The organism is Rhodococcus sp. NPDC076796 (assembly GCF_040702765.1).
In the GTDB taxonomy this organism is placed as follows: domain Bacteria; phylum Actinomycetota; class Actinomycetes; order Mycobacteriales; family Mycobacteriaceae; genus Rhodococcoides.
In genome coordinates, this window is sequence record NZ_JBFBMS010000003.1 from 57,672 (window position 1) to 115,342 (window position 57,671).

Here is a 57,671-nt window from a genome sequence, read left to right on the forward strand (position 1 = left end):
TACCGCGCGGTCGAGGACGTCCTCGGGGCCCGCCTGGACGACGCCGCGCTGTCGAGGCTGGTGCTCCCCGAGCTGTTGGCGGATATGCACGAGCTGGCCGAGGCGAACCGTCAGTCAGACGGCGATCGCATCTACCGCAAGCTCAGCCGACTAGATTCGACGCTGTCGGAAATGGCGACCCGCGCCGCCCACTTCTACCTGGTGCTCGGTGACCTCGTGCGCACCACCGAGATCACGCCGGAGTCGTTTCTGGTCCACAAGGACGCCCTGCTGACACACATGCGTGAATTCAGCTCCGATCTGACTCGCTACGCACCGAAGCTCGCCGAGGCGATAGCACTCGTCGAGAGCACCGGGATCGCGGAACTCGTCGAGCGAGCCGCGATCAGCGACGAACGAGTCTTCCTCACCGTGGACGAACGCCGAGCCGACTGGACCGATCGATGGGCCGGCCTCTCGCACTGGTTCGTCTCGGCCGAGTCCGAACTCAGCGAGTCCGAGCGACTCCGTGAGGGCACGATGAGCGCGATCGCCGCCGTGCTGTCGCTGCTGCGCCGCGTCACCGAAACCCGCAAGGGCGGAGTGAGCCGCGAGAGTCAATTGCGCCACCTGGCCGGTTGGTTCGCTGCCGCACCCACCGAAGACAGCGCGCACGCCCTGTTCCATGCCGTGTTCGGCCTCGGCAGACCACGGCATCTGTCGATGGTGCATCCCGACGCCGACATCATCTCCACGTCCCGATCGTGGTGGGAGGCGCCGCCGGTCGAGATCTCGCGAACCCTGGCCGAGACCGGACGCACCCCCACCCCCGGTGTTCCGGGACGGGTGCAGCGCAACGACGGTGGCATTCGACGGCTGAGGGAGCAGCAACTCGAATCGCAGCGATCACGCAGCGCCGCAGCGCAATCGCTCGCCTCGGCCGGAATCCACGACCGCATTCTCGACGAGCAGGAAACCGAGGTGCTGTTGAGCTTGTTGAATGCTGCGTTGACCGCGCGAGTGCGCGTGAGCGGGCGCACCTCCGACTCGTCGGGATCCGACAGCGGCGTGCGCCTGACACTGAGCGACAGCGACCGTTCGACGATCGTGCGGACCAGCAGAGGCCGATTGCATCTGGACCGCCTCGCGCTCGAGGTCAGCGAGGTAGCACGCCGATGAGAGCCCGCGAGATCTCCACCCTCGCACTGGATTCCTACCAGCGGGCCGCCCGGGTCGCGCTGTCGAATCATCTGGTGACCACCACGTACCCCGATCGGATCGCGCTGCCACTGCTTCGTAGATGGGCGACCGAGTTGCGCGAGGACCTGCTCGAACTGTTCGGGTATCGCCTCGAGGTCACCGAGACCACCGCCCGACTGTTCCCGGTGATCGACGCACTGGACGACAGCCAACCCGCGCGAACGTCCACCGACCGAATCTTCGACCGCCGCAGATACGCGTACCTGGCGCTGGCGCTCGCGGCACTCGGCCGGGCGGGCAACCAGATCACTCTGTCCGAACTCGCCGATCACGTTGCGGCCGAGGCGAGTCAGGTCGACGGCGTCGAGCTGACGACCGACCGAGCAAGCGACCGAGACGCGTTCGTCGACGCGATCGGCTGGCTCGCGACCCGCGGCGCCATCGCGTTGGCCGACGGCGATGCGACCGGCTGGGCGAACAACCCATCCGCGGGCGAGGCGCTCTACGACATCGACCGTCCCGTCGTCGTCGCCATGTTCCGGCCGCCCCGCGCCGTACAGCACCTGCGATCGATTCGCGGTCTGCTGGCCGGCTCGGACGCCCCGATCGATCCCGAGGACTCCGAGCTCGGGACCCACACCGACTCCGGGCGTGAGGCCGACCCGAAGGAAACGCTGCGTGCGGTACGCCGAGCGTTGGTCGAGCAACCGGTCGTCTACCTCGACGATCTCGACCCGGACGGCCGCACCGCGCTGGCTGCGTCGCGCACCGTTGCCGACGTCGAGTTGCTCACCGGCCTCGTTGCCGAGCGTCGCGCCGAGGGAGTCGCCCTCATCGACACCTCGGGTCGGCTCTCGGACTACCGATTCCCCAGCACCGGAACCATCGCCCAGGTCGCATTGCTGATTGCGGGCGAAATCTCGGACCGGGTGATCGATCCGGATGCACCCGCGCTGGCGACCTACCCCCTTCCCGACGGTGACGCCCTGGTAGAGCAGTTGGACAGCGCCATTCCCGACGGCGGGATCTTCGGCGATCTCGCCGAATTCGGGTTCGGTTCCGATGCAACGGCATTCGGCGATGCGGATGAGAACAAGCTGTATCCGTTGATCGAGGACAGTTGGCTGACAACGGTCGTCGACGAGCTCGTCGAACGCTTCGGCCGCACCTTCGCAGCTCAGTGGCAGACCGATCGGGACGGACTGCGAGTGCGGGCGATCGCGCTGTTGCACCGACTTCGACTGATACACAGCGTGTCCGGCGGTGTACTGGTGCTGCCAGTGATCGCACGCTACCGCGACGTGATGGTCAGCGTGCGTGATCGGACCCCGCAGGACTCACTGTTCGGCACCGAACAAGCCCCCAGCACCGAACAAGCCCCCAGCACCGCACAGCCCGCCAGTTACGAATCGTCCGAAGTAGAGGCTTGAGTAGATGACCGCACACTCGACACGCTTTCGGCCGACGCGAGCAGGGATCGTCAACCTGTGGGACTACCGCGATCAGGAGTTCTCCTTCGCCGACGGTCGCCTGGTACTGCGTGGTCCCAACGGATCCGGCAAGACCAAGGCACTGGAAGTGCTGTTTCCCTTCGTCCTGGACGGCCGCATCGAACCCCGCCGACTCAATCCCTTTGCCGGAGAAGAGCGGACGATGAAATCCAACCTGCTCTACCGAGGGCAGGAAAGCGCGCATTCGTACGTGTGGATGGAGTTCGGCCGCGGTTCACGCGAGGACCCCGAATCGGTGACGGTCGGAATCGGAATGCGTGCGAGCCGCCACAACGACAAGGTGACCCGCTGGTACTTCGTGGCCGACGGCCGAGTGGGCGTGGACTTCTCGTTGTTGGGTTCCGACGACCGGCCGTTGACGAAGAAGCAGCTCGGTGAGCAGCTGGGTACCGACGCGTTGACCGATCGCCCGGTGGACTATCGCGCCGCGATCGATGCCCGCATGTTCGGGCTGGGCGCGCAGCGCTACGACCAGCTGATCAATCTCATTCTGACGCTTCGTCGCCCGCAATTGGCCAAGAACCTCGACCCCAAGGGGCTCTCGCAGGCGTTGACCGACGGTCTGCGTCCGTTGGACGAGCAGCTGGTACTCGAGGCAGCGCGCTCCTTCAGCGACATGGAAGAAGTAGGCCGGGCACTCGAAGGACTGGCGCAGGCCGATCACGCCGCCAAGAACTTCGTCTCGGTGTACTCCAAATACCTTCGGGTGCAGACCCGTTCGGATGTCGAGCAGGTCTCGCGCCGACTGGAGGCGGTGACTCACGCGACCACGGCGCACTTTGCCGCTGCCGCCCTGAAGGACCGGCGGCTGCTGGAACGAGCGGCTGCGGAAACTCGATTCGACGAGGCCGAACGCGACCTGGATCAGGCCGTGGCAGACCGCGAGACCCTGCAGCGCTCGAGCGCATACGAGGGCAAGCAGCAACTGGACGATCTGGCCGAGTCCGCTGCGAAGCTGGAGATCTCGACCGCCCAGCAGGCCGACCGCGCACGCAAGGCGCAGGCCGAACTGGAACAGCGCACCACCGAGGCGGCTCGCGCCGACTCCGCACTCCGGGACTCCGTTGCCGGGGTGACCCGCGCCGAGGAGGAACTGCAGACTGCGGCCGAGGACGCGGGCATCGTCTGGACGCCACTGCCCGGAACAGCCCGCAGCGATCAGATCAGCACCGCTCTGCGTGGCCATGCCGAGGAGCGCGACGGCGACGTGCGGGCGGTTCGCGAGGCGCTGGGAACCGTCGAGAAGGCGTCGACGGAACGCGCTCGTGCGGAGAAGGCCGCATCGAAGGCTCGCGAGATGCTCGAGGCAGCGTCGGCTGCGGTCACCGAGGCCGAGGCGACCGTGGACCTGGAGAAGGCGCAGTTCGCCTCGGGACTGCGGGCCTGGTGGTCTGCCAATTCGGCGCTCTACTCCTCTGCGGGCATCACTTCCGCAGCGTTCGAGGCCCTCGACGCGGCGTTGGCGAGCATCGGCGACGACGACGCTCCGAGCCTGGAATCGGTGCTGGCCGACCGGACCGCAGACGCGGTCGACGGGCTTCGTGGCCGCCAGGCCCAGGCACGCGTCGACGTATCGACCCGCACGGCCGAGCTGAACGCGCTGCGTGACGAGCTGTCCCTGGTGCGCGCCGAACACGATGACGCGCCGCCGCCGTTCGCGGCACGAACCGACTCTCGCGTCGAACTCTCGGGTGCGCCTCTGTGGCAGCTGGTTCGGTTTGCCGACTCGGTCTCCCCTGCCGACGCGGCGGGGATCGAATCCGCACTGCAGGCGGCAAACCTGCTCGACGGCTGGATTCACCCGGTCGCGGACTTCCCCGTCGACTCGAGTTCGGAGCAGTATCTGTCACCGCTACCGGAGGCCTCGAGGCCGACCGGGACCACCTTGGCGTCCGTCCTCCAACCCGAGCCCGGTACCGCCGTATCCGAATCGCGCATCCTCGACGTGCTGAACTCGGTTGCACTGCAACAGGATCAAGGAGCAGTCTCGGGCGGTGCCGTCTCGGTAGGCGTCGACGGTCGGTACTGGCAGGGGGTGCAGCAGGGCCGCCACACCAAGACCGATGCCGAGTACATCGGCGCGACGGCCCGTGCGCGGCGACGAGAGCAACGGATCGCCGAACTCGGTGCCGCGATCGAAACCGCAACCGCCGCACTGGCGGCCGCGACGGCCGACGAGCGCTCTGCCCGCGAGTTGGTCCAGGCACTGGCCGCGGCCGCCAAGCAACTCCCCCGAGTCTCGGCCATCGTGAAAGCGCAACGCGCGGTCACCGCCGCCGCCGGGGCGCTGCGCACCTCGAAGGAGGGGTCCGCAGCGGCCGACCGTGAATTCGACCAGGCGATTGCAGACCTGTCCGCGAAAGAGAAACAGCTGCGCACCGCCGCCGTGGCTCATCGCACCCCACACATCGGTCGAGACATCGATGCCCTCGCCGCGGCGATTCGGCATTTCGAGCACCAGGGCTCGGTGGTGATCCGCAAGCGCGGCGATCACACACGCGAGGCAGAACGCGCCCGCGAAGCAACCAACCGACTCGAAGAAGCAAGTGGCCTGGCCGAGGAGCTCGCCGAGGAAGCCGCCATAGCCGACGAGAACTACAGGCAGCAGGTGCAACGCCTCGAGCTCCTGAGCGAAAAGCTCGGTGCCACAGCCGAACAGATCGACACCGATCTCGAGAACGCGCGCGAACGCATCGAGAAGTGCCGCGCCGAGCAGCGGGCAGCGCGCAAAGCGGACAAGGAGGCAGGCGAAGCGATCGGCAAGGCCGAGGGGGCCTGCAACACAGCGCTGGAAAGCCTGCGCGGTGCCGTCACCGAAACCCTGGGCGACGCCGTGCGTCTCGCGCCCTACGCTCGCAAGGACCTACTCGGCATCCTCGGCGTCCACGAGGCCTATACCTGGCCGGCAAGCGACTCCGCGTGGCTGAGCGTGGAGCAGATTCTGTATCGCGTCCAGCAGGCCAATGGTCCCGACGACGAGGTCCCGGTACTTCCGCCGGTGGTGCGCGCGCTGCATTCGGCACTCGACGCGGCGACGGCGACGGTGAAAGTCAGTGACTCGAGCCGAAAGTCGACCCGGACGGCGCTGACGAGTGCGCTGCAGGAATTCGACTCGCAGCTAGCCGCATCGGGTCAGGACTACCGCCTGCAGTGGGATGCGCCGGACGGTTTGACCGTGGTCCGCGTCCAGGACGAGCAGGGCTACTCGTCGGTCGGAGACTTCGCCGACCGAATCGGTGCCGCGAGGGCCGATCAGGAGTTGCTACTGACCGAGCAGGAGCGCCGAATTCTCGAAGATGCACTGCTGACCGGCCTGGCGCAGCAGATTCACGAGCGCACCGTCGACGCACGTGAGCTGATCGCGCAGATGTCCGCCGAGATGAAGCAGCGCCGCATGTCCTCGGGCAACACGATCGGTGTGCACTGGGTGCTCGCGGACAACCTCGACGACGGGGCCCGGGCGGTGTCCAAACTGCTCGACCGCGACGCCTCGGCGTTGAACCAGGACGATCTTGCCGCGATGCGAGCCCACTTCGCGTCGGAGATCAGAATCGCGCGTGCGGCCCATCCGGAACGGTCCTACCCCGAGATCCTGTCCACGACACTGGACTATCGCCGCTGGCGCGTGTTCGCCTTCACGCTCATCAGCGGCGACGGCAACGAGGATCGTCTCACCGTCGCACGCCACAGTGCGCTCTCGGGCGGTGAGCAATCGGTGTCGCTGCACCTGCCACTGTTCGCCGCGGCACACGTGATGCTTTCGTCCGCCGATCCACATTCGCCTCGACTGCTCGCGCTGGACGAGGCATTCGCCGGTGTCGACGACAACGGCCGCAGCGAATTGCTCGGTCTGAGTGTGCAATTCGATCTCGATCTGTTCATGACCGGATACGACCTGTGGATCACCTACGGGGACGTTCCCGGCTGCGCGCACTACGACCTGGCGCATTCGACAGCCGAGAACACCGTCAGCGCAGCTCTTCTGGTGTGGGAGAACGGCGAACTGTTCGCCGAGCACGACGGTACCGACCTCGCTGCCGCACTCGGGTCACCGCTGACGCGCCGTGTGCCGACCCGAACCGAAGGTGGGCTGGAGTTTGACCGGTAACAGCGAATGGCGAGGCAGCGTCGAATTGGCTGCACTGCTCGATGCGGCACGAAAGAAGTTGGAGTCCAACTGGCTTCGTGTCGGCGGCAACATCACCGTCGACCTGAGCGACGCCCCGGAGCTGTGGCGTCTGTGCAGCGCGATCTCTCGGTCCAACTCCAGTCTGCATTCTCGGGCGCGCAGCACCAGGCTCGACCTCGAGCGGTTCGACGCGTGGCTGAGCCATTCGCTCAACGGTGGCCTCGGACTGATCGACACCCTCACACAGCAGGCCCCGTTGCAGGACAAGAAGAAGATCGCAGCCGACAAGGCTCAGGTCCGCGCGGATGCACTCGATCGGGCCAGGGAGGTTCTCGGCGGCGGTACCGATCGCGAGTGGATCGAGCACTGGATCGCGTCGCTGCTCAATCAGGACGGCACTCTCGGGGGCCGCGTCGCCGTCGACGCGCTCGCGGTGGCGACACAGGTCCTGGCGCTGCTTCCGGTGGACGGGATGTCGCTGACCGAACTCGCGGAACTGGCCTGCGGTGATACGAAGGCGCTCTCGGGCGGCGGTGCCCCGAAACTCGTCCTCGACGCATTGTCGTTGCGCGAGAACGTCCCTCGACCCGTCGATCCGGTCGGAATCAGGGCGTTGTGGGAGACCGCTGGCGTGTCGGTCGACGCAGTGTCCAGCCGGGTGCTGGTGCTCGGCTACCGCGTCGACGAAACCCACACGGTGGCTCGTTGGCTCAACGATGCAGCAGAGGAGGGCATCCCCTTCCCCGTCACCGTGGACATGCTCTCGCGCGGCCCGCTCACCAACAGCTCGTCCACGGTGTTCGTCTGCGAGAACGTGGCTGTGCTCGCCGCTGCAGCCCGCACCCTCGGTTCGAGCTGCGCGAGCCTGATCTGCACCGACGGTCAGCCCTCCGCCGCTGTCCACCGGCTGCTGGGCTCACGCGCGCCCGGCACCACCATCCGCTGGCGTGCCGATTTCGACTGGGCCGGAGTGCACATGGTGACCCGAGCCATCTCCCGATACGACGCCTCGCCGTGGCGCATGGACGTCGACTCCTACCGGCACGCGCTCGATGCGCGGAACTCCGAACCACTGAAAGGTCATCCGACGGACAGTCCGTGGGACCCGGAACTGGCTGCCGCCCTCCGCGATTCGGGCCGGGCAGTCATGGAAGAACGGCTGATCCCGGATCTGCTGACCGATCTGCGGCTGGGACCTGCGAGCTAGGTCGGGGAACGATCAGCGCAGCGGCACGCCGAGCAACGCGTCGACCGCATCGGCGAAAGCACCGGGTGCGCCCGCATCCGATCCGCCGCGTTCGACCGCGAAACTCGCCCACGCGTCGAGCGCATCGAGGGCCTTCGGGGTGTCCAGATCGTCCGCCAGATGCTGCCGCAACCGATTGATCACATCCTCGGCCGACGCCGCGCTCTCGAGCGCCGCCGCCCGGCGCCACAGTGCGAGCCGGGTATGAGCCCGTTCGAGAACCTCGTCGGACCACGGCCGATCCTGCCGGTAGTGCCCGGCGAGCAGACCGAGCCGAACGGCACCCGAATCCACATTCTCGGCACGAAGTTTCGAGACGAACACCAGATTGCCGCGGCTCTTGGACATCTTCTCGCCGTCGAGCCCGATCATTCCGGTATGCACGTAGTGGCGCGCGAAACGCGGATCACCGGTCGCCGCCTCGGCGTGGGCGGCCGAGAATTCGTGGTGCGGGAAGATGAGATCGCTTCCACCGCCCTGGATGTCGAAGGCGGTACCGATGCGGTTGAGCGCGATGGCTGCGCATTCGATGTGCCACCCGGGCCGGCCCGGACCCCACGGCGACGGCCACGACGGCTCGCCCGGCCGCACCGCGCGCCAGAGCAACGCATCGAGTGGATCCCGCTTACCGACCCGATCGGGGTCGCCCCCGCGCTCGGCGAAGAACGTGTCCATCGTGGCGCGGTCGTAGCCGGACTCGTAGCCGAATTGCTCGGTGGCATCGGCACGGAAGTACACATCCGGGTATTCGGCGTCGTCGACGACGTACGCCGCACCGGCCGCGACCAGCTTCTCCACCAGTTCGACGACCTCGTCGACGGACTCGACGGCGCCGATGTAGTCGCGCGGAGGCAGCACCCGGAGCGCTTCCATGTCTGCGCGGAAGAGCTCGATCTCACGAGCTCCCAGATCGCGCCAGTCCTCGCCGTCGCGGTCGGCGCGCTCGAACAGTGGATCGTCGACATCGGTGACGTTCTGCACGTAGTGCACGTCCGTGCCCGCGTCCAGCCACAGCCGGTAGATCAGGTCGAACGTAAGATACGTCGCCGCGTGCCCCAGGTGGGTGGCGTCGTACGGGGTGATTCCGCAGACGTACATCCGAGCCGTCGAACCGGGGGTGACGGGACGGACCTGGCGGTCTGCGGTGTCGAACAATCGAAGCGCTGGACCCTGTCCTGGGATTGTCGGGATCTCCGGGCTCGACCAAGAATGCATGCAGCCGAGCCTATCCGAGCCCGATCAGAAGGCGGGCCAGGGTATGGGTCTGCTCGAGCGAGGTTCCGGCATGACGGGGCGGGCGATCAGCTCCTGTGCCCGGTCGAGAACCGCGACCGTTTCGGTCAGTGTGATCTTGTCGACCAATCGTGGAGCGGTGACTGCGTCGAAGGTCTCGACGAACCGCACCACGTCGGTCATCAACGCGTCGTCGACCGCCTGGCCTGCCCACCCCCACAGCACCGTGCGCAACTTGTTTTCGGAGTGCAGGCAGATACCGTGATCCACTCCGTACACGTATCCGTCGAGACCTTCGAGCGCGTGCCCGCCCTTGCGATCGGCATTGTTGAGGATCACGTCGAGAACCGCCATCCGCTGCAGCCGCGGATCGTCGGCGTGGATCAGCGCGATCTCCTCGCCCTCGCCGTCGTACGCCTGCAGGACCGGAATCCATCCCGCCGGAACGAGATCGGGACGGCAGATATCAACGAGGTCGACGCGTCCCTCGGCGTGATCATCGGGCGTGTCGATCCACTTCTGCACCATGCCGGGACCGAACGGCCCGTCGCGCAGCACCGTCGGCGGAATGACGCCCCAGCCGAGGGCCTCGGAAATTTCGTACGACGCCACCTCGCGGCCCGCGAGAGTGCCGTCCGGAAAGTCCCAGAGCGGCACTTCCCCGCGAACGGGTTTGTACACGCACCGCACGGCCGTCTCGCCCTCGCCCGCCTCGCACACCAGCGTGGCGTTGCTGGCCGACACCACCCGACCGACGACGGTCAGGTCGCCGGTCTCCATGGTTTCGCGGCCCTCGAACGGCGGCAGTTCGACGGTCAAGACTCGTCGACCTCGGTCACCGGTCCGAACGTCGCACCGCGGCGGTAGCCGTTGGTCCTGATGCAGACGTGTCCCTCGGGAGCCAATGGCTGTCCGCACAGCGGGCACGGCGCGCGGCCCGCTGCGATGACGCGCTCGGACCGCACCGCGAATTCGCGGGCCTGCACCGGAGTGAGGAACACACGAACGGCATCGGGGCCCTCGTCGGTGTCGTCGAGAACGACCGATTCGTCCACCTCGACCTCGCTGACGGCGAGAAGTTCCACCACGACGGCGTTGGCATCGGCATCCCAGCCGAGCCCCATCGTTCCGACGCGGAACTCGGTGTCGATCGGAGTCAGCAACGGACTGGTGTCGACCGGATCGGTCTCCTCGGCCGGAACGTCGGCTCCGAAGCGGCGGTGCACTTCTTCGAGCAGCAGCCCCATCCTGTCTGCGAGTACCTGGACCTGCTGCTTCTCCAGCGCAACCGACACCACGCGGGCGTCGTGCACCGCCTGCAGGAAGAACGTTCGGTCGCCCGGTTCCCCAACGGTCCCGGCAACGAAACGATCAGGGGTGCGAAAAACGTGTATGGCGCGCGGCATTGCACCTCCTAACGACTCGAACAGCTCCGCGAAGCAATTCTCGGAACTTTCATTATCGGCCACAGATCGACCATGGACGGTATTGCTTGCCCTCCAGCCTGCCACCGATCGGGGTGTCAGCGCCGAATCGGTGCTCTAGCGGCCTGCCCCACCACCGACGACCGCGTCGGAAGAGTCCGCGTTGCCCGATTCCGACGTGCTGGGCTCCTCGGCCTTCGGTACGAACGCACTCAGATCGGACCCGGTGTCGTTGGTCCGCAGCACGAAAGGACGCGTCGAGGTGTAGCGAACGACGCTGATCGATGCCGGGTCGGCAACGATGCGCTGGAAGGAATCGAGGTGGGCACCCATCGCGTCCGAGAGCACCGACTTGATCACGTCACCGTGCGAGCACGCCACCCACAACACGTCGCGACCGTGCTGCGCGGCCAACCGGGCGTCGTGCTCGCGCACCGCCTGCACCGCGCGTTGCTGCACCGTCGCCAAGCCCTCGCCCTCCGGGAACACCGCAGCCGACGGATGCTGCTGGACCACCTTCCACAGCGGCTCGGCCAGCAACTCCTTGATCGCCCGGCCGGTCCACTGCCCGTAGTCGACCTCCACCAACCGATCCTCGACCATCGGAGTGAGGCCGAGCTTGGCAGCCAACGGCTCGACCGTCTGCTCGCACCGCAGCAACGGCGAGCGAACGATCTCCGCGACCGGCAGCTCACCGAGACGATCCGCGACCGCCTGCGCCTGCTCACGCCCACGATCGTCGAGCTCGACGCCGGCGCTTCGACCCGCGAGAGTGCCCGCGGTATTCGACGTCGAGCGGCCGTGCCGAAGCAAGATGACTGTCATTGCATCGAGCCTAATGAGGGTGTACCTACGTTGCAGATACGACCCCGCCGGCCAGCAGACCGAGCACCAGGACACCCAGCACGATGCGATAGCCCACGAACCAGTACAGCGAGTGGTTCGCGACGAACTTCAGCAGCCAGGCGATCGAGGCGTAGCCGAGCCCGAAGGCGATGATCGTGGCCACCAGCAGCTGCGGGCCCGACGCGGCCAGTCCCGAGCCGACCGGCTCGAAGGCGTCGGGCAGCGAGAAGAGACCGGAGGCGGTGACCGCAGGAATGGCGAGCAGGAACGAGAATCGCACTGCTGCCTCGCGTTCGAGCCCGAGGAACAGGCCGGCGCTGGTCGTCGCCCCGGAACGGGACACGCCGGGGATCAGCGCGAGACACTGCGCCAGACCCATCACGATGCCGTCGCGGGTGGTCAACTTCTCGATCGGACGTTCCTTCCGACCCACCTTCTCCGCGATCGCGATGACGACGGCGAACGCGATCAACATGAACGCGATGAGGTACAGGTTTCGGGCACCGGTTCGGATCTGGTCCTTGAACAGCAGGCCGAGAACGCCGATGGGAATGGTGGCGATGATCACGTACCACCCCATGCGGTAGTCGAGTCCGCGCTCGTCCTTGTGCTTGAGGCCGACGAACCAGGCCTTGACGATTCTGACGATGTCTCGCCAGAAGAACAGCAGCACAGCGGCTTCGGTGCCGAGCTGCGTCACCGCAGTGAAGGAGGCACCGGCGTCCTCGTTCCAGAACACACTGGAGACGATGCGCAGGTGCCCGGACGAGGAGATCGGCAGGAATTCGGTCAGGCCCTGCACCGCGCCGAGGATGATCGCCTGCAGCCAGGTCATGTCGATCATGCGGCTCCACCCTCCGAGATCGGTGTCGATGGACGGTTCACTATCGATGCGCGGCCGCTGGCCTGCCCCCTGAATTCGCGATTCACGGGCACGACCGTACCCGGCGCGGCACGTACGCACCGAGCGGCGCGGCGCACTACTGTGCACTGGCGGCAGTGCAGTTCGACACCGACGATCACACGTAAAAGGACATTCGGCACATATGAAGCAGAGATCGGTCGGCACCAGCGGACTTCGAGTCTCCAGACTCGGCCTCGGCACCCTCGGATGGGGTAGCGGAACCGACGGTGACGACGCCGCAGCACAGTTGTCGGCGTTCGCCGAGGCCGGCGGCACGCTCGTGGACACGTCTCCGGCGTACGGGGACGGACGCGCGCAACGAGTGCTCGCCGAGTTGCTCGACGACGTGGTCCCGCGGCACGAATTGGTGATCAGCAGCGCAGCGGGGCTGAGTTCGCGCTACGGCCGCTATCACGTGGACTGCTCGAGGCGCGGACTGCTCGGCCAACTCGACGCCACGCTGCGCGAACTGGGAACCGACTACCTCGACCTGTGGCAGGTGGCGACGTGGGACCCGATGACTCCGGTCGACGAGGTCGCCGCCACGCTCGACTACGCCGTGACCAGCGGGCGGGTCCGCTACACCGGAGCCCGCGGATACCTCGGCTGGCAACTGGCGACGGCGGCAGGCGCAGCCGGTACCGGACACATCGTGGCCACTCAGGCCGAGTACTCACTGCTCGCACGCGGCATCGAGGACGAGCTGATTCCCGCCGCAGACCACCACGGCATCGGTGTCCTCGCCGCGATTCCCCTGGCCGGCGGCGTGCTGACAGGTAAGTACCGCAACGGAATCCCGGCCGACTCCCGCGGCGCCGACGAGGTGCACGCGGAGTCCGTGCTGACGTACCTGACCGATTCTGCGGTCAGCATCGTCGACGCTGCGGTCACCGCCGCCGACGGGCTGGCCACCTCTCCCCTGGTCGTCGCACTCGCATGGGCTCGGGACCGACCCGGAGTGAGCAGCGCCATCGTGGGCGCGCGGGACCTCGCGCAATTGATGGGCGCACTGATGGCCGAGGAACTCGAGCTGCCGCCCGCGATCGCGTCGGCCCTGGACGACGTCAGCGCCTGACCACCCACAAACATCGGACAGGCTAACCTTCCGTTGTGACCGTCAACCGTCTCGCCGCCGTGCTCCTCGTCGCCGGACTCCTGGTCGCCTGCTCGGCGAACACCCCCGGCGTAGGACCCTCGGATTCCGTCGGTCCCCGCACCGCCGTCGTCGACGATCCGAATCCGGAACCCGTCACCGACGATCCGGCCGCGGTACTGCCCGTGACAGTGACCGGATTCGACGGCGTCGCCGTCACGGTGACGGACAACAGCCGCATCGTCGCTGCCGACCAGTACGGCACGCTGGCCGAGACCGTCTTCGCGCTCGGACTCGGTGACAACCTCGTCGGGCGTGACACCTCTGCTGCATTTCCCGCGGCCGAGAACGTGCCCGATGTCACCCCGACCGGCCATTCTCTGAGCGCCGAAGGAATTCTGGCGCTGTCGCCGACCGTCGTCCTGACCGATACCAGCATCGGTCCACGCGCTGTGCAGGATCAGATCCGAGCCGCGGGCATTCCCGTCGTGTACTTCGATCCCACCCGCACTCTGGCCGGCGTCGCCACCCAGATCGAGGCCGTGGCGGCCGCCCTGGGTGTGCCCGACGCCGGTGCTGCCCTCGCCGAACGAACGAACACCGAGATATCGGCGGCAGCGAACGACACACCCGAATCCACCGAACCGCTGAAGATCGCGTTTCTGTACATGCGCGGGCCCGCGATCAAGATGCTCGCCGGGCCCGGTTCGGGAGCGGATGCACTGATCGAGGCTCTCGGTGCGAAGGACGCCGGTGTCGAATCGGGTCTGACCGAGCAATTCGTGCCGGTCACCAGCGAAGCGTTGATCGCCGCAGCACCCGACGTCATTCTGATGATGACCAAGGGCCTGGAATCTATCGGCGGAATCGAGGGGCTCGAGCAGATCCCCGGAATCGCTCAGACCCCCGCAGGCAACGAACGCCGGGTGGTGGACATGGACGACGGGACCATCCTCAGTTTCGGCCCGAACACCGGAAAGGTGTTGGGCGCACTGTCGAAGGCCGTCTACGACCCGGCGTCATGACCGACAGCACACTCGCCGAACCACGCGCGGGCCGAGGACGGGTACTTGCCACATTCGGAGCCCTGGTTGTGGCGCTGGTGGTCCTGGCTTTGATCTCGGCGGTCGTGGGGCAGGTGCCGACGACTCCGCTGGAAGTACTGGGCAGCCTCGCACATCGGGTGGGACTCGACATGGGCCCGATGCCGGCACATCCCAGCGGCGAAGTGACGCTGTGGCAGGTCCGATTCCCGCGGCTGACGCTGGCAATCGTCGTCGGCGCGTGTCTTGGCTGCGCGGGTGCGTTGCTCCAGGGGGTGTTCGCCAATCCATTGGCCGAGCCGGGCGTCGTCGGGGTCTCCTCGGGCGCTGCTGTCGGTGCCAGCTCGGTCATCGTGCTCGGTGGCAGCTTCGCCGGAGTCGGGAGTGTCGCGTTCGCCGCATTCCTCGGCGGGCTCGTCACCACGATCGCCGTGTATTTCCTCGCTCGCAACGCAGGCCGCACCGAGGTGGTGACGCTGATCCTCACCGGCGTCGCAGTCAATGCCTTCGCCGGCGGTGTCATCGCGTTCTTCACTTTCGTCGCCAGTCCCGCCGCCCGCGATCAGATCGTGTTCTGGCAACTGGGGTCGCTCGCGGGCGCTACCTGGCAGTCGGTGGCCGTGGTCGGCCCGCTCGCGTTGCTCGGGATCGGAGCCTCACTGGCGATCGCCCGCCGGCTCGACCTGCTCGCGCTCGGTGAGAACGTCGCACGCCATCTGGGAGTGAACGTCGAACGACTCAGACAGTTCGCCATCGTCGTCGTCGCCCTGCTCGTTGCGTCCGGGGTCGCGTTCACCGGAATCATCCTGTTCGTGGGTCTGGTGGTTCCGCACGCCATGCGGATGGTGCTCGGCCCCGCGCATCGACTGCTCATTCCGTCCAGCGCCCTCGCCGGGGCCGTCGTGCTGCTCGCTGCCGATGTCGTCACGCGAACCCTCGTCGCGAACGTCGATCTGCCGCTCGGCATGGTGACCTCGCTGGCGGGTGCCCCGTTCTTCTTCTGGCTGCTCCGCCGTACCCGTGCTCGCCAGGGCGGCTGGGCGTGACGATGCGTATCCGCACAGCGCGCCGGGACATCCCGGTCATCCCTGAACCAGGCTCGAGCACCCTCGTCGCCCGCGGAGTCTCCGCACGGCGCGGGGAGGCGACGGTGTTGTCCGACGTCCACCTCGACGTGGTGGCCGGCGAGATACTGGCGTTGGTGGGCCCCAACGGCGCTGGTAAATCGACGCTGCTGTCGGTCCTGGCCGGAGACACCGAGCCCAGCGCCGGATCGGTTCGGCTGGGCGACGAACCGCTGACCCGCATCCGCACGGTGGACGTGGCCAGGCGACGCGCTGTGCTGCCTCAGCAACACAGCGTCGGATTCGCGTTCACCGCCGGCCAGATCGTCCGGATGGGCCGAGCCCCCTGGGTCGGTACGTCGGCGTCACGCAACGACGACGACCGCGTCGCCGCAGCCATGTCCGCGTGCGACGTAGCGGAGTTCTCGCATCGACCGTTCGCATCGCTCTCCGGCGGCGAGCAGGCCCGGGTCGCGTTGGCGCGCGTCATCGCCCAGGACACCGCGACGATCATGCTGGACGAGCCCACTGCAGCACTCGACCTCGGACATCAGGAGTCGGTGATGGCCGTGGTGCGTTCACTCGCCGCCGCGGGCCGTGCCGTGGTCGTCGTACTGCACGATCTCGGCCTCGCGGCGGCCTACGCCGACCGCGTCGCGATCCTGGACTCGGGTGAGCTGATCGCAACCGGTCCGCCGCGGGACGTTCTGACCGCCGAAAGGCTGGCCCGGGTGTACCGACACCCCGTCGACGTGTTCGATCATCCCGACACCGGCGAACAGCTGGTGGTTCCCCACCGTGTCAGAAACCCTCCAGCACGGAATTGACCCGGTTGAAGAAGGCCCGCACCGCTGTGGTGTCCCGCTGTGACGCATCGGACAGCTGCTGCGCATGGGCGACCGCATCACGCACCACACCGACGATGCTGCGCTCGTCCGTCAGATCGACCTCGGTGACCGAATGCTCGGCAACCGCTTCGACCTCGGACCGGTCCGGTACCGGAGATTGCACATCGGCGCGGTATATCTCCACGTACAAGGTGCTTCGGTGCACCCGAAACGCGAACGCCCGGCCGTCGTCGGTGCGTCCGAAGCCGTTCGGATGCGTTCCCGCGTTCACTTCCTCGACGACGAAGTGTGATTCCTCGGTTCCCACGTCCACTCCCATGTCGTGCACTCACCCCGGACGAACACGCTACCGCTTCTTCGGACGCAACCGGACGACAACCGATCCGGCGCGGTCGATTTCGCCGAGATCGCCGCACGCTGGTACAGATGTGGCAGCGCCTCCACAGGCAGCGTCTTCTCGAGGAAGTAGGTTCGGCCTCATGCGAACACCGTCGGCTCGTTCGATTCGGGCGGCAGTCGCGTCCGCGCTCGCCGTCGTCACAGTCCTGTCGATCGGCGGGTGTTCCAGCGACGACGAGGACGCCGACGACATCTCGGTCGAACCCCGACCGCCGGCGGAGTCCCCCGAGGCGACCGTGACCCCCGCCGGCACCGTCAGCGCATTCGCGCCCGTGGATGCCCTCACCTTCGACCCCGCCACCCGCACCCTGGTGGCGCTGACCGACGCATCCACAACGGTGACCCTGGTCCGCGACGCAGCCACGGCCGAGACCCGCGTGGTCGACCTGGGTTCCACGGGCGCAGAACTCGTCGCCGGACGGGACTCGACCGTCCTGGTCCCCATGGACGGTGCCGTCGCGAGAATCGCAGTGGCGGACGGACAGCGCACCGACCTGACGGTCGACGCAGATGCACTGTCCGCAGCAGACCTGCCCGACGGCACGACGGCCGTCGGGGACGACACCGGAGCGGTCCGCGTGTTCGATACGAACGGTCAGGTCACCGCCACGGTCTCCGGCGGCAGCGTGACCTCTGCCGATTCTCTGGCCAGTACACCGAACGGTGTCTCGGTTCTGGATCGTCGTCAGACGTCGGTGACCGACCTGGATCTGGACGACGGCACCCTCGGAGTGGCCTTGCGCGCAGGCGAAGGTGCCGCGGAGATGACCAGCGACGAGTTCGGTCGCCTGCTGGTCACCGATTCGACCGGGACCGAGTTGCTCGTCTTCACCTCGCACGATCTGCTGATGCGCCAACGGTTTCCGGTCGGGTCGCAGCCGTGGGCGATCGCCTACGATGAGCAATCCGGTGTCGCATGGGTGACGCTACCCGCTCTCAACGAGGTGGTCGGGTACACACTCGATACCGGAATTCCGGTCGAGGCCAGGAGGTTGGCCACTGTGCGGCAGCCCAATTCGGTTGCCGTCGACGCCGACACCGGCGACCTGTACGTGGGATCGGCAACCGGTGACGGTCTGCAGCGCATCCCCGCTGCGGGTCGCTGACTTCGGTGGAATGGCAAGGAGGCATGTGAACGCACACGAGAGTTCGGCACCTGGCCGCGCGAAGATGCCCGTCGGATGGGAAGTGTCGCCGTCCGACGATTGGGAGTACGTGCCGTTGCGGCTGCCGCCGGATGTGACCCGTGTGACGGCCTCGATGCGTCTGGCGATTCAGGCGGAGTTCGGCGGCTGGGAACTGTCGCGGGTTCGCCTCTACACCGATGGCAGCAGGCGTGTGCTGCTCAAACGCAAGAAGACCGCGCATCACATCCCTGAGCCGGGAATCTGAGCGACTCGCAGTACTGTTCTGACCGCACGATCGTCGAAACCACCGCATGTGTTCGACCGAGCCAGATCGACCGGAGAGAAGACCGTGGGAGACCGTCTGTACCGCGTCCTGTTGCGCCTGATGTTCCTCGTGCCACCGGAGAGGATTCACCACCTGGCGTTCGCGGTGCTCCGCGCCGTCGCCGTCGTGCCTCCGCTCCGCTATCTGGCCGAGAAGATGTTCGTGGTCGATAATCCACGGCTGCGCTCGACGGTGTTCGGCGTCGACTTCCCGGCTCCCCTCGGTCTCGCGGCCGGCTTCGACAAGAACGCCGACGGAATCGATGCGTGGGCGCCGATCGGATTCGGTTTCGCCGAGATCGGCACCGTGACCGCGCAGAGCCAGCCGGGCAATCCGACTCCGCGACTGTTCCGGTTGCCTCCGGACCGCGCCATCGTCAACCGCATGGGTTTCAACAACCACGGCGCCGAGCACGCTGCTCAGCGCGTCCGTGCCAGGCGCACGGGTATCCCGATCGGTGCCAACATCGGCAAGACCAAGATCGTCGAGCCGGACGGTGCTGCCGCGGACTACACCGCCAGCGCCCGGCTGCTGGGCCCGTTGGCCGACTTCGTGGTCGTCAACGTCAGCTCCCCCAACACCCCTGGACTGCGTGACCTCCAGGCCGTGGAATCGCTGCGGCCGATTCTGGTGGCGGTTCAGTCGGTGGTGACGGTGCCGGTACTGGTCAAGATCGCCCCCGATCTGTCCGACGAGGACATCGACGCGGTAGCCGATCTGGCCGTCGAACTCGGTCTCGACGGGATCGTGGCCACGAACACGACGATCTCCCGCGCCGGTCTGCGCACCGACGCCGACGTGGTCACCGCAGCAGGAGCAGGCGGCCTGTCCGGTGCTCCGCTGGCCGACCGCTCGCTCGAGGTGCTGCGACGCCTGTACAGCCGAGTGGGTACGCGTCTGACGCTGATCTCGGTCGGCGGAATCGAGACCGAAGCGCAGGCATGGGAACGCATCACCGCGGGCGCGTCGCTGGTGCAGGGCTACACCGGTTTCATCTACGGCGGCCCGCTGTGGATCAAGAACATTCACCGCGGACTGGCCGCTCGGCTCGAGCAACACGGGTTCGCCACGATCGCCGATGCGGTGGGCTCGGCCAACAGGCCGTGACCCTCTTGTGCGCGTTTTGCGTAGCTCCAGCTACGCAAAACGCGCACGTGGGGCTCAGGCCTCGTAGATGCCGGTGAGGACCGCGCGACCGATGGCGTGCGAGAACAGATTGAAGCCGAGGTACGCCGGGGTGGCCGTCTCGTCCACTTCGAGCCGTTCGACGTCCACCGCGTGAACCACGATGAAGTAGCGGTGCGGGCCGTGGCCTGCGGGCGGTGCAGCACCGATGTAGCGGAACAGGCCTGCGTCGTTCTTGAGCGTCACCGCGGTGCTGGGTACCCCGGTCCCGCCGTCGTCGCCCGCGCCGGACACCAGTGATGTCGTCTCGACGGGGATGTTCGCCACTGCCCAGTGCCAGAAGCCGGATGCCGTCGGCGCGTCGGGGTCGTAGACGGTGACAGCGAAGCTCTTGGTGCCCTCGGGGAATCCGGACCAGGACAGCTGCGGAGAGTTGTCGTGCCCACCGGCTCCCATGATTCCACTGACCTGCTGAGCGGCCAGTGTCTTGCCGTCCTCGACGTCCTCGGACGTCAACTCGAAGGACGGTAGGTCCGGAAGCGAGTCGTATGGGTTGTACGCCACGATGGTTCCTTTCGTATCAGCTGTGCAGCAAGAAGTGTTCGAGTACCTGTGTACCGAACTCCAACGATTCCACGGGTACTCGTTCGTCGATGCCGTGAAACAACGCCGCGAAATCCAGTTCCGGCGGCAACTTCAACGGGGCGAAGCCGAAGCAGCGAATACCGATGCGCGCGAATGCTTTTGCGTCGGTGCCACCGGAGAGCATGTAGGGAACGGTTCGACCGTTCGGGTCGTGTGCCAGGACTGCGTCGTTCATCGCATCGACGAGATCGCCGTCGAAGGTGGTCTCGTACGGTTCTAGTTTCGTGATCCACTCGCGTTCGACGTTCGGGCCGATCAGCTCGTCGACCTCCTTCTCGAAGGCCGCCTGCCGCCCCGGCAACACTCGGCAGTCCACCACTGCTGTCGCCGTCTGCGGAATCACATTGGCCTTGTAGCCGGCCGAGAGCATCGTCGGGTTCGCGGTGTCGCGCAGGGTCGCTCCGACGATGCGGGCGATGCTGCCGAGCTTGAGCAGGGTGCCGTCGATGTCCGGTGACGTCGGGTCGAAATCGAGCCCCGATTCCTCCGAGACCGCCTGCAGAAATTGCGAGACCGATTCCGTGAGCACCAACGGGAACGTGTGATTGCCCAGTTTGGCCACGGCCTCGGCGAGATACGTCACGGCGTTGTCGTCGTGCAGGAACGATCCGTGCCCCGCTCGCGCCTTCGCCGTCAGGCGCATCCACGCCAGGCTCTTCTCCGCCGTCTCGACCATGTAGAGCCGCTTCTCGGTGCCGTCCGGGCGGGCGACGGTCAGTGAGAACCCGCCGACCTCGCCGACCGCTTCGGTGACGCCCTCGAACAGATCCGGTCGGTTGTCGACCAACCAGTGCGATCCGTACTTGCCACCTGCCTCCTCGTCGGCCAGGAACGCGAACAGAATGTCGCGGGGTGGGACGGTTCCGTTGGACTTGAACTGGCGGGCCAGCGCGAGGGCCATGCCGACCATGTCCTTCATGTCCACCGCGCCCCGGCCCCACACGTACCCGTCCTCGACGGCCCCGGAGAACGGATGCACGCTCCAGTCGGCCGGTTCGGCAGGCACGACGTCCAGGTGTCCGTGGACCAGCAGCGCGCCGCGAGAGGAGTCCGCTCCGCGCAGCCAGGCGAACACGTTGCCGCGACCGGGGGCACCGGACTCGACGTACTCCGTTTCGTACCCCACCTCCTCGAGCTTGCTCGCCACCCACTCGGCGCATTCCTTCTCACCGACCGTGGTGTCGAGCTCCCCCGTGTTCGAGGTGTCGAAACGGATGAGGGAACTGACGAGATCCACGACTTCGTCGAGGGCAACGGTGGCGTCGATATCGGTTGTGTTTCCGGGATTGCTCACATCGTTGGGCACACGTCGTTCCTACCACCAGAATCCGCTCCGGGCACCATGAGAAACGGCCTCGAGCATGAACTGACGTGGGGATTTGGGTTATCGGGAACCCGTCGGATAATCTTACGCAGCACACAGCGGCCGGCTGTGAAAGCAACAAAAGAATATGCGGCAGAGGTCGCACTTGTCCGAGTGGCGGAATGGCAGACGCGCTAGCTTGAGGTGCTAGTGTCCTATTAACGGACGTGGGGGTTCAAGTCCCCCCTCGGACACCGTCTGAAAGATGTAGCCAGACAGAGATTTTCACAGATCTGAGTTGAGACAGACGAAACGGACCCTGATTCTTCGGAATCGGGGTCTTTTTCGTTCTGCACTCGCTTCTTTCGGCTCGAAGGGGCCGATGCTAGGAGACCGACGATGGACGCGATCGACCCGACCGATCTCGAGACGTGCCTGCGAGTGCTGAAGCAGGCCGCAGAGCTGGACAAGAATCATCCGGATTCGATCGCTGTGCAGCGCGCGTCCGGTGCCATGTTCAAAGACCTCAAGCGTGCTCGACGCGTCGCCGCGCGCAATGCCGTCAACGCGGCCGACCGTGCCGTCGTCGCCGCCACCGCGACAGGATCCCCGGACCGGATCGACGACGAGACAGCAGGACTGTCCCTCACCTCCCGCGCCGAGGGAGACATCGCAGGCACGCTGATCAAGGCACGTCCCTGCTACATCTGCAAGCAGCGCTACACCCACGTCGACTCGTTCTATCACCAGCTGTGCCCGGAGTGCGCGACGCTCAATCGCGGCAAGCGGAACGCTCGAACCGACCTGTCCGGCCGGCGGGCGTTGCTGACCGGTGGGCGGGCGAAGATCGGCATGTACATCGCACTTCGACTGCTCCGCGACGGTGCCCACACCACGATCACCACTCGTTTTCCCAACGATGCCGTGCGGCGCTTCGCGGCGATGGACGACAGCGACCGGTGGCTGCATCGTCTGCGCGTCGTCGGTATCGATCTTCGCGACCCGGCTCAGGTTGTGGCACTTGCCGATTCGGTCGCGGCCGAGGGTCCTCTGGACATCCTGATCAACAATGCCGCACAGACCGTCAAGCGCTCCCCCGGTTCCTACAGCGCTCTGGCCGACGCCGAGGCCGAACCTCTGCCTGCGGCCCTGACCGAGGGCTCAGGACCGGAGCGCATCACGTTCGGCAAGACCAGCGATGCGCACCCCGCGTCGCTGGCGAGCTCGTTGCCTGCCACCCCGATCGGCGACAGGTCGACCGCTGCTCTGAGTGCCGACGACGTTGCCTCGCTGGCCATGGTCGCCGGTTCGGTCACGGCCGAGAGGATCGAGAGCGGGCTCGCCATCGATGCAGGCGGCCTGGTGCCCGATCTGGCCGAGACCAACAGCTGGATCCACACCGTCGAGCAGGTGGACCCGGTGGAACTGCTCGAGGTGCAGCTCTGCAATTCCGTCGCACCCTTCATCCTGGTCTCGCGGCTCCGCACCGCGATGGAAGCCTCGGAGGCGCGACGAAAGTACGTCGTGAACGTCTCGGCCATGGAGGGCCAGTTCGGCCGCGCCTACAAGGGGCCGGGTCATCCCCACACCAACATGGCCAAGGCCGCGCTGAACATGCTGACGCGCACCAGCGCGAAGGAGATGCTCGACAGCGGGATCCTGATGACCGCCGTCGACACCGGTTGGATCACCGACGAGCGGCCACACCCCACCAAGATGCGGCTCGCCGACGAGGGTTTCCACGCTCCTCTCGACCTGGTGGACGGTGCCGCTCGGGTGTACGACCCGATTGTGCAGGGAGAACTCGGAATCGATCTGTACGGCTCCTTCCTCAAGGACTATCAGCCGTCACCCTGGTGATTTTCGCGTGCGTCCCCCTCGGCGAACGCGGACTGCGATACTCGTAGGCCGAAGTCGTTGCGCGCGAGCGGACGGCCCTTCTTCACGCACCGATAGGCGGTCACCATGGGCGAGGACGTCGAGCGCCGTAAGTTCACCAGGCAGGACCGGCACGAGTTTCGCCAGAAAGTCCAGGACTGTCTCGACGCGCTGGCGATCATGTTGGCCGACGAGACCTTCCACGTCGGCGAACCGCAGATCGGCATGGAAATCGAGCTGAATCTCGTCGACGACGACATGGAGCCGTCGATGGCCAACGCAGCGGTGCTCGACGCCATCGCCGACCCCGACTATCAGACCGAGCTCGGCCAGTTCAACATCGAGATCAACGTCGACCCTCGGCCACTGCGCGGTGCCTCGATCGCCGAATTGGAGACGGACCTGCGCAGATCACTCAACGCAGCGGACGAACGCGCCCGCACCTCGGGTAGTCGTCTCGCCATGATCGGCATGCTCCCGACTCTGGACGAGAAGCACTTCGAGCACCGATGGCTCTCGGCGAATCCGCGGTACGACCTGCTCAATCAGCAGATCTTCGCCGCGCGCGGTGAGGACATCGAACTGAAGATCGGCGGAGTTCGGCTGCCCGGTGCCGCTGCCGCCGAGGACCTCGACATCGTGACCGACACGATCCTCCCGGAGGCAGCCTGCACCTCGGTTCAGCTGCATCTGCAGGTGGCTCCGGACGATTTTGCGTCGTATTGGAATGCAGCGCAAGCTCTTTCGGGAGTACAAGTGGCACTCGCCGCCAACTCGCCGTTCTTCGCCGGTCGCGCGCTGTGGCACGAGACTCGCATTCCGCTGTTCGAGCAGGCCACCGACACCCGGCCGCAGGAGCTCAAGAATCAGGGTGTCCGACCGCGGGTGTGGTTCGGCGAACGGTGGATCACCTCGATCTTCGATCTGTTCGAGGAGAATTCGCGCTACTTCCCTGCGTTGCTGCCCGTCTGCAGCGAGGAGGACCCCAAGGCTGCGCTCGCGGAGGGGCAAACGCCGTCGCTGTCCGAACTGCGCATGCACAACGGAACCGTCTACCGGTGGAATCGGCCGATCTACGATCGGTCCGGCGACGGCCACCACATCCGGCTCGAGAATCGCGTACTCCCGGCCGGACCGTCGGTGGTCGACACTCTCGCCGACGCGGCGTTCTACTACGGCACCGTGCGCGCGCTGGCCGACGCCGACCGCCCGCTGTGGTCCCAGATGTCGTTCGACGCAGCCGAGGAGAACGTGCACTCCGCCGCCCGCGGCGGGTTCGACTCGATGCTCTACTGGCCCGAGGTGGGCTGGGTGAGTCCGCAGGAACTGGTGTTGCGTCGGCTGCTGCCACTGGCCGACGCCGGGTTGGCCGCCTACGGCGTGGACGCAACCGTCCGCGACCGATATCTCGGGGTGATCGAAGCTCGGTGCCTGGCCAAGCAGTCCGGCTCGGTGTGGCAGCGCAACGCCGTCGTCGCCCGTGAACGCGCCGGTGAGAAGCGCGATCGCGCGCTCGCCGGAATGCTCGGTGATTACGTCACCCTCATGAATGCCGGAGAACCCGTGCACACCTGGACGAACTGACGGCGCGTCGACTCGCCGGGGTGACCCGCGTTAGTGTCGCTGATATGAACTCGCCTGCATCCGACTCGACCATCGGCCCCGATCGCACTCACGACATCGTCGTCTACGGCGTCACCGGCTTCGTCGGGAAATTGACGGCCAAGTACCTCGCCGAGCACGCACCGGCCGACACCCGGATCGCCCTCGCAGGGCGCTCGAGGTCGCGGGTGGAAGCTGCGCGGAAGGATCTGGGCTCGAGGGCTCAGCAGTGGTCCGTACTCGAGGCCGACGCCACCGACGTCGCATCGCTCGAGGCCATGGCCCGATCGACCAAGGTCGTCATCACGACCGTCGGTCCCTACGCCAAGTACGGCTTGGAATTGGCAACCGCGTGTGCCGAGGCCGGGACGGATTACGTCGACCTCACGGGCGAGGTACTGTTCGCTCGCGAGAGCATCGACACCAACCACGAGATCGCTCAGCGCACCGGGGCTCGCATCGTCCACTCGTGCGGCTTCGATTCCATTCCGTCCGACATCGGCGTGCACGCCCTGTACGAGGCAGTGACCGCGGACAATGCCGGTGAGCTGACCGACACGACCCTGGTGGTCACGTCGATGTCCGGCGGGGTCAGCGGCGGCACCATCGACTCGCTGCGCGGGCAGATCGAAGCGATGAAGAAGGACAAGCGGGCCCGACGCATCGCCGCGCGGCCGTACTCGCTCAGTCCTGACCGAGGCCTCGAGCCGCAGCTCGGCCGTCAGCTCGACACCGTGCTGATCGACGGCAAGAAGATCGACCCGAGCCTGCGTGGCTGGAAAGCACCGTTCGTGATGGCCTCGTACAACACACGAGTCGTCCGGCGCACCAACGCACTTCGCGACTGGGCCTACGGAAAGCAGTTCCGCTACAGCGAGGTGATGAGTGTCGGCTCGTCGTTCGCCAGCCCCGTCCTCGCCGGCGCCTTGTCTGCGGGGCTGTTCGTCGGTGTGTCCGCCATGACGGTGCTTCCGGGCAAGGTGCTCGACCGCATTCTGCCCAAGCCGGGCACCGGCCCCAGTGAAAAAGCCCGGGAGAAGGGACATTTCACGGTCGACCTGTACACCCTCACCACCTCCGGCGCGCGCTACCGGGCGCGGGTCAAGGCGTCGGGTGACCCCGGCTACAAGGCCACCGCGGTCATGCTGGCGGAGTCGGCACTCGCGCTCGTGCACGGCGGCGATGCCCTGCCCAAGGCCAGCGGAGTTCTCACGCCCGCCACCGCGATCGGCGACGTCCTCGTCGATCGTCTCAACGCCGCCGGAATGGAGATCTGGGCCAAGCGGAACTGAAATCCCGTTCGTCGTTGTGGACAGGTGCTGGCACGATGGACCCGTGCCGAACCGCAACTACGGACTCACGGTGAACTGGACGGGCAACCGCGGCGTCGGTACCACCGGCGCCGCAGCCTACGACCGCGATCACATCGTCTCGGCGCCCGGGAAGCCGGACCTGCACGCAAGCTCCGATCCGAGCTTTCGGGGCGATCCCGAACGCTGGAATCCCGAGGAGATGCTCGTCGCCTCACTGTCGAGTTGCCACATGCTGTGGTACCTCGGGCTCGCTGCAGCATCGGGCGTCGTCGTCACCGAATACACCGACTCCCCCACCGGAGTGATGACCGAGCAATCCGATGGTTCGGGTCAGTTCGTCGAGGTCGCACTGGCTCCGGTCGTGACCGTCGTCGACCCGTCGATGGTGCCGCGCGCCGAGAAGCTGCACGCGTCCGCATCGTCGAAGTGCTTCATCGCGCGATCGGTCAATTTCCCGGTGCGGCATACCCCGACGACAGAGGTGGCGTCATGACCGTCCCTTTGATCGTCGACGTGGACACCGGAATCGACGATTCTCTGGCGCTGCTGTACCTGCTGGCCAGCGAGGATGCCGAGATCCTCGGCATCGCATCCACCGCGGGCAACGTCCCGGTCAACCAGGTTGCCGCGAACAATCTCGCCTGGCTCGACCTGTGCCGCGCAGACGATGTCGAGGTCGCGCTCGGCGCACAGGTACCCCTCGTGGCACCGCTGATGACCACCGAGGACACTCACGGGCCGCAGGGCATCGGCTACGCGGAGCTTCCGGTGTCGACGCGGCCGCTGTCCGACCGGGACGCCACCACGATGTGGGTGGAGCTGGTTCGCTCGCGGCCGGGCGAGATCACCGGGCTGGTGACCGGCCCGCTGACCAATCTCGCTCTCGCGATCCGTCGGGATCCCGAGCTACCTCGACTGCTGAAGCGACTGGTGTTGATGGGCGGCGCATTTCAGCACCAGGGCAACACGACACCGACCAGCGAGTGGAACATCGCCGTCGACCCGGAGGCCGCCGCAGAAGTGTTCTCGGCCTTCTCGGGACTACCGCCGGAACGGCATCCCATCGTCTGCGCGCTCGACGTCACCGAGACCATCGAAATGACCCCCGAGCACATCCGTCGGCTGGCCGCGCGAGCGGGAAGCCTTCCGGTGGAGTCGATCTCCACCGACGACGCACCGGGTGTTCGGTCGATCGCGTCGAACCCGATCGTTCGGCACTTCTCCGACGCGGTGCGGTTCTACATGGAGTTCCATCGCGATCACGATCAGGGTTTCCTGGCGCACATGCACGATCCCTTCGCGGCAGCGGTGGCCGTGCAACCGGACATAGCCAGGTATCGACATGCGACCGTCGACGTCGAACTCGTCGGAACCCTCACCCGCGGAACGACCGTCGCGGACTGGCGCGGAATGTGGGGAAAGGCCCCCAACGCGGCGATCGTCACGCACACCGATCCCGAGGCGTTCTTCGACCGACTGATCGAACGGGTCGGAGCACTCGCCGCCCGGCTCTACCCCGCGACCCCTGCGGACCAAGCAGAGTCAGGAATCGAACGCGTCGAGTAGCTCCTGGGCGGCCAACGCTGCCGTCAGAGAACCGTCGCGCACACGGGCTTCGACGTCGCCGCGAATCGCCTTGACGGAAGGATTCTGCGCCAGCCTGCGCAGCAGTTGGTCGTTGACCATCGTCCAGGTCCAATCGACCTGCTGCTTGCGGCGCTTCTCCGCGAATTCGCCTGCGTCGCTGAGTACTTGCTGGTGCCGCAGCACGGTATCCCAGTACTCGTCGAGTCCGGTGCCCTCGATGGCACTCATGGTCAACACCGGAGGCTTCCAGATCGCATCGTGCGGGTAGATCAGCCGCAGCGCCCCCGCCAACTCCCGCGCCGCGTTCTTCGCGTCGGTCGCGTGCTTGCCGTCGGCCTTGTTGACGGCCACCAGATCGGCGAGCTCGAGAACGCCCTTCTTGATGCCCTGCAACTGATCTCCGGTGCGCGCGAGTGTGAGGAACGTGAAGCAGTCGACCATGTTCGCGACCGTCACCTCGGACTGCCCGACGCCCACCGTCTCCACCAGAATGACGTCGAAGCCTGCCGCTTCGAGGAGCACGATCGTCTCCCGCGTCGCGCGTGCGACCCCGCCCAGAGTTCCCGACGTCGGGGACGGCCGAATGTATGCGTTCTCCTGCACCGCGAGCCGCGACATCCGGGTCTTGTCACCCAGGATGGAACCACCGGTACGCGTCGACGACGGATCGACGGCGAGCACCGCGACCCGGTGCCCCTTCTCGATCAACCGCATCCCCAGCGCGTCGATGAACGTCGACTTGCCGACGCCCGGCACTCCGGTGATGCCGACCCGATGGGAGCCGCCTGCGTCGGGCAACACCCGCAACAGCAACTGCTGAGCCAGGTCACGATGATCCGAGCGGGTGGACTCGACCAGGGTGATGGCACGGGCCAGACCGGATCGTTCGTTCGCTCGGACCGACTCGGCAACCGCGTCGATGTCGATGGCGCGGCCCTTGTTCGGAGAGTTCATATTCAGGCGTTGGCCTCGCGTGGTGCATGTCCGAGCGCAACGGACAGCTTCTCCACCAGCCCGATCGCCGCGTCGGCGATCACAGTGCCCGGAGGGAAGATCGCCGCGGCGCCCGCCGCGTAGAGCTCGTCGAAATCGCCGGGCGGGATGACGCCACCGACGACGATCATGATGTCCTCGCGCCCGACGTCGGCCAAGGCCTGTCGCAAGGCGGGCACCAGCGTCAGATGGCCTGCTGCCAGTGACGACACTCCGACGACGTGAACGTCGTTGTCGGCGGCCTGACGGGCCACTTCCTCGGGCGTCTGGAACAGCGGGCCGACGTCCACGTCGAAGCCGATGTCCGCGAACGCCGTGGCGATGACCTTCTGGCCGCGGTCGTGCCCGTCCTGACCCATCTTGCACACCAGGACGCGAGGCCGACGGCCCTCGTCCTCGGCGAACTGCTCGACCAGCGTGGTGGCGCGGGTGATGTTCTCGGATTTGCCTGCCTCGTCGCGGTACACACCACTGATTGTCCGGATTTCGGCCTGATGGCGCCCGTAGACCTTCTCGAGCGCGTCGGAGATCTCGCCGACGGTGGCCATCTTGCGCGCCGCGTCGATGGCGAGCGCCAGCAGGTTGTTCTCCATGCCCGGCTGGTCCGACGCCGCAGCTCTGGTCAGGTTCGCCAGGGCGTCCTCGACCTCGGCGGTGTCCCGCTCGGCTCGCAGTCGCTCCAGCTTCTCGATCTGCTCGCGCCGAACCTTGGAGTTCTCGACCTTGAGCACCTCGATGGTGTCGGGCTCGTCGGGCACGTACTTGTTGACGCCGACGAGGGGCTGACGGCCGGAGTCGATGCGCGCCTGGGTGCGGGCCGCCGCCTCCTCGATGCGCAGCTTGGGGATGCCCTCGCCGATGGCCTGAGCCATGCCGCCTGCTTCCTCGACCTCGGCGATGTGTGCCCGAGCCCGGTTCGCAAGCTGATGGGTGAGCCATTCGACGTAGTGCGAGCCGCCCCACGGGTCGATCGGGCGCACGGTGTTGGACTCCTGTGCGATGAGCAGCTGGGTATTGCGGGCGATGCGTGCCGAGAAGTCGGTCGGCAGGGCGAGTGCCTCGTCGAGGGCGTTGGTGTGCAGCGACTGGGTGTGGCCCTGGGTGGCCGCCATCGCCTCCACGCAGGTGCGGGCGACGTTGTTGAACACGTCCTGTGCCGTCAACGACCAACCCGACGTCTGCGAATGCGTGCGCAGTGATCGGGATTTGGCGCTTTTGGGCTCGAACTGCTGGACGAGCTCGGCCCACAGCAGACGCCCGGCACGCAGCTTGGCAACCTCCATGAAGAAGTTCATTCCGATAGCCCAGAAGAAGGACAGTCGCGGTGCGAACGTGTCGATGTCCATGCCCGCATCCAGACCGGCCCGGATGTACTCGACACCGTCCGCGAGGGTGTACGCGAGTTCGAGATCCGCTGTGGCACCGGCTTCTTGGATGTGGTAGCCGGAGATGGAGATCGAGTTGTACTTGGGCATCTTCTCGCTGGTGTACGCGAAGATGTCCGAGATGATGCGCATCGAAGGCTTGGGCGGGTAGATGTAGGTGTTGCGCACCATGAACTCTTTGAGAATGTCGTTCTGGATGGTGCCGGCGAGCTTCTCCGGCCCGACGCCCTGCTCCTCGGCGGCCGCGACGTACAGCGCCAGGATCGGCAGCACCGCACCGTTCATGGTCATCGAGACCGAGACGCTGCCCAGGTCGATGCCGTCGAACAGTTGCCGCATGTCGTAGATGGAATCGATGGCGACTCCGGCCATTCCGACGTCACCCTGCACTCGGGGGTGATCCGAGTCGTAGCCGCGGTGAGTGGCGAGGTCGAACGCCACCGACAGACCCTTCTGGCCGGCCGCGAGGTTCCGACGATAGAACGCGTTGGACTCGGCCGCCGTCGAGAAGCCGGCGTACTGCCGGATCGTCCACGGCTGGTTGACGTACATCGTGGGGTACGGGCCGCGCAGGAACGGCGGTGCGCCCGGGTAGCTGTGCAGCGGGTAGCCCTCGGCCTCGGCGGCGGCACGATCTGCCTCGGTGAACACCGGCTTGACGTCGATGCCCTCGGGGGTGGACCACACCACCTGCTCGGGCGTGTAGAAGTTGGCCTTCGCACCCTGCTGCACATGGGCGGTGACGTCCTCGGCCGACGGCGGCGTCGGGGTCGGCTCGTCGGGATCGACCAAAGGCACCTCGGCGAAACTTCCGATGGTGTGCGAGATTCTGCGCTCGTCGTTGTTCATGTCAGGCTCGCTCATCTCAGGCTCCCAGGGTGTCGAGAAGTTCGGTCAGCACTGCGACGGCGTCGACTTTCGCGGTCAGGAATCCATCGGGACGCGAGGTGCCCTCGATGCCGGTGAATATCTTCTCGGGGCCGGCGAGCAGAACCTGCGTGACGCCCGCTGCCCGGAGCGCGTCCACCGCAGTGGCGGCCTCGTCCGTGTATCGCTTGTCGGTGCCGCACACCACGGCTATCCGAGCTCCGGACGTCTCGACCGATCCGGCGATTCCGTCGACGGTCAGGGGACCGGGGTTGACCGCCTCGATACCGCCCGACGCCAGCAGGTTCGACGCGAATGTCGTTCGGACGTTGTGTTCGGCGACGCTGCCCAGCGGCACCAGGAGCACTGTGGGGCGCGAATCGTGCTCGGCCAGGTAGGCATCCGACCGGTCGCGCAGCGACTCGAATGCCCGGCCGTATCGATACACCGTTGTCGACCCCTGCGGCGCGGTTCGTTCGGGACTCAGCGGAGCCTCGGCCAGGTTGGGAAATTCGTTGACGCCCGTCAGCGGGGTCACTCGGTGAGCGATGTCGGAATCGCGTTCGGCGCGGGTCTTCTCGATCGCGGCCACGAGCGAACCGTCGTCGACGGCGGCGCGGAATCCTCCCGACGCTTCGATGGTCTGGAAGAACTCCCAGGCCTTCGCGGCGACCGCTGCCGTCAGTTCTTCGATGTACCAGGACCCGGCACCCGGATCCAGGACCCGTCCGAGATGCGCTTCTTCGAGCAGCAGCAGCTGGGTGTTTCGGGCGATGCGGGCCGCGAACGTCTTCGACACCCCGGCTGCGCCGCCGCCGAGTGCCGCATCGAACGGGAGCACGGTCACCGAATCGGCACCGCCCACTCCCGCTCCGAACGACGCCAGCGTGGTCCGCAGCATGTTCACCCACGGATCCCGCTGCGACATCATTGCTTCCGAGGTCACCGCATGCTGAGGAGCGTCACCGGCGTCGGGAGCTCCGCACACCTGCGCGATCCGCGCCCACAGCGTGCGAGCGGCCCGGAACTTGGCGATGGTCTGGAACTGGTCGTCGGTGGCGGAGAACCGGAACTCGATCTGTCGCAGGGCATCCGAGATGCCGATACCGGCATCGGTCATGGACCGGAGATACTCGAGTCCTGCGGCGATCGCCGCGCCGAGCTCCTGTGCGTCGCCGCCACCGAGATTGTGGAACACGGTGCCGTCCACCGTGATCGCACGAACCGTCTCGGCGCGACCGATCGACTCACGAACCAACTCGAGCGCCTCGGTCATCTCGATCGACTCGGCTCCGCCCAACCCCGCTGTGAGAGTGGACACGCCGAGCCGGACGTCGACTGCGGCGCGCTCGTCGATATCGGCCGAATCGAGTACCCCGAACACCGCGGCTGCCGCTGCGGACGCGTCCCCGCGCGCATCGAGCGTCAGCGGTGCGAGCTCGAGAAACACCCCACGCAGAACCTCCGGCAGAGCAGTGGGGTCGACGCCACCGTCGCCGACCGTCAACCACAGGGCGCTGGTGCCGTTGGAGAGCGAATCGAGTATCTGGGTATTGAGTATCGACGCGTCGTCGGCGCCGCGTACCGAGCCGTGGCGGGTGCACACCTTCCATCCCGCGTTGACGTCGCGGTGGGGGTCGCGGCCCCGCAGGTAGGGAAACTGCCCGGGCAGCGGAGCTTCCGGTCGCTCGTCGAACGCGGTGTACAGCGGGGACACGGTGATCCCGTCGTACGTCGTGGAATCGAGCAGATGTTCGGCATCGGCGGGCAGATCGGCCACCTCGACCCGACGAGATTTGGCCAGGACACCGGCCACTGCCTTCTGCCAGGCCGCATGAGCGCTGCGTGCGGCATCTTCGTGCGACGCGATGGACACGTGTGCTTGCTCCCTCGGTTCGGCGGGTAGTCCTGCGCCCGACTTGAAGTGATGCTAACCCCACTGCATTGCAGGTTATCGTGAGGATCACCTCACGTTCGGTCGTGCAGCTCTGCTCTCGAACTCGGGAAGCAGCGAGGTGTCGTCTCGCGCCGGTACGCTGGCCTCTCGTGACCCGGCACCTGCGTGACGTTCGACTGATCGCGCTGCTGGCGGTGATTGCCGTCTTCGCTCTGGTAGCGGTGTTCGCACCCCATCCGACTGTCGAACAGATTCGTGAGTGGGGCACCTCCGTCGGCCCGGCATTCCCGCTCGTGTTCTTCGGCGTGCACGCGATCGTGACCGTAGCGCCCGTCCCGAGGACCTTGTTCACGCTCAGTGCAGGAGTGCTGTTCGGGCCCCTGACCGGTCTGGCGGTCACCATCGGCGCGTCGACGGTCAGCGCGATTCTGGCGCTGCTGTTGGTCCGTGCGATCGGTCGCGAAGCCGTGGCGGCGCGGATGTCGCACTCGGCTCTCGATTCGGTGGACGAGAGTCTGCGCCGACGAGGCTGGCTGGCCGTCGGCTCTCTGCGTCTGATTGCGCCGGTGCCGTTCTCGTTGGTGAACTACGCGTGTGGGGTGTCGGCGGTTCGGCCCGTCCCGTTCGCGCTGGCGACGGCCGTCGGGATGCTGCCTGGCACTCTCGGAATCGTCGTGATCGGCGGAGCGATCGGAGGCGAGACACATCCGGCGCTGCTGGTGTTGTCTGCGGTCTGTATTGCGATCGGTCTGAGTGGGCTGGTCGTGGATTGGCGTCTCTCGCGCGGTTCGCGATCCGAGCCTGCCCCCGCGGGCGGCCGACAGGTCGGGAACCTTGATTCTGACGAATCAAGCCTTGAAGCTTGACTGAACTACATCAACGATCTAGCCTTGTCCAATGTTCGTGCTGACCGTGGACCAACGCCGCAGTAGACGCGATATCGATCGCGTGCCCGAACTGCTCGATCGATATCGCGACCACGAACTGATCCGACCCTTCGAGCGCACCGCAGGAGACGAAGTGCAAGCCGTCTGCGAGGACGCCGCCACCGTCGTCTCGATCGCTCTCGAACTGGTCTCCACCCCGCACTGGAGCGTCGGAATCGGCATCGGCTCCGTCGAACTCCCGCTACCCGAGACGACACGCGCCGGACGCGGACCGGCGTTCGAGGCAGCCCGAGACGCCGTGACCCGAGCCAAGAATGCCCCGGCAGCACTCGCCGTCAGCGGCCCCGATGTCGCTGCCGCCGAGGATGCGGAGACAGCATCGACCCTGGTTGCGCTGCTTGTCATCAGACGATCGGACCAGGGCCGAGAAGCTGTCGAACTCATGGCCCGCGGGTTGTCGCAGACCGACGCGGCCGAACGGTTGAAGATCAGTAAACAAGCCATGTCGCAACGACTGTCGGTAGCCGGCTGGCACGTCGAGAACGCGGGCCGCACCCTGGCGACTCGATTGCTCGACACAGCGAACACGACGGGAAGCAACCGACCATGATCGTCGCCACCCTGGTGCTGCTCGCGCTGACCGCAGTTGCCGCTACCGTTCCCGCCGGCACCGGAATTCGCCGATGGTTGCCCACCGTCGCGGCGTCGAGTCTGCTCGCGGCAGCGGCGGTCCTGGCCACGGTGGCCGGACCGGCCTACGGTCTCGGCCATGCCGTCGGAGTGGTCCTCAGCGTCGTCGCGGCGGCCCTGGGTGGAACGGCGATGGTACCCACCGTGTTTCGCATCGCACGACGACGACGCGACTCGACCGGAGACGATCCGGTCGAGCCGCTTCGTGGTGGACTGACGATAGGCATCCTCGAACGCGTGGCCGTCGCGGTGTCGATTCTCGCCGGCTGGCCGGAAGGCATCGCCATCGTGCTGGCAGTCAAGGGACTCGCGCGCTACCCCGAACTGCGCGAATCCCATGCCTCCGAACAGTTCATCATCGGCACCTTCGCCAGCGTCCTGTGGGCCCTGGCCGCTGCCGGGGTCGGAACTGCCCTGATCAGCTGATCGGGGCCGAACTCAACGCTGTTCCGGCTCCGCCTCCGGCGACGCCGCCAGGGCACCGACGTCGAACCCCTTCGACAGCTCGGGTGCGGATGCCAGCGACGTGTCGACCGGCTTGCGCGCCACTGCTTCTGCAGCCTTGACCGCCTCGGCGACCGCCGGATCGGTCTTGGTCTCGAACCATTCGGCAACCTCGTCCGAGTCGTCCTCGGGCTTGGGCTCGTTGCCGGCCGACTCGTTGGGCTCGTACCGGAACACACCGTCCTCGCCGGGCGCACCGAGTGTCTTGGCGAACCCCTTGAGAGCGTCACCGAAATCGCTCGGAATCATCCACACCTTGTTCGCATCACCCTGAGCCATCTGCGGCAGCGTCTGCATGTACTGGTACGCCAGCAACTCGGGTGTCGGCTTGCCTGCCTTGATGGCACCGAACACCTTCTCGATCGCCTTGGCCTGACCCTGAGCCTCGAGGTACTTCGCGGCGCGATCGCCCTGCGCACGCAGGATGCGCGACTGCCGCTCACCCTCGGCGGTGAGAATGGACGCCTGCTTGCCACCCTCGGCTGCAAGAATCCGGCTCTGCTTGTCGCCCTCGGCCGTCTTGATCGCCGATTCACGATGACCCTCGGCAGTGAGGATGGTCGCTCGCTTCTCGCGATCGGCCTTCATCTGCTTCTCCATCGACTCCTGAATCGAGGGCGGCGGGTCGATGCTCTTGAGCTCGACTCGGGCCACTCGCAGGCCCCACCGGCCGGTTGCCTCGTCCAGTACAACGCGGAGTTGACCGTTGATCGAATCACGCGAGGTGAGAGTCTCTTCCAACGTCATTCCGCCGACGACGTTGCGCAGAGTGGTGGTGGTCAACTGCTCGACACCGACGATGTAGTTGTTGATCTCGTACACGGCCGACTGCGGGTTGGTCACCTGGAAGTAGACGACGGTGTCGATGGACACGGTCAGGTTATCCTTGGTGATCACCGGCTGCGGCGGAAACGACACGACTCGCTCACGCAGGTCGACCTTGGCGCGGATACGGTCGACGAACGGCACGAGAAACGTGAGCTGACCGGACACGGTGCGCGTGTAGCGGCCGAGCCGCTCGATCACGGCGGCCTCGGCCTGCGGGACGATCGAGATGGACTTGGCCATCAACACCGCGACGAACGCGACGATGACAGCCAGTGCGATGAGTGCTTCCACTGGCTACGGTCCCTTCCATACGACGGCGGTAGCGCCGTCTATTTCCATCACGGTCACGGTGGTACCCGGGGCATAGACCTCGGTCTCGTCGAGTGGACGAGCGGTCCACACCTCCCCACCGAGCTTGATCTGGCCTTCGTGGGCAGTGACCTGTTCGAGAACCACCGCACTCTTGCCGGTGAGCGCGGCCATTCCCATCGGGGTGTCGGGCGGAGTCGCGAAGCGCCGCAACAGAATGGGGCGCAACCCGAGCACCAATGCCAACGACAGGACACCGAAGACGATCGCATCGGCCCACACCGGGAAATCGGTCAGAGCCGAGACGCCTGCGGTGCCGAGCGCGCCGCCGGCGATCATCAGAAGAAAGAAGTCGCCCGTCAGTGCCTCGGCACCGGCGAGTACCACTGCCGCTATGAGCCAAATGATCGCTGCCACAGCCTCCATCCAAGCACGAATCGGACAATTGCCGGTGCGTTGCTGGACACAGCCCTACTCGGTGACGAAGTCGACCAATTGTTCGACGGCTCCGATCAGTGGTGCTTCGAGATCACGGAAGCTCGAGACCGACGAATACACCCGACGCCACCCCTCCCGCGGACTACCCCACCCCAGCTCTCGGCAGATTCCAGTTTTCCAATCCTCACCCCGCGGGATCTTCGGCCAGGCATCGATACCGACAGCAGCGGGTTTGACCGCCTCCCAGACGTCGATGAACGGATGACCCGTGACCAGAACGTGCTCGCCCAGCGACCTCGTCAACTTCGACTCCTTGGACCCGGTCACCAAATGGTCCACCAGCACTCCGACGCGTCGGCCGGGGCCGGGACCGAAATCCGCCAACCGCTCCCCCAGGTTGTCCAGACCCTCCAGATGCTCGACGACCACGCCCTCCACCCGAAGATCGTGCCCCCACACACTTTCCACCAGGGCCGCGTCGTGCACGCCCTCGACCCAGATGCGGCTGGCACGGGCGGTGCGCGCGCGTAGGCCCTCGACTTTGGTCGAACCGGACGCGGAACGCGTCGGTGCCGCCGCTGCCGCCGCAGGCTTGGGCCGAACCAGGGTGACCCGACGTCCGTCGATCAGGAATGCTGCCTCGCGCAGGGCGAACAGCCGCGTCGTGCGCGCACCGTCCTCGAGCCGGACGAAATCTCCGTCGTAGGTGCGCTCGAAGCCGACCACGGCACCGCAGTACCCGGTTCCGGCATCTTCGACGACCAATCCGCGCTCGGCCGACACCTCCGGTGCCGGAACCTTGCGCATGCGACTGTGCCCTTTGAGAATGTCTCCGCCGTACATGTCGTTCACGGCGACCAACGCTAGCGACACCGGCGTCCCGAGCACGGTTCGCCACGCCGACCTATGCTCGTGAGTCGTGTGTTCCTCTAGTACGAGTCTCGCCCTGTGGGCCGGTTCCTGGCTGGCCGGTGCCAGCTCGCCCGACGACGTCATCGACGCCATGTCCGAGTGGGCACCGATGCATCTCGTGGGTGCGGGCGATGCGGACGCGGCCGAGAACTTCGGGCTGGAGTACCCCGGCTACGCCGATGGAATCGCGGGCTTGCTGCACGCGATCAGAGCGGCTGCAACGGCGTCGACGCCCGCTGCCGGAGACGATCGGGTCAAGCTGGTTCTGCCTGTTCCCGGCGCGGTGAGCGGCCTCCCCGCGAACACGGACTTCTCCCGAGCTGCCCTCGGCACCGGTCAGGCGGTGGTGATCGGGACCTCGGGTAACGCCGGGATCGGGTTGGTGCCCGTCGTGGAGGGCCCGGATGTGTTGCGCTGGACCGTGTATTCGATCGTCGTCCCCGAGCACGCACAGCGGGACCAGGGGTTGGGTGAGGCCGAGTACGAGATGCGTGAGGCCGTGCGCGGCGCGGCGGACGCTCTCGCGCAGATGCAGTCGCTACCCACCCGAACCCCAGACGCCGATCCCCGCACCCGTATCGCCGCCTTGATCGCCGACGCGGCACGGCATCGCTACCCCGCAGAAATGTCCGACAGGGCGTTCCGCGTCCTCGAATCGGCGGATCGGGTCGCCGCCATTCTGACGGTCGCGGCGGGATCGGCTCCGTCGGAAGCACCGACCGCGTCGGCAGCCGCAGCACGTGAAGAACTCGTTCGACCGCTGTGGGCTGCAGTGCGTACCGCGCGCACCATCGCTGTGGCGACGAGCATCGAAGCGGCGATGCACTCCGCCTGACACCCCATCGGGAAGCGGGTGTCAGGCAGAGACGTTCACGACGAGGCGGCGGCGGGCCTGGAGGGGCGGGTGGGCTGCTCACAGCAGCCGACGGCGCAGCGACTGCCGTCCAGTGTCGAACCGTAGCCGGGCACGCTGCCGAGTCCGCGGCATCGGCCACCGACTCGGTATTCGTCCACGAGTTCGCGAATCATCTGCGGGAAACGCGCGTCGGATCCGGGGGTGCCTGCGCGAGCGAAGGCCATTCCGAGTTCGCGGGCCTTCTCCTCCGCTTCGGTGTCGAGATCCCACACGACCTCGAGATGGTCGGACACGAATCCGATCGGACACACGATCACGGCGTCGACGGACTTCTCCGACAGCGCTTCGAGGTGATCACAGATGTCGGGGTCCAGCCACGGCACCTGCGGGGGTCCGGAGCGGGACTGCCACACCAGGTCGTAGTCGTCGACACCCGACGCGGCCGCGACGAGCCTCGAGGCCTCGGTCACCTGACGGCTGTAGAGGTGGCCGCCGTCCTCGGGCGGGCCTGCGTTGGCGTCGGCGGCCGAGGGGATCGAGTGTGCGGTGAACACCAGACGTGCACCGTCGCGGTGCTGCTCGGGCAGTGATGCTCGCGCCGATGCGACCGCGTCGCTGAACGCGTCGACCATCAGCGGGTGGTCGTAGTACTGCCGAATCTTGAGCAGATGCGGCGCATCGTCACCGACGGCGGCGCGAGCCCGGGCGATGTCCTCGTGGTACTGCCTGCATCCGGAGTAGCCGCCCCAGGCAGAGGTCGGAAAGACGAGTGCGTTCCTGATCCCGTCCGACTTCATGGTCGCGACGGTGTCCTCGATCATCGGATGCCAGTTACGGTTTCCGAAATAGATCGGCAGATCCACTCCGGCGGAATCGAATTCGCCGCGGAGTGCATCGATGATGTCTCGGTTGAGTCGGTTGATCGGCGAGACTCCCCCGAAGTGCATGTAGTGCTCGACGACGGCATCGAGCCGCTCGGGCGGCACTCCACGTCCGCGAGTGACGTTCTCCAGAAAAGGGCGTACGTCGGCGGGCTGTTCCGGCCCGCCGAACGAGAGCACCAACAATGCGTCGAAGTCTCCAGGGGTGGTCATGATTCCATTGTGCCCCCGTCGCAGACCGGCCCCGGCGGGGGTCCGATCGGCGAACGAAACCTCTCGGTGGGCGCACGTACGGTTACGCCCACCGCGGCATCACATGTTCTCGGGCAGGTACGTGTTGTGGCTGGCTCCGCCGTCGACGTACACGATGGATCCGGTGGTGCCGGGCAACCAATCCGAGAGCAACGCGACGATCGACTTGGCGACGACGGTGGGGTCGTTGACATCCCAACCGATCGGAGCAGCGCCGTCCCAGTAGACGTTGAGCTGATTCATCTTGGCCGCGTCGTCGGTTGCCGTACCCGCGATGGCCTTGGCGGCCAGGGTCTTGATGGGGCCGGCAGCGACGAGGTTGGAGCGAATGCGCTTGGCGGCGCCCACTTCCCGGGCGACGTAGCGGTTGACCGATTCCAGTGCAGCCTTGGCCACGCCCATCCAGTTGTAGTACGGCATCGACGTGCGCGGGTCGAAGTCCATTCCGACGATGGAGCCACCCTCGTTCATGACCGGCAGAACTGCACGCGCGAGCGATGCGTAGCTCCACGCCGAGATCTCGAAGGCCTTCGCAGCGTCAGGTCCGGGGCCGTCGAGGAACGGCTTCGCGTCAGGGCCCATCAGGGTGCGGGGAGCGAATGCGATCGAGTGCAGAACCCCGTCGATACCCTCGGGTGCTACTTCGCGTACGCGGTCGGCCAGCGCCGCGAGGTGCTCCTCATTGGTAGCGTCGAGCTCGATCGCCGGGGGCACCTCCTTGGGCAGACGCTGTGCAATGCGGTCGATGAGCCGAAGCCGATCGAACCCGGTGATGATCACCTTGGCACCCTGCTCCTGCGCCATGGCAGCGGCGTGGAACGCGATCGAGGCATCGGTGATGATGCCGGTGATGAGAATGGTCTTGCCTTCGAGCAATCCGCCCATGGTGCAGTGTTCCTTAAATCGGAGGTGAATGTCTATATCGTTGCGCGAAAGGGACTTTCAGTGACCCATGCCCAGACCGCCGTCGACCGGGATGACCGCACCGGAGACATAAGCCGCATCAGGCGAAGCCAACCAACTCACGACGCCTGCAACCTCTTCGGCTTTACCCTTGCGCGCGAGCGGAATTGCTTTGACGGCCATTTCCTGGATCTTCTCGTCCAGGACCTGAGTCATCTCGGTGTCGATGAATCCCGGCGCGACGACGTTGGCTGTGATCGAGCGGGAACCGAGTTCACGGGTCAGCGAGCGCGCCAAGCCGATGACGCCAGCTTTCGATGAGGCGTAATTCGCCTGACCGGCCGTGCCGGTCATTCCGACTACGGAACCAAGGAAGATGAACCGACCGTAACGGGCACGAAGCATCGAGCGACTTGCCCGCTTCGCCACGCGGAACGCACCGGTGAGGTTGGCGTCCAGAACATTGGAGAACTGCTCGTCAGTCATCCGCATGATGAGTGTGTCGTCGGTGGTGCCGGCGTTCGAGACCAAAACCTCGACCGGCCCCTGCTTCTCCTCGACCTCCTTGAAGGCCGCGTCCACCGAGGCGGAGTCGGTGACGTCGCAGACGACTCCGAACAGCCCGTCGGGAGCGCCGGAGCCGCGGTGGGTGACGGCTACCTTGTGGCCGTCGGCTTGGAGCCGCTGGGCGATGGCAAGACCGATTCCCCGGTTACCTCCGGTGACGAGTACCGATCGCGCGATGAAGTCAGGTGTGGACATGCCTAGCAACCTATCTGTTCGTCCTGGAATGACAAAGCGAAACTTACTGGTGAGTAAGAACAACGATCACGGAAGACGTTGCCTCATCACCAACGCCGAACCGAGGCCGACCGAGATGCACAGAACACCGAGAATCAGCCAGGGACGCGAGGCGTCGCCGCGGGTGATCTCGAAACCGATCTGCTCCTCCAGGGTGTCGTACACGTCGCGGAGGTCCTCGAGCGACGACGCGGTGAAGAAGCTGCCGCCGGACAGATCCGCGATGTCCCGCAACGACGGATCGTCCACCGGTACCGGCACCCGTTCGACTCCGGCCTCGTCCTCGATTTCGACCGAGCCATAGCTCGTGCCGAACGAGATGGTGGAGATGGGGACGTTCTTGTCCTTGGCGGCTCGCGCCGCGGTGTACCCGCCGCGTGGATCGTCGAGGTTCTGCGGAACGGTCTGCTTGCCGTCCGAGAGCAGCACGATGCGCGCCGGTGGTGCCGCGTCGCCGCCGCCGAGTATCGCGCCGAGAGTGTCGATCGACTGGAGCGAGGTGAAGATCGCCTCGCCGGTGGCCGTTCGCTCACTGAGCTGCAGCTTGTCGATGGCGGACTTGGTGGCTTCGCGGTTGGCCGTAGGCGAGACCAGAACCGACGCGGTACCGGCGAACGCGACCAATCCGAGATTGATGCCGGGCGTCAGACCGTCCGCGAAGGATTTTGCTGCTTCCTGTGCGGCGGCCAACCGAGTCGGCTCGACGTCGGTGGCCTCCATGGACAGCGACACATCGATCACGAGCATGACGGTCGCCCGGTTCCGCGGCACGCGCTCGTCCGCCGTCGGGCCGGCCAGCGCGACCGTGAGGAACATCAGACCGACCAGCACCAGTGCGGTGGGCAGGTGACGTAACCGGTTCGGCCGATCGGGCGCGACGGACTCGAGCAGTTCCATGTTGGAGAACCGCAGTACGTGCTTCTGCTTGCGCCGCTGGATCCAGACGTAGCCGACCGTCAGTGCGATGACGACGACGAGGAATCCGAGCCACCACGGCGACGCGAAATCGGTCAGGCTCATCGTGAACCCGCCCGAGCGGTGTTGGTGAACCCGGATCCGATGGTGTGCCTGCGTGCGGTCACGAACCGTACGACGTCGGCGATCCAGTCACCGTCGGTGCGGAGCGTCAATCGGGGTGCACCGCACCGCCGCAACGCCTTCTCCACGTCGTCGCGGTGTGCAGCTGCTGCGCGCGCGAAATCTGCGCGCAGCCGCGGCGTCGTACTGAATTCGCGAGTGCGGCCGGATTCCGGGTCGTGGAGAACGACGTCACCGACGTCGGGCAGTTCCAGATCACGTGGGTCGAGTACCTCGACGGCCAGCACGTCGTGCCGAGCGGAGATGGCCCGAAGCGAGCGCTCCCAGTCGATCGGCCCGAGAAAGTCGCTGATCACCACAGCCATCCCGCGGCGGCGTTCGGGCCGTCGCAGCGCTTCGATGGCAGCGCGCAGGTCACCGCGCACACCGTCGGCCGCAGCAGGCGTGGTGGCTATGGCACGGAGCATCGACTGCGTGTGCACGCGGCCGCCGCGCGCCGGAATGCGGTTGGTGTCGGAACCGGTGGCAACCACCGCGCCGATTCGATTGCCGCCGCCGCCGGACAGATGTGTGATGGCAGCCGAGGCCGCGACCGCGAGATCCCGCTTCTCGCACCCGGTGGTCCCGAAGTCGAGGCTGGCCGACAAGTCGACCACGAGCCAGGTCTCCAGCTCGCGGTCGGCCACGGACTGCCGCACGTGCGGATGCGTCGTACGCGCGGTGACCGACCAGTCCATCTGTCGAACATCGTCGCCCGGCTGGTACTCCCTGGCGTCGCCCGGTTCGGATCCAGGACCGGGGATCAACCCGAGATGGTCACCGTGCAGCACCCCGTCCAGCCGTCGACGCACCGTCAGTTCCAAGGTCCGCAGTGCTGCGGCGAGCTTCGGATCACGAAGCTCACCCGAACGGAACGACGGTGGCCGGGCCACGACGGCTCGGCCTGAGGTCGCGGAGGCGGTTTCGGATCCGCTCACTGCCCCGGCGTACCGATCGATGATCCGTCACCCGACGGCTTCTGCAGAGACGGTGCGGGCTGGCCGTACGGCCCGGCCTGCGGATGTTGTTGAGGGCCGGGCTGTTGAGGGCCGGGCTGCTGGGGTGCAGGCGGTTGCCCCTGGCCGGGAAACTGGCCGGGTGCCGGAAACTGCCCCTGTGTCGGGTACGGCCCCTGCGGCTGACGTCCATCGAAGTGCGGTCCGTCCGGACCGGATCCGTTGCTCTGCGGTACCGCCTGCGGCGACACCTGCGGTAACCCGACGGTCTGCAGCACCCGGGAGATGACCGTCTCGGGCGTCACCTCGTCGGCCAGCGCGTCGTAGGACAGCACGAGACGGTGCCGGAGCACGTCGGGAATGACCTCGAGTACGTCCTGGGGAACGACGTAGTCGCGACCCCGGAGCAGAGCCAGTGCGCGGGAGGCCGCGATGATGCCGAGCGTCGCACGCGGCGATGCACCGTAGGCGATCCAGCTGGCCACGTCGTCCATACCGAACTGCTCGGGAGTACGGGTAGCAGCGATGACCCGGACCACGTAGTCGACGAGTGCGTGGTGCACGAACACCGAGCCGGCCAGATTCTGCAGGCGAACCAACTCGACCGGGTCGAGGATCTGCTTGGGTTCGGGGGCCTTGATGCCCATGCGGTAGACGATCTCGCGTTCCTCCTCGACCGTCGGATAGTCGACGACGATCTTGAACAGGAACCTGTCTCGCTGTGCTTCGGGAAGGGGGTACACACCCTCGTTCTCGATGGGGTTCTGCGTTGCCATCACCAGGAACGGATCGGGCATCGGGAACGTCTTGCCGCCGATGGTCACATGCCGTTCGGCCATGACCTCGAGCAGAGCGGACTGCACCTTCGCCGGCGCACGGTTGATCTCGTCGGCCAGCACGAAGTTGGCCACGACGGGTCCGAGTTCGGTGTCGAACTCCTCACGGCCCTGACGGTAGATGCGGGTGCCGACGAGGTCGGTGGGCACCAGGTCGGGAGTGAACTGAACTCGCGAGAACGAGCCACCCACCACCCGTGCGAAAGTCTCGACCGCAAGGGTCTTGGCGACGCCGGGTACACCCTCGAGCAACACGTGTCCGCGGGCGAGCAACCCCACCAGAATGCGCTCGACCAGCCGATCCTGACCGACGATCACGCGCTTGACCTCGTACACGGCCTTCTCGAGAAGCTGGACGTCCTCGGCCAGGGCCGGACTGTCCACCCGCTTCGGCTCCCCACCCGGTGGATTCGGAGTCGGAGACTCGACTCGCGTCGACCCCTCGTCGTTCGAAATCCGGCCGTCACGTGATGTCACCAAGAATTCACCGCTTTCAGTCGATCGTCGTCGGGCACGTTTCATACCGCCGCAATCAACTATTCCAGGTGATCGGGATGCGCGCCGAAAGGCACCCCCGACGCGCGCGCCGGATCCGCGCTCAGGACACCATGCGCACGGCGTACGGCGTCATTCCGCTGTATCGCACGTCGGACACCTTGACCACCGAACCCGATTGCGGGGCTTCGAGCATCTTCCCGTCGCCGAGGTACAGCGCGACGTGTTGGCTGGCGTTGGGTCCGTAGAAGATCATGTCGCCGCGCTTCATCTCCGAGGACGGCACCTGCTTGCCCGCCGTGTACTGATAGCCGGTGTAGTGCGGCAGCGAGATGCCAAGCCCTGCGAAGGCGTAGATCATCAGCCCCGAGCAGTCGAAGCCGACCTTGTTGTAGTCGCCGTAGCTGTCTGCGACTCCGCCGTCCCTGATGCCCTTGGTCGGTCCGTTCTCGTCGCCGCCGCCCCAGGAGTACGGCACGCCGAGTTGGCTCATTCCGCGGTCGATCGCCAACTCGACAGCTGCGCTTCCGGTGACCGACGGGGTCGTGGACGTCTTCGGTTTGGCGGGCGTCTTGGGCGTGGTGGGGGTGGTAGGCGTGGTAGGGGTGGTCGCGGTCGAACTGTCCGAGTCGGTCGATGCGCTCGAATCGTCGTCCACGTCCACGTGCGAACGCTGGCCCTCGGCGAGGGCCGCCGCGCGTTGCTGCGCCGCCAGGTTGGCCGATACTCGCGCAGCTGCCTGTACAGCAGCTTCCTTCGCTGCGGCCGTTGCGGCGGCGATGGCCGCATCCTCTGCCGCCTTCTGCGCCTCCCAGTCGCCGTACGCGGCTCGTTGGTCCTGCAGACCGGCGACGTTGCTGCGGGCGGCATCGAGTTCGGCCTGCGCCGAGTCACGCTGCGATTCGATCGTGGCCTTCCGGTCGGCCTCTGCCTGCAGCGCTGCCTGCGCCTCGGCGATGGCCTGTTCGGCCTCTGCCTTCTTGGCCTCGGCTTCCGAGGCGGCGGCGTCGGCCTGCTGCTTGGACTCACGCGCCGCCGAATCCCGGTTCGCCTGCTCGGTACGGGCCCGCTGCAGGCCGTCGAGTACCGCGTTCTGACTGTTGGAGAGAACCTTCAGGACCTGAGCGCGGTCCAGAACGTCGTCCGGTCCGCTGGATCCCAGGAACGACGCCATCGAGGCGACGCCCGAGCCCTGGGTGTAGCTGGATTTGGCGAACTCGTCGAACTTGGCCTGGGCTGCCTGGATCTGGGTGCCTGCATCGGCGAGAGCCTGCTGCGCGGCACCGACGATTGCGGCAGCGACATCGGCCGCGTCACGTGCGTTCTGCAGATCGACCAGGGCCTTGTTGACGCCTTCTCGCTTCGACGCGACCTCGTCGTCGAGTTGGGCGAGCTGCTGGTTGGCCGAGGCGATCGCGTCGATCAGCTGACCGACCTGGCCCAGGCTCGAATCGACGGCGCTGCCCGCGGCGGCGATGTCGGTGTCCGAGGGGTTGGGCGGTGGCGGTGGTACCGCGGCGGCAAACCCGGGAAGGGTCGCCATCAACGCGAGAACGAGGCCTGCGCCTACCAGCACGAATCGGGTACGGACGAGTGCACGGCGGTGAGTTCCGCGGACTTGACGTCGGCTCACAAATGTCTCCCTCGGGTCCGGCATTCACTCGGGTTCGCGTCGAACCGTCGTGCCGTCGAGGTGCTCTCCGTCCTCCACCCCGATCGCAGGTGACGGTGAGCGTTCTCGCCGGGCGGGAAAGAAACACGCAGCGATACGACAGGTGCGAACCACGTCAGTCACACCCGAAGCAGTGGCCTCCCGAGTTCCCCACGGATGACAACCGCCTTCTGCGACACTCCTTCCCCAGCAGTGCCAATGGCACCGTACGACACTTCGCACCCTAAAGAAACTCCAGTCACAAATGACACATTGGTAATTCGACCAGGCACAACGCCGTGAACTCGGCGTTTACCGGAAACAATTTTTCCGACTTTTTCGGACGACCTCACGGACATGATCGGGACCGGGTCGAACGGTGTGGGCGTCGGTCAGTCGAACGACACTCGGACGAGCGTGCTCAGTCGGCGACGGACTCGCTGTGCGCGCGGTCGTTCGTCTCCGCACGAGAGCGATATCGGCGGACCTTGACGACAGCTGTCAAGGCCGCGACCGCGGCGACCACGACGACGAGACCGCCCGTGAGCAGCCCCCACGGTGTCTGATCCTCGACGAGGGTGTCGACGAAGTTGTCGGCAGCGACGACGTGGTTGCCGGTGTAGGTACGGTCCTGGCCTGCTTCGAGGGTCACCCGACTGATCGAGTCGCTGAACGTGCCCACCTGCCCGGGGCTGAGCACGAGAACCGTGCCGCCCTCGCGTGCTCCGACAGCGGTGGCGAGGTCTCGCAGTTGCGAGTCGTGGCGAGGTTCGGTCGGCACGATCACGATGCTCAGATCGATGCCGTGGTCCTCGGCGCGCGCGACGGCAGCGGACAACCCGGCTTCCTCGTCGGCGGGGGCACTGACGCCGGACTCGCGGACCGTGGCGACGATGCTGTCGACGTCCAGACCTGCCGGAATATCGGTGGCAAGTGGGGAAACGGCGTGAATCGGCTCAGGCATCTCTCGTCCAGTCGGTAGGAACCAGTCGGGTCGAACCCTACGTCACCGCCACGCCCATACCTGGTAGGCCCGCAGGTCCGGCGCAACTACTGAGGTCGCCCTTCATTGCGCAGCCGGGAGCACTACGTGAGGATCGTCGTGTGGATCGGTCTCTCGACACCCACCGAGAACCCGGCCGCAGGTTTTCACAGGACAAGCGTACTGTTAGACTTCCATCGAGACACTGACCGTGCGTCCGCCTCGAACTCTCACTCCAGAGTTTCGATGCCGAGGCCCGCAGTCAGCGCCTCGCTTCAACCGTCGACACAGCCCCGTCGGCGGTGTGCCTCATAGACGAGTGGAGCTGAAGTGACCGCAAGTAATGATTCATTCGGTGCAAAGGGCACCCTCGACGTCGGAGAGAACTCGTACGAGATCTTCCGACTGTCGGCCTTGCCCGGTGCCGAGAAGTTGCCCTACGCACTGAAGGTCCTCGCGGAGAACCTCCTTCGCACCGAGGACGGTGCCAACATCACCGCCGACCACATTCGTTCGATTGCCTCGTGGGATCCGTCCGCGGAGCCGAGCTTCGAAATCCAATTCACCCCTGCACGCGTCATCATGCAGGACTTCACCGGTGTTCCCTGCATCGTCGACCTCGCCACGATGCGTGAAGCCGTCACCACCCTGGGCGGCGACCCCAACAAGGTCAACCCCCTCTCCCCCGCCGACATGGTCATCGATCACTCGGTCATCCTCGACGTCTTCGGCCGCGCCGATGCTCTCGAGCGCAACGTCGACCTCGAGTACGAGCGCAACGGCGAGCGTTACCAGTTCCTGCGTTGGGGACAGGGCGCGTTCGACGACTTCAAGGTCGTCCCCCCGGGCATGGGCATCGTGCACCAGGTCAACATCGAGTACCTGGCACCGACGATCATGACCCGCAAGGGCCAGGCCTACCCCGACACCTGCGTCGGCACCGACTCGCACACCACGATGGTCAACGGCCTCGGTGTGCTGGGCTGGGGCGTGGGCGGTATCGAAGCGGAGGCGGCCATGCTCGGCCAGCCCGTCTCGATGCTCATCCCCCGCGTCGTCGGTTTCAAGCTCTCCGGTGAGATCCAGCCCGGCGTCACCGCGACCGACGTGGTGCTGACCGCAACCGAGATGCTGCGCAAGCACGGTGTCGTCGGCAAGTTCGTCGAGTTCTACGGCGAGGGCGTGGCCGAGGTTCCGCTCGCGAACCGCGCCACCCTGGGCAACATGAGCCCCGAGTTCGGTTCCACCGCAGCGATCTTCCCGATCGACGAGGAAACCATCAACTACCTGCGCCTCACCGGCCGCAGCGACGAGCAGCTCGCGCTCGTCGAGGCGTACGCCAAGGAACAGGGCATGTGGCACGACCCGAAGAACGAGGCCGTGTACTCCGAGTACATCGAGCTCGACCTCAACTCGGTCGTTCCGTCCATCGCGGGCCCGAAGCGTCCGCAGGACCGAATCCTGTTGTCCGAGTCCAAGGTTGCGTTCCGCAAGGACATCCACAACTACGTCGAGGAGAACCACCCCAAGCACGAGGGCGACAGCAAGCTCGACGAGGCCCTCGACGAATCGTTCCCGGCCAGCGACTCCGCTTCGCTGAGCTTCGCCGAAGAAGATTCGGTCGACGTACGTTCTGCCGCATACGGTTCCGAGGGTCGTCCGAGCAAGCCGATCCGCGTCACCACGGACGAGGCAGGCGAATTCGTGCTCGATCACGGTGCCGTCGTGGTTGCGGGAATCACCTCCTGCACCAACACCTCGAACCCGTCGGTCATGCTCGGCGCAGCACTGCTCGCCCGCAATGCCGTGGAGAAGGGGCTGTCCACCAAGCCCTGGGTCAAGACCAACATGGCTCCCGGCTCGCAGGTCGTCACCGACTACTACGAGAAGGCCGGCCTGTGGCCGTACCTCGAGAAGCTCGGCTACTACCTCGGCGGTTACGGCTGCACCACGTGTATCGGTAACACCGGTCCGCTGCTCGAGCCGATCTCGAAGGCGATCAACGACAACGACCTCTCGGTCACCGCAGTGCTGTCGGGCAACCGCAACTTCGAAGGCCGCATCTCCCCCGACGTGAAGATGAACTACTTGGCTTCGCCGCCGCTGGTCATCGCCTACGGCCTGGCGGGCACGATGGACTTCGATTTCGAGACCGACGCTCTCGGCGAGGATCACGAGGGCAACCCCGTGTTCCTCAAGGACATCTGGCCGTCCGCCGAGGAGATCGAATCGACCATCCAGTCCTCGATCAGCCGCGACATGTTCAGCAAGTCCTACGAGACCATCTTCGCCGGTGACAGCCGCTGGCAGAACCTGTCGACCCCCGAGGGCGACACGTTCGAGTGGGATCCCAAGTCCACCTACGTGCGTAAGCCTCCGTACTTCGACGGCATGACGATGGACCCGGCTCCTGTCGAGGACATCACCGGTGCACGCGTGTTGGCCCTGCTCGGCGATTCGGTCACCACCGACCACATCAGCCCGGCCGGACCCATCAAGGCAGGTACGCCTGCCGCGCAGTACCTGGATTCGCACGGTGTCGAGCGCAAGGACTACAACTCGCTCGGTTCGCGTCGCGGAAACCACGAGGTCATGATTCGCGGAACGTTCGCGAACATTCGCCTCAAGAACCAGCTCCTCGACGACGTCTCGGGCGGCTACACCCGCGACTTCACGCAGGACGGTGGACCGCAGTCCTTCATCTACGACGCGTCGCAGAACTACCAGAAGGCCGGCATTCCGCTGGTCGTGCTTGGCGGCAAGGAGTACGGCAGCGGCTCCTCGCGCGACTGGGCGGCCAAGGGCACCTCGCTCCTCGGCGTCAAGGCCGTCATCACCGAGTCGTTCGAGCGCATCCACCGCTCCAACCTCATCGGCATGGGCGTCGTTCCCCTGCAGTTCCCGGCCGGTGAGAGCGCATCGTCGCTCAAGCTCGACGGCACCGAGACCTTCGACATCGTCGGAGTTGCGAAGCTGAACGAGGGCACCACCCCGAAGACGATGACCGTCATCGCCACCAAGGAAGACGGCTCCAAGGTCGAATTCGAGGCCGTGGTTCGCATCGACACCCCGGGTGAAGCGGACTACTACCGCAACGGCGGCATCCTGCAGTACGTGCTGCGCAACATGATCAGAGGCTGAGTGCGCGTCGTCTGACGTATGCCTCGAACGGCGATGGGCCCGGAACCGACAACGTGTTTCCGGGCCCATCGCCGTATCGGTCGAGGCCCTCATCGAAAGTAGGAAACCCACACGTGCCCAAGGTCAGCGAAGACCACCTGGCCGCCCGTCGAAGCGAAATTCTCGACGGCGCGCGTAAGTGCTTCGGCGAGTTCGGTTACGAGGGCGCGACAGTACGGCGTCTCGAAGAGGCCACCGGCCTGTCGCGCGGAGCCATATTCCACCACTTCAAGGACAAGGACGGACTCTTCCTCGCGCTGGCGCAGGAAGATGCCCGACGCATGGCCGAGGTCGCTTCCACCCAGGGTCTGGTGCAGGTGATGCGAGACATGCTGGCGCAACCCGAACAATTCGAGTGGCTCGGAACGCGGCTCGAGATCACCCGACGATTGCGCACCGACGCGGACTTCCGGACCAGCTGGGCCGAACGGTCTGCCGAGCTGACCGACGCGACACTCGGACGACTCGAGCGTCAGAAGACCGCAGGAAGACTGCGCGACGACGTACCCAACGACGTCCTCGCCGACTACCTCGATCTCGTGCTGGACGGACTGGTGGCCCGCATCGCGTCCGGCCACGGCCGGTCGAACCTCGCAGCGATCCTGGATCTGGTCGAGGAATCGGTCCGGCGGCAGGACTGACCCCGCCCCACTAGGCGAGCTGGATCAGTTCCAGGTATTCCTGCGACCAGTGGTCCTCGGTACCGTCGGGGAGCAGAATCACTCGTTCGGGTGAGAGCGCTTCGGCGGCACCGGGATCGTGGGTCACCAGTACGACGGCACCCTTGTAGCTGCGGAGCGCGTCGAGGACCTGTTCACGGGAGATCGGGTCGAGGTTGTTGGTCGGTTCGTCGAGCAGCAGCACGTTTGCCGCGGAGGACACCAACCCGGCGAGTGCCAGACGGGTCTTCTCACCGCCGGACAATGTTCCTGCAGGCTGGTCGAGCTGGGGTCCGGTGAACATGAACGCTCCGAGCAGCGACCTCAGTTCCTGCTCGCCGGCGTCGGGTGCCGCATGCCGGATGTTCTCCCACACCGACGCCATGTCGTCGAGGGTGTCGTGCTCTTGGGCGAAGTAACCTACGCGCATGCCGTGGCCGGGTTCGATCTCTCCGGTGTCGGCCTTCTCGGTTCCGGCCAGAATGCGCAGCAGTGTCGTCTTACCGGCACCGTTGAGCCCGAGCACCACCACGCGGCTCCCCCGGTCGATCGCCAGATCGACGCCGGCAAAGATCTCCAGCGACCCGTACATCTTGGTCAGGTTCTTGGCCATCAACGGTGTCTTGCCGCAGGGGGCAGGCTCAGGAAAGCGAATGTGCGCAACCTTGTCGGATACGCGCTCCGCATCGAGGTTGGCCATCAACTTGTCCGCGCGCTTCGCCATGTTCTGTGCCGCAACGGCTTTGGTTGCCTTGGCCCCCATCTTGGCGGCCTGCACGCGCAGTGCTCCGGCCTTCTTCTCCGCGTTGGCGCGTTCGCGGCGGCGGCGCTGCTCGTCCGTGGCGCGGGCGTCGAGGTACTTCTTCCAGTTCATGTTGTAGATGTCGGCTTCGCCGCGCACGGCGTCGAGGAACCACACCCTGTTCACCACGTCTCCGAGCAGTTCCACGTCGTGACTGATCACGATGAGTCCGCCCTCGTGGTTCTGCAGGAATCCCCGCAACCAGGTGATGGAATCGGCGTCGAGGTGGTTGGTGGGCTCGTCGAGCAGCAACGTGGTGTTCGAGCGTCCACCACTGCCGTCGGACGCGGCGAACAGAATCCGAGCCAGTTCGACGCGTCGGCGCTGACCACCGGACAGGGTCCGCAGCGGTTGGCCGAGGATGCGGTCGGCCAAGCCGAGGCTGTTGCAGATGCGGGCCGCTTCGCTCTCGGCTTCGTAGCCGCCGAGCGAGGCGAAACGCTCTTCGAGTTCGCCGTACTTGCGGACGGCCTTGTCGAGCAGCGCCTCGTCGGCCACTTCGGCCATCAGTGCCTGCTGCTTTTCCATCTTGTGCAAGAGGGTGTCCAGGCCCCTGGCCGAGAGCACTCGGTCCTTGGCCAGCACGTCGAGGTCGCCTTCCTTGGGATCCTGCGGAAGGTAGCCGAGCTCTCCGGTGCGCACGACCTCACCCGCGTAGGGCTCGCCTTCGCCTGCCAGGATGCGCAGAGTGGTGGTCTTGCCTGCACCGTTGCGACCCACCAACCCGATGCGGTCGCCTGCCTGTACACGGAGCGCGGGCCCCTCGGTGGACAGAAGGGTCCGCACACCGGCACGAACTTCCAGGTCGGTGGCGGTGATCACGCGTGAGCTCCTAGCGATTGCCGAACAATATCGTTGCCCGTCGACCGACGGGCGAACTCGATGTGCGCCGCCGAACGGCACAGCAAACCCCCATTTTAGCTCAGCATTCACGTGCCCTCACCCAGGAACGACGGTGACACCGGTAACGTCTGATCGATGACCGACGCTCCCGAAACAGTCAGCTCTTCCAGCGCGCCGATCCCCGACCTCACCGGGCGCACCGCACTCGTCACCGGCGGCAGCCGAGGCATCGGCAAGGCCATCGCCGCGGAACTGCTCGCTCGCGGCGCGAACGTCGCCATCACCGCTCGCAAGCGCGAACCTCTGATTGCGGCGGCAGCGGAACTCGGTGATTCGGTACTCGCGATCGACGGCAATGCGGGCGACCCGGAGCACCGGCGCACCGCGGTGGCGAGCACTGTGGAGACCTTCGGTTCACTGGACATCCTGGTCAACAACACCGGCATCAATCCCGTCTACGGCTCGCTGATGGATGCCGACCTGGCGGGCGTGAGCAAGATCTTCGACACGAACGTCGTGGGGACTCTCGGCTTCGTCCAGCAGGCGTTCCATGCCTGGATGGGCGAGCACGGCGGCGCGATCGTCAATATCGCCAGCGTGGCAGGCATCCGCTCCACCGGAGTGATCGCCGCGTACGGCGCATCCAAAGCTGCTCTGATCCGCCTCACAGAGGAACTCGCCTGGCAGCTCGGTCCGAAGATTCGCGTCAATGCCGTGGCACCGGGCGTGGTGAAGACGAAGTTCGCCGAGGCTCTCGTCGCCAACGGAGAAGACGCCGCGGCGGCCGGCTACCCGATGAAGCGCCTCGGAAACCCGGAGGACGTAGCGGCCCTGGTGGCCTTCCTGGTGTCGGACGCATCCTCCTGGATCACCGGCGAGACCGTGCGCGTGGACGGTGGTTTGCTCGCCACCGGCGGAATGTGAACGATTTCTCGGCCGACGTCGCCGTCGTCGGACTCGGTCCCGCGGGGCGGGCGGTCGCCCATCGATGTGCCGAGGCCGGACTCGACGTGGTTGCACTCGATCCACACCCGTCGCGCACCTGGACACCGACGTATTCCGCCTGGGCCGACGAATTGCCGTCGTGGTTGCCACAGACCGCAGTTGCCTCGACTGCGCAGAAGCCGGCGGTATGGACCGATCACCATCGGATCATCGACCGGACGTACTGCGTGCTGGACACACCTGCACTGCAAGCGACCTTGTCCCTCGACCGCGTGCGAGTGCTGGCCGGGACGGCAGTGGACGTCACCGGTGCCCGCGTGACGACCGCCGACGGCACCATCGTCGATGCCCGTCACGTCGTCGACGCCCGGGGCACGCTCGATTCGCGCGACCTGGCGCAGCAGACGGCATACGGCATCGTCGTCGAACGGCACCGGGCCGAGCCGATTCTCGAAGGATCCGACGCCTGGTTCATGGACTGGCGTACCGACAACGGCGCTCGGCCCGGTGAAGCACCGAGTTTCTTGTACGCCGTGGCGCTCGACGAGGATCGGATCCTGCTCGAAGAGACCTGTTTGGTTGGCCGCCCCCCGCTGGAACTCGCAGTGCTTCGATCGCGGCTGCACCACCGGCTGGCCCACCGGAATCTGGAACCGACCGGCCACGAGGACGTCGAGCGAGTGCGGTTCTCGGTCGAACCGCCGCCTCGATCGCTGCTGCACACCGGGCGAGGCGGACCGGTGTTGTTCGGTTCCCGGTCGAATCTGATGCATCCCGCCACGGGGTACAGCGTCGCGGCGTCGCTGGCGTCGGCGGATCACCTCGTCGAGAGATTTCGAGGCGGCGGTCGATCGGGCCCGAACCGACCGGTGCACGTCTGGACGGTCCAGAAGCTTCGCAACCTCGGCCTGCGCACGGCACTGGCTCTCGAACCCGAGATGGTCCCCCAGTTCTTCTCCAGCTTCTTCTCGCTCCCGGTCGAACTGCAGCGTTCGTACCTGTCCGGCCACGACGACGCGCTCGGGACGATGACCGCGATGCTGAAAATGTTTCCGACGCTCCCGGCGTCCGCCAGGATCGCGATCGCACGCACGATTTTGCGCACTCCGGGCCGCGGCTGAGTTTTCTCGCCAACGGTCGACACACGGGCGCCCGGTCGGCGATCATGGACAGATGCGCAGCATTTGGAAGGGCTCGATCGCCTTCGGACTGGTCAATGTTCCGGTGAAGGTCTATTCGGCCACCGAGCAGCACGACATTCGGTTCCATCAAGTTCACGCGAAGGACGGCGGTCGAATCAAGTACGACCGGATCTGTCAGGAATGCGGCAAGTCGGTGCAGTTCGCCGATATCGACAAGGCGTACGACTCCCCCGACGGCGAACGCGTGATTCTCACCGACGACGACTTCGACAAGCTGCCTGCGGCGGAGAAGCACGAAATTCCGGTTCTCGAATTCGTGCCGACCGAGCAGATCGATCCGATCCTCTACGACAAGAGCTACTTCCTCGAGCCGGACTCCGCGTCGCCGAAGGCTTACGTTCTGCTTCGGGAGACGCTCGAGGAAACAGAACGCACCGCACTGGTGCACTTCACTCTGCGACAGAAGACCCGTTTGGCTGCATTGCGCGTGCGCGACGACGTGTTGGTGATCCAGACACTGCTGTGGCCGGACGAAGTCAGGGCCGCAGAATTTCCTTCGCTCGAGGATGCTCCGTCCGCGCGCCCGCAGGAAGTGAAGATGGCGACGTCGCTGGTGGAAAGCATGTCCTCGGAGTTCGATCCCACCGAGTACACCGACGATTACCAGACCGAACTGCGCAAGCTGATCGACGAGACGCTCGCCAACGGCGGCGAGAAGGTCATCCACACCGAGAAGGACAAAGAAGACGACGGTGAGGATGCCGAGGTCGTGGATCTCGTGGCGGCCTTGCAGCGGAGCGTCGAGGCGGCAGGAAAGAACGCGAAGTCGGGGTCCGCCGCATCGGCTCCGGCGAAGAAGGCACCCGCCAAGAAAGCAGCGGCGAAGAAGGCCCCGGCCAAGAAGGCAGCGGCCAAAAAGTCGACCTCAGCCAAGTCCGCCGACTCCAAGGCCGACGAAGCCAAAGGCGCGTGAGCGGGCCGACTCGTTCGTACGTCAGACGGTGAAGCCGAGGGCCCTGAGCTGCTCGCGACCGTCGTCGGTGATCTTGTCCGGGCCCCACGGCGGCATCCAGACCCAGTTGATCTTGAGGTCTGCGGCAAGTCCGCTGCGCACGAGCGCGCCACGAGCCTGATCCTCGATGACGTCGGTCAACGGGCACGCCGCCGACGTCAGCGTCATGTCGACCGTGACGATGTCGTCGGCGTCGATCTTGATGTCGTACACCAGACCCAGGTCGACGACATTGATACCGAGCTCGGGGTCGACGACGTCGCGCATCGCTTCTTCGAGGTCCTCGAGCACCTTGATCTCGTCGGCCGTGAGTTCTACCGGCGTGGTGGTCACGGCTGGTGTCGTCTCTGTTGCTTCGGTCATGATTGCTGTCCTCCGGAAAATGCCGACTGGGCGGTCTCGCCCGTCGTGGCTGTCGAATCTGCGTCCACTACTTGAACAACCGCGTCCTTGAAAGCCATCCAGCCCAGCAGGGCGCACTTCACGCGGGCCGGGTATTTGGCCACACCGGCGAATGCGATTCCATCACCGATGACATCCTCGTCACCCTCGACGGTACCTCGACTGCCCACCATCTCGCTGAACGCATCGACCGTCGTCAGGGCTTCGTCGACGGTCAGCCCGACGACCTGATCGGTGAGCACCGATGTCGCCGCCTGACTGATCGAGCAGCCCTGGCCGTCGTACGAGACGTCTGCGACGGTGCCGTTCTCGATCTGCACACGCAGGGTCACCTCGTCGCCGCAGGTGGGGTTGACGTGGTGTACCTCCGCGCCGAAGGGCTCACGCAGTCCACGGCCGTGCGGGTGCTTGTAGTGATCGAGGATCACTTCCTGGTACATCTGTTCCATACGCATCTACTGCTGACCTCCCCCGCCGTGGTCGGTGGTGCCGAAGAACGACTGTGCGCGGCGAATCGCCTGTGCGAGAACCTGCACTTCCTCGACCGTGTTGTACAGCGCGAACGAGGCGCGCGCTGTCGCAGCCACACCGAATCGACGATGCAGGGGCCACGCGCAGTGATGCCCGACGCGAATGGCGACGCCCTCGTCGTCCAGAATCTGTCCGAGGTCGTGGGCGTGAATGCCGTCCACTACGAACGACACTGCCGAACCACGGTCGACGTTCTCGGTCGGCCCGATCACACGAACACCGTCGATCTTTGCGAACTCGGCAAGAGTTGCTGCAACCAAGGTCTTCTCGTGAGCGGCGATGACATCGATACCGATGTTCTCCAGATACCGCACGGCTGCGCCGAGTCCGACGACCTGCGAGGTCATCGGAACCCCGGCCTCGAATCGTTGTGGGGGCGCGGCGAACGTCGTCTTCTCCATGGTGACGGTCTCGATCATCGAACCGCCGGTGATGAACGGAGGCATCGCCTCGAGGAGTGCAGCCTTGCCGTACAGCACGCCCACTCCCGAGGGACCGAGCATCTTGTGACCGGAGAACGCCGCGTAGTCGACGTCGAGCGCGTGGAAATCGACCTTCATGTGCGGCACCGACTGGCATGCGTCGAGGACGACGAGCGCTCCGACGGCCCTGGCCCGACGCACCAATTCCTCGACCGGAGCGACCGCGCCGGTCACGTTGGACTGATGCGTGAACGCGAGAACCTTGACGGCAGAGGACAACTCGAGCGAATCGAGATCGATTCGACCGTCGTCGGTGACGCCGTACCAGCGCAGCGTGGCACCGGTTCGAGCTGCCAACTCCTGCCACGGAACGAGATTGGCATGATGCTCGAGTTCGGTGACGACGATCTCGTCGCCGGGACCGAGATGGCGGTCGAATCGCTGATCGGCAAGCACGTACGTCACGAGGTTGAGCGACTCGGTCGCGTTCTTGGTGAACACGATCTCGT

The 57,671-nt window shown here is 66.0% G+C and carries 51 protein-coding genes and 1 tRNA gene (2 of these 52 cut by a window edge); 26 read left to right on the plus strand and 26 right to left on the minus strand.

Translation table 11 applies throughout. The annotated features are described in order from the left end of the window. The 4 genes in view from AB0366_RS10480 to AB0366_RS10495 are tightly spaced (at most 4 nt apart) and all read left to right on the plus strand, a layout consistent with a single transcriptional unit that may run on beyond the window. Positions 1-1,158, plus strand: partial view of a TIGR02677 family protein gene (locus AB0366_RS10480; protein WP_366244393.1) — the 3' portion only. Its footprint begins 318 nt before the window's first position; the window shows 1,158 of its 1,476 coding nt (coding positions 319-1,476); its start codon lies beyond the left edge, outside the window; its stop codon occupies positions 1,156-1,158. Continuing rightward, positions 1,155-2,609, plus strand: coding sequence for a TIGR02678 family protein (locus AB0366_RS10485; protein WP_366243911.1), 1,455 nt, complete (start codon positions 1,155-1,157; stop codon positions 2,607-2,609). The genes AB0366_RS10480 and AB0366_RS10485 overlap by 4 nt, the downstream gene beginning before the upstream one ends. Positions 2,610-2,613: 4 nt before the next feature. Further along, entirely contained in the window at positions 2,614-6,798 is a 4,185-nt protein-coding gene (locus tag AB0366_RS10490) for a TIGR02680 family protein (RefSeq protein WP_366243912.1), read from the plus strand. After that, positions 6,788-8,026 (plus strand): DUF2399 domain-containing protein, encoded by a 1,239-nt coding sequence (locus AB0366_RS10495; RefSeq protein ID WP_366243914.1) that lies wholly within the window; start codon positions 6,788-6,790, stop codon positions 8,024-8,026. Before AB0366_RS10490 ends, AB0366_RS10495 begins: the two co-directional genes overlap by 11 nt. Positions 8,027-8,038: 12 nt before the next feature. Here the strand turns inward: AB0366_RS10495 and mshC are convergent, their stop codons facing one another. The 5 genes from mshC to AB0366_RS10520 all read right to left on the minus strand — a co-directional run bounded on the left by mshC (position 8,039) and on the right by AB0366_RS10520 (position 12,412). After that, a complete protein-coding gene (gene mshC / locus AB0366_RS10500; protein ID WP_366243916.1) occupies positions 8,039-9,280 on the minus strand; it encodes a cysteine--1-D-myo-inosityl 2-amino-2-deoxy-alpha-D-glucopyranoside ligase in 1,242 nt (413 codons plus the stop codon). 24 nt (positions 9,281-9,304) lie between these two features. Then, a complete protein-coding gene (locus AB0366_RS10505; protein ID WP_187298586.1) occupies positions 9,305-10,078 on the minus strand; it encodes an SCO1664 family protein in 774 nt (257 codons plus the stop codon). Positions 10,079-10,113: 35 nt separating this feature from the next. After that, on the minus strand, positions 10,114-10,704 hold the full coding sequence (locus tag AB0366_RS10510; protein WP_037189325.1) for a DUF3090 domain-containing protein: 591 nt from the start codon (positions 10,702-10,704) through the stop codon (positions 10,114-10,116). Between the two features lie 135 nt (positions 10,705-10,839). Then, on the minus strand, positions 10,840-11,547 hold the full coding sequence (locus tag AB0366_RS10515) for a histidine phosphatase family protein (protein ID WP_366243917.1): 708 nt from the start codon (positions 11,545-11,547) through the stop codon (positions 10,840-10,842). A 25-nt stretch (positions 11,548-11,572) separates the two neighbouring features. After that, complete coding sequence (locus AB0366_RS10520) at positions 11,573-12,412, minus strand: undecaprenyl-diphosphate phosphatase (protein ID WP_366243919.1); 840 nt, start codon at positions 12,410-12,412, stop codon at positions 11,573-11,575. Positions 12,413-12,614: 202 nt separating this feature from the next. Here AB0366_RS10520 and AB0366_RS10525 point away from each other — a divergent pair, with 202 nt between their 5' ends. The 4 genes from AB0366_RS10525 to AB0366_RS10540 are packed head-to-tail and all read left to right on the plus strand — an operon-like array spanning position 12,615 to position 16,499. Then, positions 12,615-13,547 (plus strand): aldo/keto reductase, encoded by a 933-nt coding sequence (locus AB0366_RS10525; RefSeq protein WP_121869890.1) that lies wholly within the window; start codon positions 12,615-12,617, stop codon positions 13,545-13,547. Positions 13,548-13,582: 35 nt separating this feature from the next. After that, positions 13,583-14,590 carry an ABC transporter substrate-binding protein gene (locus tag AB0366_RS10530; protein ID WP_366243920.1) on the plus strand — a complete coding sequence of 336 codons (1,008 nt, stop codon included), beginning with the start codon at positions 13,583-13,585 and terminating at the stop codon, positions 14,588-14,590. Continuing rightward, positions 14,587-15,654, plus strand: coding sequence for an iron ABC transporter permease (locus AB0366_RS10535; RefSeq protein ID WP_366243921.1), 1,068 nt, complete (start codon positions 14,587-14,589; stop codon positions 15,652-15,654). The genes AB0366_RS10530 and AB0366_RS10535 overlap by 4 nt, the downstream gene beginning before the upstream one ends. A 2-nt stretch (positions 15,655-15,656) precedes the next feature. Then, the gene (locus AB0366_RS10540) at positions 15,657-16,499 is read left to right on the plus strand and encodes a heme ABC transporter ATP-binding protein (RefSeq protein ID WP_366244394.1); all 843 of its coding nucleotides are present in this window, start codon (positions 15,657-15,659) and stop codon (positions 16,497-16,499) included. Here the strand turns inward: AB0366_RS10540 and AB0366_RS10545 are convergent. Beyond that, complete coding sequence (locus tag AB0366_RS10545) at positions 16,474-16,839, minus strand: hypothetical protein (RefSeq protein ID WP_121872415.1); 366 nt, start codon at positions 16,837-16,839, stop codon at positions 16,474-16,476. The genes AB0366_RS10540 and AB0366_RS10545 overlap by 26 nt on opposite strands. 160 nt (positions 16,840-16,999) lie before the next feature. Between AB0366_RS10545 and AB0366_RS10550 the strand changes: the two genes are divergently transcribed. The 3 genes from AB0366_RS10550 to AB0366_RS10560 all read left to right on the plus strand — a co-directional run bounded on the left by AB0366_RS10550 (position 17,000) and on the right by AB0366_RS10560 (position 19,478). Then, the gene (locus tag AB0366_RS10550) at positions 17,000-18,025 is read left to right on the plus strand and encodes a hypothetical protein (RefSeq protein WP_366243922.1); all 1,026 of its coding nucleotides are present in this window, start codon (positions 17,000-17,002) and stop codon (positions 18,023-18,025) included. Between the two features lie 10 nt (positions 18,026-18,035). Next, the gene (locus AB0366_RS10555; protein ID WP_121869895.1) at positions 18,036-18,311 is read left to right on the plus strand and encodes a DUF5703 family protein; all 276 of its coding nucleotides are present in this window, start codon (positions 18,036-18,038) and stop codon (positions 18,309-18,311) included. Positions 18,312-18,407: 96 nt separating this feature from the next. After that, on the plus strand, positions 18,408-19,478 hold the full coding sequence (locus tag AB0366_RS10560; RefSeq protein ID WP_366244395.1) for a quinone-dependent dihydroorotate dehydrogenase: 1,071 nt from the start codon (positions 18,408-18,410) through the stop codon (positions 19,476-19,478). 54 nt (positions 19,479-19,532) lie between these two features. On the opposite strand, the gene AB0366_RS10565 is transcribed toward AB0366_RS10560, so the two are convergent. Together AB0366_RS10565 and AB0366_RS10570 are read right to left on the minus strand one after the other, a co-directional pair. Further along, complete coding sequence (locus AB0366_RS10565; protein WP_032398050.1) at positions 19,533-20,060, minus strand: YbhB/YbcL family Raf kinase inhibitor-like protein; 528 nt, start codon at positions 20,058-20,060, stop codon at positions 19,533-19,535. Positions 20,061-20,076: 16 nt separating this feature from the next. After that, complete coding sequence (locus tag AB0366_RS10570; RefSeq protein ID WP_082898618.1) at positions 20,077-21,408, minus strand: M20/M25/M40 family metallo-hydrolase; 1,332 nt, start codon at positions 21,406-21,408, stop codon at positions 20,077-20,079. A 204-nt stretch (positions 21,409-21,612) separates the two neighbouring features. On the opposite strand from AB0366_RS10570, the gene AB0366_RS10575 reads away from it, so the two are divergent. The 6 genes from AB0366_RS10575 to AB0366_RS10600 all read left to right on the plus strand — a co-directional run bounded on the left by AB0366_RS10575 (position 21,613) and on the right by AB0366_RS10600 (position 27,803). Beyond that, positions 21,613-21,698, plus strand: a tRNA-Leu gene (locus tag AB0366_RS10575). Between the two features lie 145 nt (positions 21,699-21,843). Beyond that, positions 21,844-23,304, plus strand: coding sequence for an SDR family NAD(P)-dependent oxidoreductase (locus AB0366_RS10580; protein ID WP_366243923.1), 1,461 nt, complete (start codon positions 21,844-21,846; stop codon positions 23,302-23,304). 105 nt (positions 23,305-23,409) lie between these two features. Further along, positions 23,410-24,906: a glutamate-cysteine ligase family protein gene (locus AB0366_RS10585; RefSeq protein ID WP_366243924.1), complete on the plus strand. Its 1,497-nt coding sequence runs from the start codon at positions 23,410-23,412 to the stop codon at positions 24,904-24,906. 44 nt (positions 24,907-24,950) lie between these two features. After that, on the plus strand, positions 24,951-26,216 hold the full coding sequence (locus tag AB0366_RS10590) for a saccharopine dehydrogenase NADP-binding domain-containing protein (RefSeq protein WP_366243926.1): 1,266 nt from the start codon (positions 24,951-24,953) through the stop codon (positions 26,214-26,216). A 43-nt stretch (positions 26,217-26,259) separates the two neighbouring features. Next, on the plus strand, positions 26,260-26,730 hold the full coding sequence (locus AB0366_RS10595; RefSeq protein ID WP_366243927.1) for an OsmC family protein: 471 nt from the start codon (positions 26,260-26,262) through the stop codon (positions 26,728-26,730). After that, entirely contained in the window at positions 26,727-27,803 is a 1,077-nt protein-coding gene (locus tag AB0366_RS10600; RefSeq protein ID WP_366243928.1) for a nucleoside hydrolase, read from the plus strand. The genes AB0366_RS10595 and AB0366_RS10600 overlap by 4 nt, the downstream gene beginning before the upstream one ends. Here AB0366_RS10600 and meaB read toward each other — a convergent pair. The 3 genes from meaB to mutA are packed head-to-tail and all read right to left on the minus strand — an operon-like array spanning position 27,780 to position 32,945. After that, the gene (meaB, locus tag AB0366_RS10605; RefSeq protein WP_366243929.1) at positions 27,780-28,778 is read right to left on the minus strand and encodes a methylmalonyl Co-A mutase-associated GTPase MeaB; all 999 of its coding nucleotides are present in this window, start codon (positions 28,776-28,778) and stop codon (positions 27,780-27,782) included. The genes AB0366_RS10600 and meaB overlap by 24 nt on opposite strands. A gap of 2 nt (positions 28,779-28,780) precedes the next feature. Then, the gene (gene scpA, locus AB0366_RS10610; RefSeq protein WP_366244396.1) at positions 28,781-31,051 is read right to left on the minus strand and encodes a methylmalonyl-CoA mutase; all 2,271 of its coding nucleotides are present in this window, start codon (positions 31,049-31,051) and stop codon (positions 28,781-28,783) included. Positions 31,052-31,067: 16 nt separating this feature from the next. Beyond that, positions 31,068-32,945, minus strand: coding sequence for a methylmalonyl-CoA mutase small subunit (mutA, locus tag AB0366_RS10615; protein ID WP_366243931.1), 1,878 nt, complete (start codon positions 32,943-32,945; stop codon positions 31,068-31,070). 170 nt (positions 32,946-33,115) lie between these two features. Here mutA and AB0366_RS10620 point away from each other — a divergent pair, with 170 nt between their 5' ends. The 3 genes from AB0366_RS10620 to AB0366_RS10630 are packed head-to-tail and all read left to right on the plus strand — an operon-like array spanning position 33,116 to position 34,969. Further along, a complete protein-coding gene (locus tag AB0366_RS10620) occupies positions 33,116-33,832 on the plus strand; it encodes a TVP38/TMEM64 family protein (protein ID WP_121869903.1) in 717 nt (238 codons plus the stop codon). A 31-nt stretch (positions 33,833-33,863) separates the two neighbouring features. Next, positions 33,864-34,463 carry a hypothetical protein gene (locus AB0366_RS10625; RefSeq protein ID WP_121869904.1) on the plus strand — a complete coding sequence of 200 codons (600 nt, stop codon included), beginning with the start codon at positions 33,864-33,866 and terminating at the stop codon, positions 34,461-34,463. Beyond that, positions 34,460-34,969 carry a hypothetical protein gene (locus AB0366_RS10630; protein WP_366243932.1) on the plus strand — a complete coding sequence of 170 codons (510 nt, stop codon included), beginning with the start codon at positions 34,460-34,462 and terminating at the stop codon, positions 34,967-34,969. Before AB0366_RS10625 ends, AB0366_RS10630 begins: the two co-directional genes overlap by 4 nt. Before the next feature lie 12 nt (positions 34,970-34,981). On the opposite strand, the gene AB0366_RS10635 is transcribed toward AB0366_RS10630, so the two are convergent. The 3 genes from AB0366_RS10635 to AB0366_RS10645 are packed head-to-tail and all read right to left on the minus strand — an operon-like array spanning position 34,982 to position 37,465. Further along, the gene (locus AB0366_RS10635; RefSeq protein WP_121869906.1) at positions 34,982-36,166 is read right to left on the minus strand and encodes an SPFH domain-containing protein; all 1,185 of its coding nucleotides are present in this window, start codon (positions 36,164-36,166) and stop codon (positions 34,982-34,984) included. A 3-nt stretch (positions 36,167-36,169) separates the two neighbouring features. Beyond that, positions 36,170-36,601 (minus strand): NfeD family protein, encoded by a 432-nt coding sequence (locus AB0366_RS10640; protein ID WP_037190035.1) that lies wholly within the window; start codon positions 36,599-36,601, stop codon positions 36,170-36,172. Positions 36,602-36,655: 54 nt separating this feature from the next. Then, positions 36,656-37,465, minus strand: coding sequence for a DUF3097 domain-containing protein (locus AB0366_RS10645; protein WP_121872419.1), 810 nt, complete (start codon positions 37,463-37,465; stop codon positions 36,656-36,658). A 76-nt stretch (positions 37,466-37,541) separates the two neighbouring features. Here AB0366_RS10645 and AB0366_RS10650 point away from each other — a divergent pair, with 76 nt between their 5' ends. Beyond that, the gene (locus AB0366_RS10650) at positions 37,542-38,369 is read left to right on the plus strand and encodes a hypothetical protein (protein WP_366243933.1); all 828 of its coding nucleotides are present in this window, start codon (positions 37,542-37,544) and stop codon (positions 38,367-38,369) included. Between the two features lie 35 nt (positions 38,370-38,404). Here the strand turns inward: AB0366_RS10650 and AB0366_RS10655 are convergent, their stop codons facing one another. From AB0366_RS10655 to AB0366_RS10690, 8 genes are all read right to left on the minus strand, one after another. Next, on the minus strand, positions 38,405-39,484 hold the full coding sequence (locus tag AB0366_RS10655; protein ID WP_366243934.1) for a ferrochelatase: 1,080 nt from the start codon (positions 39,482-39,484) through the stop codon (positions 38,405-38,407). Between the two features lie 99 nt (positions 39,485-39,583). Further along, complete coding sequence (gene inhA / locus AB0366_RS10660; protein WP_094615150.1) at positions 39,584-40,408, minus strand: NADH-dependent enoyl-ACP reductase InhA; 825 nt, start codon at positions 40,406-40,408, stop codon at positions 39,584-39,586. Between the two features lie 57 nt (positions 40,409-40,465). After that, positions 40,466-41,188, minus strand: coding sequence for a 3-oxoacyl-ACP reductase FabG1 (fabG1, locus tag AB0366_RS10665; protein ID WP_121869908.1), 723 nt, complete (start codon positions 41,186-41,188; stop codon positions 40,466-40,468). Positions 41,189-41,254: 66 nt separating this feature from the next. Continuing rightward, entirely contained in the window at positions 41,255-42,247 is a 993-nt protein-coding gene (locus AB0366_RS10670) for a VWA domain-containing protein (RefSeq protein WP_121869909.1), read from the minus strand. Next, positions 42,244-43,242, minus strand: coding sequence for a DUF58 domain-containing protein (locus tag AB0366_RS10675; protein WP_366243936.1), 999 nt, complete (start codon positions 43,240-43,242; stop codon positions 42,244-42,246). The genes AB0366_RS10670 and AB0366_RS10675 overlap by 4 nt, the downstream gene beginning before the upstream one ends. Beyond that, a complete protein-coding gene (locus AB0366_RS10680) occupies positions 43,239-44,480 on the minus strand; it encodes a MoxR family ATPase (RefSeq protein ID WP_366243938.1) in 1,242 nt (413 codons plus the stop codon). The genes AB0366_RS10675 and AB0366_RS10680 overlap by 4 nt, the downstream gene beginning before the upstream one ends. Positions 44,481-44,694: 214 nt before the next feature. Continuing rightward, positions 44,695-46,134: an NlpC/P60 family protein gene (locus tag AB0366_RS10685; protein ID WP_366244397.1), complete on the minus strand. Its 1,440-nt coding sequence runs from the start codon at positions 46,132-46,134 to the stop codon at positions 44,695-44,697. 529 nt (positions 46,135-46,663) lie between these two features. Continuing rightward, positions 46,664-47,206: a DUF6676 family protein gene (locus AB0366_RS10690; RefSeq protein ID WP_366243939.1), complete on the minus strand. Its 543-nt coding sequence runs from the start codon at positions 47,204-47,206 to the stop codon at positions 46,664-46,666. A gap of 348 nt (positions 47,207-47,554) precedes the next feature. Between AB0366_RS10690 and AB0366_RS10695 the strand changes: the two genes are divergently transcribed. Next, a complete protein-coding gene (locus AB0366_RS10695) occupies positions 47,555-50,365 on the plus strand; it encodes an aconitate hydratase (protein ID WP_121869912.1) in 2,811 nt (936 codons plus the stop codon). A gap of 113 nt (positions 50,366-50,478) precedes the next feature. Next, complete coding sequence (locus AB0366_RS10700) at positions 50,479-51,045, plus strand: TetR/AcrR family transcriptional regulator (protein ID WP_121869913.1); 567 nt, start codon at positions 50,479-50,481, stop codon at positions 51,043-51,045. A 10-nt stretch (positions 51,046-51,055) separates the two neighbouring features. Here the strand turns inward: AB0366_RS10700 and AB0366_RS10705 are convergent, their stop codons facing one another. After that, positions 51,056-52,687: an ABC-F family ATP-binding cassette domain-containing protein gene (locus AB0366_RS10705; RefSeq protein WP_366243940.1), complete on the minus strand. Its 1,632-nt coding sequence runs from the start codon at positions 52,685-52,687 to the stop codon at positions 51,056-51,058. Between the two features lie 156 nt (positions 52,688-52,843). Between AB0366_RS10705 and AB0366_RS10710 the strand changes: the two genes are divergently transcribed. From AB0366_RS10710 to AB0366_RS10720, 3 genes are read left to right on the plus strand one after another with little or no spacing between them, the layout of a single operon-like run. After that, complete coding sequence (locus AB0366_RS10710) at positions 52,844-53,632, plus strand: SDR family oxidoreductase (RefSeq protein WP_121869914.1); 789 nt, start codon at positions 52,844-52,846, stop codon at positions 53,630-53,632. Continuing rightward, on the plus strand, positions 53,629-54,774 hold the full coding sequence (locus AB0366_RS10715; RefSeq protein WP_366243941.1) for a lycopene cyclase family protein: 1,146 nt from the start codon (positions 53,629-53,631) through the stop codon (positions 54,772-54,774). The genes AB0366_RS10710 and AB0366_RS10715 overlap by 4 nt, the downstream gene beginning before the upstream one ends. A gap of 52 nt (positions 54,775-54,826) precedes the next feature. Continuing rightward, on the plus strand, positions 54,827-55,768 hold the full coding sequence (locus tag AB0366_RS10720; protein ID WP_121869916.1) for a Ku protein: 942 nt from the start codon (positions 54,827-54,829) through the stop codon (positions 55,766-55,768). Between the two features lie 21 nt (positions 55,769-55,789). Here AB0366_RS10720 and AB0366_RS10725 read toward each other — a convergent pair whose 3' ends face one another. The 3 genes in view from AB0366_RS10725 to AB0366_RS10735 are tightly spaced (each overlapping or abutting the next) and all read right to left on the minus strand, a layout consistent with a single transcriptional unit that may run on beyond the window. Continuing rightward, on the minus strand, positions 55,790-56,170 hold the full coding sequence (locus AB0366_RS10725) for a metal-sulfur cluster assembly factor (RefSeq protein WP_008716491.1): 381 nt from the start codon (positions 56,168-56,170) through the stop codon (positions 55,790-55,792). Further along, the gene (gene sufU, locus AB0366_RS10730) at positions 56,167-56,664 is read right to left on the minus strand and encodes a Fe-S cluster assembly sulfur transfer protein SufU (RefSeq protein WP_121869917.1); all 498 of its coding nucleotides are present in this window, start codon (positions 56,662-56,664) and stop codon (positions 56,167-56,169) included. The genes AB0366_RS10725 and sufU overlap by 4 nt, the downstream gene beginning before the upstream one ends. Further along, on the minus strand, positions 56,665-57,671 hold the 3' portion of the coding sequence (locus AB0366_RS10735; protein ID WP_366243942.1) for a cysteine desulfurase. It continues 286 nt past the right edge of the window; 1,007 of the gene's 1,293 nt are visible here — the last part of the coding sequence; the start codon falls outside the window, past its right edge; it ends in the stop codon at positions 56,665-56,667. It abuts the gene before it with no gap.

Bases quoted from the DNA above. Each gene is read 5' to 3' on its own strand.
- AB0366_RS10485 (WP_366243911.1), top strand. From the start codon at position 1,155: ATGAGAGCCCGCGAGATCTCCACCCTCGCACTGGATTCCTACCAGCGG.
- AB0366_RS10490 (WP_366243912.1), top strand. From the start codon at position 2,614: ATGACCGCACACTCGACACGCTTTCGGCCGACGCGAGCAGGGATCGTC.
- mshC (WP_366243916.1), bottom strand. From the start codon at position 9,280: ATGCATTCTTGGTCGAGCCCGGAGATCCCGACAATCCCAGGACAGGGT.
- AB0366_RS10505 (WP_187298586.1), bottom strand. From the start codon at position 10,078: ATGGAGACCGGCGACCTGACCGTCGTCGGTCGGGTGGTGTCGGCCAGC.
- AB0366_RS10510 (WP_037189325.1), bottom strand. From the start codon at position 10,704: ATGCCGCGCGCCATACACGTTTTTCGCACCCCTGATCGTTTCGTTGCC.
- AB0366_RS10515 (WP_366243917.1), bottom strand. From the start codon at position 11,547: ATGACAGTCATCTTGCTTCGGCACGGCCGCTCGACGTCGAATACCGCG.
- AB0366_RS10520 (WP_366243919.1), bottom strand. From the start codon at position 12,412: ATGATCGACATGACCTGGCTGCAGGCGATCATCCTCGGCGCGGTGCAG.
- AB0366_RS10525 (WP_121869890.1), top strand. From the start codon at position 12,615: ATGAAGCAGAGATCGGTCGGCACCAGCGGACTTCGAGTCTCCAGACTC.
- AB0366_RS10535 (WP_366243921.1), top strand. From the start codon at position 14,587: ATGACCGACAGCACACTCGCCGAACCACGCGCGGGCCGAGGACGGGTA.
- AB0366_RS10540 (WP_366244394.1), top strand. From the start codon at position 15,657: ATGCGTATCCGCACAGCGCGCCGGGACATCCCGGTCATCCCTGAACCA.
- AB0366_RS10545 (WP_121872415.1), bottom strand. From the start codon at position 16,839: ATGGGAGTGGACGTGGGAACCGAGGAATCACACTTCGTCGTCGAGGAA.
- AB0366_RS10550 (WP_366243922.1), top strand. From the start codon at position 17,000: ATGCGAACACCGTCGGCTCGTTCGATTCGGGCGGCAGTCGCGTCCGCG.
- AB0366_RS10555 (WP_121869895.1), top strand. From the start codon at position 18,036: ATGGCAAGGAGGCATGTGAACGCACACGAGAGTTCGGCACCTGGCCGC.
- AB0366_RS10580 (WP_366243923.1), top strand. From the start codon at position 21,844: ATGGACGCGATCGACCCGACCGATCTCGAGACGTGCCTGCGAGTGCTG.
- AB0366_RS10585 (WP_366243924.1), top strand. From the start codon at position 23,410: ATGGGCGAGGACGTCGAGCGCCGTAAGTTCACCAGGCAGGACCGGCAC.
- AB0366_RS10590 (WP_366243926.1), top strand. From the start codon at position 24,951: ATGAACTCGCCTGCATCCGACTCGACCATCGGCCCCGATCGCACTCAC.
- AB0366_RS10600 (WP_366243928.1), top strand. From the start codon at position 26,727: ATGACCGTCCCTTTGATCGTCGACGTGGACACCGGAATCGACGATTCT.
- meaB (WP_366243929.1), bottom strand. From the start codon at position 28,778: ATGAACTCTCCGAACAAGGGCCGCGCCATCGACATCGACGCGGTTGCC.
- scpA (WP_366244396.1), bottom strand. From the start codon at position 31,051: ATGAACAACGACGAGCGCAGAATCTCGCACACCATCGGAAGTTTCGCC.
- AB0366_RS10625 (WP_121869904.1), top strand. From the start codon at position 33,864: ATGTTCGTGCTGACCGTGGACCAACGCCGCAGTAGACGCGATATCGAT.
- AB0366_RS10630 (WP_366243932.1), top strand. From the start codon at position 34,460: ATGATCGTCGCCACCCTGGTGCTGCTCGCGCTGACCGCAGTTGCCGCT.
- AB0366_RS10645 (WP_121872419.1), bottom strand. From the start codon at position 37,465: ATGTACGGCGGAGACATTCTCAAAGGGCACAGTCGCATGCGCAAGGTT.
- AB0366_RS10655 (WP_366243934.1), bottom strand. From the start codon at position 39,484: ATGACCACCCCTGGAGACTTCGACGCATTGTTGGTGCTCTCGTTCGGC.
- inhA (WP_094615150.1), bottom strand. From the start codon at position 40,408: ATGGGCGGATTGCTCGAAGGCAAGACCATTCTCATCACCGGCATCATC.
- fabG1 (WP_121869908.1), bottom strand. From the start codon at position 41,188: ATGTCCACACCTGACTTCATCGCGCGATCGGTACTCGTCACCGGAGGT.
- AB0366_RS10670 (WP_121869909.1), bottom strand. From the start codon at position 42,247: ATGAGCCTGACCGATTTCGCGTCGCCGTGGTGGCTCGGATTCCTCGTC.
- AB0366_RS10685 (WP_366244397.1), bottom strand. From the start codon at position 46,134: ATGGCGACCCTTCCCGGGTTTGCCGCCGCGGTACCACCGCCACCGCCC.
- AB0366_RS10690 (WP_366243939.1), bottom strand. From the start codon at position 47,206: ATGCCTGAGCCGATTCACGCCGTTTCCCCACTTGCCACCGATATTCCG.
- AB0366_RS10710 (WP_121869914.1), top strand. From the start codon at position 52,844: ATGACCGACGCTCCCGAAACAGTCAGCTCTTCCAGCGCGCCGATCCCC.
- AB0366_RS10720 (WP_121869916.1), top strand. From the start codon at position 54,827: ATGCGCAGCATTTGGAAGGGCTCGATCGCCTTCGGACTGGTCAATGTT.
- AB0366_RS10725 (WP_008716491.1), bottom strand. From the start codon at position 56,170: ATGACCGAAGCAACAGAGACGACACCAGCCGTGACCACCACGCCGGTA.
- sufU (WP_121869917.1), bottom strand. From the start codon at position 56,664: ATGCGTATGGAACAGATGTACCAGGAAGTGATCCTCGATCACTACAAG.